52 protein-coding genes and 2 pseudogenes (2 of these 54 cut by a window edge) are annotated in these 56,849 nt (G+C 68.8%); 28 read left to right on the forward strand and 26 right to left on the reverse strand.

Annotated elements, in window-relative coordinates:
- Both R0146_RS15575 and cmtR read right to left on the reverse strand, forming a co-directional pair.
- On the reverse strand, window positions 1–1,847 hold the 5' portion of the coding sequence (locus tag R0146_RS15575) for a heavy metal translocating P-type ATPase (protein ID WP_073186142.1). Its footprint begins 58 nt before the window's first position; 1,847 of the gene's 1,905 nt are visible here — the first part of the coding sequence; the start codon lies at window positions 1,845–1,847; its stop codon lies beyond the left edge, outside the window.
- Window positions 1,844–2,203 carry a Cd(II)/Pb(II)-sensing metalloregulatory transcriptional regulator CmtR gene (cmtR, locus tag R0146_RS15580; protein WP_026926287.1) on the reverse strand — a complete coding sequence of 120 codons (360 nt, stop codon included), beginning with the start codon at window positions 2,201–2,203 and terminating at the stop codon, window positions 1,844–1,846. Before cmtR ends, R0146_RS15575 begins: the two co-directional genes overlap by 4 nt.
- Before the next feature lie 238 nt (window positions 2,204–2,441).
- On the opposite strand from cmtR, the gene R0146_RS15585 reads away from it, so the two are divergent.
- Window positions 2,442–2,651 (forward strand): hypothetical protein, encoded by a 210-nt coding sequence (locus R0146_RS15585; protein WP_073186141.1) that lies wholly within the window; start codon window positions 2,442–2,444, stop codon window positions 2,649–2,651.
- Between the two features lie 7 nt (window positions 2,652–2,658).
- On the opposite strand, the gene R0146_RS15590 is transcribed toward R0146_RS15585, so the two are convergent.
- From R0146_RS15590 to R0146_RS15600, 3 genes are read right to left on the reverse strand one after another with little or no spacing between them, the layout of a single operon-like run.
- Complete coding sequence (locus R0146_RS15590) at window positions 2,659–3,588, reverse strand: DUF2637 domain-containing protein (RefSeq protein WP_073186140.1); 930 nt, start codon at window positions 3,586–3,588, stop codon at window positions 2,659–2,661.
- Window positions 3,588–4,514 (reverse strand): bifunctional DNA primase/polymerase, encoded by a 927-nt coding sequence (locus tag R0146_RS15595; protein ID WP_073186139.1) that lies wholly within the window; start codon window positions 4,512–4,514, stop codon window positions 3,588–3,590. Before R0146_RS15595 ends, R0146_RS15590 begins: the two co-directional genes overlap by 1 nt.
- Window positions 4,514–5,590: an ArdC-like ssDNA-binding domain-containing protein gene (locus R0146_RS15600; RefSeq protein ID WP_073186156.1), complete on the reverse strand. Its 1,077-nt coding sequence runs from the start codon at window positions 5,588–5,590 to the stop codon at window positions 4,514–4,516. Before R0146_RS15600 ends, R0146_RS15595 begins: the two co-directional genes overlap by 1 nt.
- Before the next feature lie 76 nt (window positions 5,591–5,666).
- On the opposite strand from R0146_RS15600, the gene R0146_RS15605 reads away from it, so the two are divergent.
- Window positions 5,667–6,925, forward strand: a protein-coding gene (locus R0146_RS15605; protein ID WP_317690159.1) for an IS3 family transposase whose coding sequence is annotated in 2 segments (ribosomal slippage) — window positions 5,667–5,955 and window positions 5,955–6,925 — 1,260 coding nt in all. Because the reading frame shifts where the segments join, the coding sequence is not laid out codon by codon here.
- Window positions 6,926–7,164: 239 nt separating this feature from the next.
- Here R0146_RS15605 and R0146_RS15610 read toward each other — a convergent pair.
- From R0146_RS15610 to R0146_RS15625, 4 genes are all read right to left on the reverse strand, one after another.
- Window positions 7,165–8,088 carry a helix-turn-helix transcriptional regulator gene (locus R0146_RS15610; protein ID WP_026926291.1) on the reverse strand — a complete coding sequence of 308 codons (924 nt, stop codon included), beginning with the start codon at window positions 8,086–8,088 and terminating at the stop codon, window positions 7,165–7,167.
- Window positions 8,089–8,114: 26 nt separating this feature from the next.
- On the reverse strand, window positions 8,115–8,843 hold the full coding sequence (locus tag R0146_RS15615; RefSeq protein ID WP_081683804.1) for a DsbA family protein: 729 nt from the start codon (window positions 8,841–8,843) through the stop codon (window positions 8,115–8,117).
- A gap of 86 nt (window positions 8,844–8,929) precedes the next feature.
- Window positions 8,930–9,559 (reverse strand): vitamin K epoxide reductase family protein, encoded by a 630-nt coding sequence (locus tag R0146_RS15620; protein ID WP_073186155.1) that lies wholly within the window; start codon window positions 9,557–9,559, stop codon window positions 8,930–8,932.
- 114 nt (window positions 9,560–9,673) lie between these two features.
- Window positions 9,674–10,153: a hypothetical protein gene (locus R0146_RS15625; protein WP_073186138.1), complete on the reverse strand. Its 480-nt coding sequence runs from the start codon at window positions 10,151–10,153 to the stop codon at window positions 9,674–9,676.
- A gap of 177 nt (window positions 10,154–10,330) precedes the next feature.
- On the opposite strand from R0146_RS15625, the gene R0146_RS15630 reads away from it, so the two are divergent.
- Entirely contained in the window at window positions 10,331–10,981 is a 651-nt protein-coding gene (locus R0146_RS15630; protein WP_084189325.1) for a nitrilase-related carbon-nitrogen hydrolase, read from the forward strand.
- Window positions 10,982–11,025: 44 nt separating this feature from the next.
- Here the strand turns inward: R0146_RS15630 and R0146_RS15635 are convergent, their stop codons facing one another.
- Entirely contained in the window at window positions 11,026–11,655 is a 630-nt protein-coding gene (locus R0146_RS15635) for a methyltransferase family protein (protein ID WP_245787874.1), read from the reverse strand.
- Window positions 11,652–13,736 (reverse strand): heavy metal translocating P-type ATPase, encoded by a 2,085-nt coding sequence (locus R0146_RS15640; protein WP_073186136.1) that lies wholly within the window; start codon window positions 13,734–13,736, stop codon window positions 11,652–11,654. The genes R0146_RS15635 and R0146_RS15640 overlap by 4 nt, the downstream gene beginning before the upstream one ends.
- Window positions 13,737–13,834: 98 nt before the next feature.
- On the opposite strand from R0146_RS15640, the gene R0146_RS15645 reads away from it, so the two are divergent.
- The 5 genes from R0146_RS15645 to R0146_RS15665 all read left to right on the forward strand — a co-directional run bounded on the left by R0146_RS15645 (window position 13,835) and on the right by R0146_RS15665 (window position 18,344).
- The gene (locus R0146_RS15645) at window positions 13,835–14,125 is read left to right on the forward strand and encodes an ArsR/SmtB family transcription factor (RefSeq protein WP_026926296.1); all 291 of its coding nucleotides are present in this window, start codon (window positions 13,835–13,837) and stop codon (window positions 14,123–14,125) included.
- A gap of 61 nt (window positions 14,126–14,186) precedes the next feature.
- Entirely contained in the window at window positions 14,187–14,924 is a 738-nt protein-coding gene (locus R0146_RS15650) for a M23 family metallopeptidase (protein ID WP_073186135.1), read from the forward strand.
- Window positions 14,925–14,927: 3 nt separating this feature from the next.
- Window positions 14,928–16,442, forward strand: a complete 1,515-nt coding sequence (locus tag R0146_RS15655) for a multicopper oxidase family protein (protein ID WP_232548353.1) — start codon at window positions 14,928–14,930, stop codon at window positions 16,440–16,442.
- Window positions 16,443–16,513: 71 nt separating this feature from the next.
- Window positions 16,514–16,993, forward strand: a complete 480-nt coding sequence (locus R0146_RS15660; protein ID WP_026926298.1) for a hypothetical protein — start codon at window positions 16,514–16,516, stop codon at window positions 16,991–16,993.
- 433 nt (window positions 16,994–17,426) lie between these two features.
- Window positions 17,427–18,344 (forward strand): phosphotransferase family protein, encoded by a 918-nt coding sequence (locus R0146_RS15665; protein ID WP_073186133.1) that lies wholly within the window; start codon window positions 17,427–17,429, stop codon window positions 18,342–18,344.
- A 209-nt stretch (window positions 18,345–18,553) separates the two neighbouring features.
- Here the strand turns inward: R0146_RS15665 and R0146_RS15670 are convergent, their stop codons facing one another.
- Window positions 18,554–18,862 (reverse strand): TFIIB-type zinc ribbon-containing protein, encoded by a 309-nt coding sequence (locus R0146_RS15670; RefSeq protein WP_073186152.1) that lies wholly within the window; start codon window positions 18,860–18,862, stop codon window positions 18,554–18,556.
- A 344-nt stretch (window positions 18,863–19,206) separates the two neighbouring features.
- Here R0146_RS15670 and R0146_RS15675 point away from each other — a divergent pair, with 344 nt between their 5' ends.
- The 3 genes from R0146_RS15675 (at window position 19,207) to R0146_RS15685 (ending at window position 22,197) form a co-directional block, all read left to right on the forward strand.
- Window positions 19,207–20,460 (forward strand): calcium:cation antiporter family protein, encoded by a 1,254-nt coding sequence (locus R0146_RS15675; protein ID WP_073186132.1) that lies wholly within the window; start codon window positions 19,207–19,209, stop codon window positions 20,458–20,460.
- Window positions 20,461–20,470: 10 nt separating this feature from the next.
- Window positions 20,471–21,172, forward strand: coding sequence for a metal-dependent transcriptional regulator (locus R0146_RS15680; protein ID WP_317690736.1), 702 nt, complete (start codon window positions 20,471–20,473; stop codon window positions 21,170–21,172).
- A 74-nt stretch (window positions 21,173–21,246) separates the two neighbouring features.
- Window positions 21,247–22,197, forward strand: coding sequence for a CPBP family intramembrane glutamic endopeptidase (locus tag R0146_RS15685; RefSeq protein WP_317690737.1), 951 nt, complete (start codon window positions 21,247–21,249; stop codon window positions 22,195–22,197).
- Window positions 22,198–22,603: 406 nt separating this feature from the next.
- Here R0146_RS15685 and R0146_RS15690 read toward each other — a convergent pair whose 3' ends face one another.
- Complete coding sequence (locus tag R0146_RS15690; RefSeq protein ID WP_226997256.1) at window positions 22,604–23,104, reverse strand: hypothetical protein; 501 nt, start codon at window positions 23,102–23,104, stop codon at window positions 22,604–22,606.
- Window positions 23,105–23,150: 46 nt separating this feature from the next.
- Window positions 23,151–23,528: pseudogene (locus R0146_RS15695) on the reverse strand (DNA cytosine methyltransferase); the annotation flags it as partial.
- Between the two features lie 301 nt (window positions 23,529–23,829).
- Between R0146_RS15695 and mobF the strand changes: the two are divergent.
- Window positions 23,830–27,453: a MobF family relaxase gene (mobF, locus tag R0146_RS15700; RefSeq protein WP_084189324.1), complete on the forward strand. Its 3,624-nt coding sequence runs from the start codon at window positions 23,830–23,832 to the stop codon at window positions 27,451–27,453.
- Between the two features lie 139 nt (window positions 27,454–27,592).
- Entirely contained in the window at window positions 27,593–27,967 is a 375-nt protein-coding gene (locus R0146_RS15705; RefSeq protein WP_073186128.1) for a sulfate permease, read from the forward strand.
- 34 nt (window positions 27,968–28,001) lie between these two features.
- On the opposite strand, the gene R0146_RS15710 is transcribed toward R0146_RS15705, so the two are convergent.
- Entirely contained in the window at window positions 28,002–28,985 is a 984-nt protein-coding gene (locus R0146_RS15710) for a DNA-processing protein DprA (RefSeq protein WP_073186127.1), read from the reverse strand.
- 266 nt (window positions 28,986–29,251) lie between these two features.
- Between R0146_RS15710 and R0146_RS15715 the strand changes: the two genes are divergently transcribed.
- Window positions 29,252–30,292, forward strand: a complete 1,041-nt coding sequence (locus R0146_RS15715) for a DNA adenine methylase (RefSeq protein ID WP_300148879.1) — start codon at window positions 29,252–29,254, stop codon at window positions 30,290–30,292.
- Here R0146_RS15715 and R0146_RS15720 read toward each other — a convergent pair.
- Window positions 30,243–31,760 carry a hypothetical protein gene (locus tag R0146_RS15720; RefSeq protein ID WP_073186125.1) on the reverse strand — a complete coding sequence of 506 codons (1,518 nt, stop codon included), beginning with the start codon at window positions 31,758–31,760 and terminating at the stop codon, window positions 30,243–30,245. The two genes, R0146_RS15715 and R0146_RS15720, sit on opposite strands and share 50 nt — an antisense overlap.
- 172 nt (window positions 31,761–31,932) lie before the next feature.
- Window positions 31,933–32,412 (reverse strand): hypothetical protein, encoded by a 480-nt coding sequence (locus R0146_RS15725; protein WP_317690738.1) that lies wholly within the window; start codon window positions 32,410–32,412, stop codon window positions 31,933–31,935.
- A 323-nt stretch (window positions 32,413–32,735) separates the two neighbouring features.
- Between R0146_RS15725 and R0146_RS15730 the strand changes: the two genes are divergently transcribed.
- The gene (locus R0146_RS15730) at window positions 32,736–34,694 is read left to right on the forward strand and encodes an acyl-CoA dehydrogenase family protein (protein WP_317690740.1); all 1,959 of its coding nucleotides are present in this window, start codon (window positions 32,736–32,738) and stop codon (window positions 34,692–34,694) included.
- Between the two features lie 65 nt (window positions 34,695–34,759).
- Here the strand turns inward: R0146_RS15730 and R0146_RS15735 are convergent, their stop codons facing one another.
- A complete protein-coding gene (locus R0146_RS15735; protein ID WP_317690741.1) occupies window positions 34,760–35,395 on the reverse strand; it encodes a cation efflux transmembrane domain-containing protein in 636 nt (211 codons plus the stop codon).
- A gap of 29 nt (window positions 35,396–35,424) precedes the next feature.
- The gene (locus tag R0146_RS15740; RefSeq protein ID WP_317690742.1) at window positions 35,425–36,336 is read right to left on the reverse strand and encodes a ribokinase; all 912 of its coding nucleotides are present in this window, start codon (window positions 36,334–36,336) and stop codon (window positions 35,425–35,427) included.
- Window positions 36,337–36,614: 278 nt separating this feature from the next.
- Here R0146_RS15740 and R0146_RS15745 point away from each other — a divergent pair, with 278 nt between their 5' ends.
- The 3 genes from R0146_RS15745 to R0146_RS15755 are packed head-to-tail and all read left to right on the forward strand — an operon-like array spanning window position 36,615 to window position 39,091.
- Window positions 36,615–37,775, forward strand: a complete 1,161-nt coding sequence (locus R0146_RS15745) for a Mur ligase family protein (protein WP_317692438.1) — start codon at window positions 36,615–36,617, stop codon at window positions 37,773–37,775.
- Window positions 37,772–38,524: a type 1 glutamine amidotransferase gene (locus R0146_RS15750; RefSeq protein WP_317690743.1), complete on the forward strand. Its 753-nt coding sequence runs from the start codon at window positions 37,772–37,774 to the stop codon at window positions 38,522–38,524. The genes R0146_RS15745 and R0146_RS15750 overlap by 4 nt, the downstream gene beginning before the upstream one ends.
- Window positions 38,525–38,563: 39 nt before the next feature.
- Window positions 38,564–39,091 (forward strand): hypothetical protein, encoded by a 528-nt coding sequence (locus R0146_RS15755; protein ID WP_317690744.1) that lies wholly within the window; start codon window positions 38,564–38,566, stop codon window positions 39,089–39,091.
- A gap of 34 nt (window positions 39,092–39,125) precedes the next feature.
- Here R0146_RS15755 and R0146_RS15760 read toward each other — a convergent pair whose 3' ends face one another.
- From R0146_RS15760 to R0146_RS15770, 3 genes are all read right to left on the reverse strand, one after another.
- Window positions 39,126–39,893: an exonuclease domain-containing protein gene (locus tag R0146_RS15760; protein ID WP_317690745.1), complete on the reverse strand. Its 768-nt coding sequence runs from the start codon at window positions 39,891–39,893 to the stop codon at window positions 39,126–39,128.
- On the reverse strand, window positions 39,890–41,800 hold the full coding sequence (locus R0146_RS15765) for a DUF294 nucleotidyltransferase-like domain-containing protein (protein ID WP_317690746.1): 1,911 nt from the start codon (window positions 41,798–41,800) through the stop codon (window positions 39,890–39,892). The genes R0146_RS15760 and R0146_RS15765 overlap by 4 nt, the downstream gene beginning before the upstream one ends.
- A 229-nt stretch (window positions 41,801–42,029) precedes the next feature.
- Window positions 42,030–42,386 (reverse strand): non-heme iron oxygenase ferredoxin subunit, encoded by a 357-nt coding sequence (locus tag R0146_RS15770; protein WP_317690747.1) that lies wholly within the window; start codon window positions 42,384–42,386, stop codon window positions 42,030–42,032.
- 295 nt (window positions 42,387–42,681) lie between these two features.
- Here R0146_RS15770 and R0146_RS15775 point away from each other — a divergent pair, with 295 nt between their 5' ends.
- Window positions 42,682–43,500 carry a putative ABC transporter permease gene (locus R0146_RS15775; protein ID WP_317690748.1) on the forward strand — a complete coding sequence of 273 codons (819 nt, stop codon included), beginning with the start codon at window positions 42,682–42,684 and terminating at the stop codon, window positions 43,498–43,500.
- Window positions 43,501–43,663: 163 nt separating this feature from the next.
- Here R0146_RS15775 and R0146_RS15780 read toward each other — a convergent pair whose 3' ends face one another.
- Entirely contained in the window at window positions 43,664–44,116 is a 453-nt protein-coding gene (locus tag R0146_RS15780; protein ID WP_317690749.1) for a hotdog fold thioesterase, read from the reverse strand.
- A 193-nt stretch (window positions 44,117–44,309) separates the two neighbouring features.
- Here R0146_RS15780 and R0146_RS15785 point away from each other — a divergent pair, with 193 nt between their 5' ends.
- The 3 genes from R0146_RS15785 to R0146_RS15795 all read left to right on the forward strand — a co-directional run bounded on the left by R0146_RS15785 (window position 44,310) and on the right by R0146_RS15795 (window position 47,236).
- Window positions 44,310–45,746 (forward strand): MFS transporter, encoded by a 1,437-nt coding sequence (locus R0146_RS15785; protein WP_317690750.1) that lies wholly within the window; start codon window positions 44,310–44,312, stop codon window positions 45,744–45,746.
- The gene (locus R0146_RS15790) at window positions 45,743–46,573 is read left to right on the forward strand and encodes an IclR family transcriptional regulator (RefSeq protein WP_317690751.1); all 831 of its coding nucleotides are present in this window, start codon (window positions 45,743–45,745) and stop codon (window positions 46,571–46,573) included. Before R0146_RS15785 ends, R0146_RS15790 begins: the two co-directional genes overlap by 4 nt.
- A gap of 132 nt (window positions 46,574–46,705) precedes the next feature.
- Complete coding sequence (locus tag R0146_RS15795) at window positions 46,706–47,236, forward strand: FMN-binding protein (protein ID WP_317690752.1); 531 nt, start codon at window positions 46,706–46,708, stop codon at window positions 47,234–47,236.
- 27 nt (window positions 47,237–47,263) lie between these two features.
- Here the strand turns inward: R0146_RS15795 and R0146_RS15800 are convergent, their stop codons facing one another.
- Complete coding sequence (locus tag R0146_RS15800) at window positions 47,264–47,848, reverse strand: Crp/Fnr family transcriptional regulator (RefSeq protein WP_317690754.1); 585 nt, start codon at window positions 47,846–47,848, stop codon at window positions 47,264–47,266.
- Between the two features lie 69 nt (window positions 47,849–47,917).
- On the opposite strand from R0146_RS15800, the gene R0146_RS15805 reads away from it, so the two are divergent.
- Both R0146_RS15805 and R0146_RS15810 read left to right on the forward strand, forming a co-directional pair.
- Window positions 47,918–49,294, forward strand: a complete 1,377-nt coding sequence (locus R0146_RS15805; RefSeq protein ID WP_317690755.1) for a DUF8744 domain-containing protein — start codon at window positions 47,918–47,920, stop codon at window positions 49,292–49,294.
- Window position 49,295: 1 nt separating this feature from the next.
- Window positions 49,296–52,109 (forward strand): multicopper oxidase domain-containing protein, encoded by a 2,814-nt coding sequence (locus tag R0146_RS15810; RefSeq protein ID WP_317690756.1) that lies wholly within the window; start codon window positions 49,296–49,298, stop codon window positions 52,107–52,109.
- 45 nt (window positions 52,110–52,154) lie between these two features.
- Here the strand turns inward: R0146_RS15810 and R0146_RS15815 are convergent, their stop codons facing one another.
- On the reverse strand, window positions 52,155–53,540 hold the full coding sequence (locus tag R0146_RS15815) for a S49 family peptidase (protein WP_317690757.1): 1,386 nt from the start codon (window positions 53,538–53,540) through the stop codon (window positions 52,155–52,157).
- Between the two features lie 142 nt (window positions 53,541–53,682).
- Between R0146_RS15815 and R0146_RS15820 the strand changes: the two genes are divergently transcribed.
- The 4 genes and pseudogenes from R0146_RS15820 to R0146_RS15835 all read left to right on the forward strand — a co-directional run.
- Window positions 53,683–54,669, forward strand: a complete 987-nt coding sequence (locus R0146_RS15820) for an ATP-binding cassette domain-containing protein (RefSeq protein ID WP_317690758.1) — start codon at window positions 53,683–53,685, stop codon at window positions 54,667–54,669.
- Complete coding sequence (locus R0146_RS15825; protein ID WP_317690759.1) at window positions 54,666–55,508, forward strand: ABC transporter permease; 843 nt, start codon at window positions 54,666–54,668, stop codon at window positions 55,506–55,508. Before R0146_RS15820 ends, R0146_RS15825 begins: the two co-directional genes overlap by 4 nt.
- Before the next feature lie 196 nt (window positions 55,509–55,704).
- Window positions 55,705–56,472: a DUF72 domain-containing protein gene (locus R0146_RS15830; protein ID WP_317690760.1), complete on the forward strand. Its 768-nt coding sequence runs from the start codon at window positions 55,705–55,707 to the stop codon at window positions 56,470–56,472.
- Window positions 56,423–56,668, forward strand: a pseudogene (locus tag R0146_RS15835) (ABC transporter permease); the annotation flags it as partial. The gene R0146_RS15830 and the pseudogene R0146_RS15835, both read left to right, overlap by 50 nt.
- Before the next feature lie 17 nt (window positions 56,669–56,685).
- Here the strand turns inward: R0146_RS15835 and R0146_RS15840 are convergent.
- Window positions 56,686–56,849, reverse strand: partial view of a M20/M25/M40 family metallo-hydrolase gene (locus R0146_RS15840; protein ID WP_317690761.1) — the final stretch only. Its footprint extends 1,006 nt past the window's final position; only the last 164 of its 1,170 coding nucleotides appear in the window; its start codon lies beyond the right edge, outside the window — the gene reads right to left on this strand; the stop codon is at window positions 56,686–56,688.

The following is a 56,849-nucleotide window of genomic DNA, read 5'->3' on the forward strand; positions in this document are numbered from 1 at the left end:
ACCTCGTGTACAAGCACGACCGCGGCGAGCCCGAGGACTCCGGTAATCGCCAGCGGCAGCAGCACCACGATGATCGCGATCGACAACACGACGTTCTGGTTGATTATGTTGCGGCCGCGGCGGGCGTGGGCGAGGGCCTGTGGGATGAGGCGCAGGTCGTGGCCGGTGAACGCGACGTCGGCCGACTCGATCGCAGCATCGGCGCCCTTGGCTCCCATCGCGATCCCCACATCCGCGGCCGCCAGCGCGGGAGCGTCGTTGATGCCGTCCCCGATCATGGCAGTGGGCTGAGACTTCGACAACTCCGCGACGGCGGTGGCCTTGTCCTCGGGGCGCAGCTCGGCGCGCACGTCCATGATGCCGGCCTGGCCGGCCAGCGCTGCGGCGGTGCGGGCGTTGTCGCCGGTGAGCATCGTCACCCCGATCCCGCGGCGGTTCAGCGTGGCGATGACCTCGGGAACCTCTGGGCGCTGTTCGTCACGCACCCCGATCGCGCCAGCCGGCCGGTCGCCGCGGTGGACGATGACGACGGTCATCCCCTCGGATTCCATCACCTGCACCTGGTCGGCCAGCGTGCCGGCGTCCAGCCAGCGGGGGCTACCGACGGCGAGACGGGCACTACCGAGCGTGCCGGTGATGCCGCGCCCGGCGGTCTCGGTGACGTCGTGCGCGGTCGGGGCGTCGGGGACGGCCTTCGTGATCGCGGCGGCCAGCGGGTGCGTGCTGTGACCTTCCAGGCTCGCCGCCCACGCCAGCACCTCATTCTCGGTCGCGCCGGTGGTGACGACGCGGGTCACCGTGGGCTCGTTGCGGGTCAGCGTGCCGGTCTTGTCGACGGCGACGTGGCGGATGCCGCCGAACCGCTCGAACGCGGCCCCGGACTTCACGACCACACCGAACTTCGACGCCGCGCCGATCGCGGAAACAACGGTGACCGGGACGGCGATCGCCAGCGCGCACGGCGAGGCTGCGACCAGCACCACCAGAGCGCGGGTGATCCACAGCTCAGGGTCGCCGCTCAACAGCGACCCAAGCACGCCGACCAGCACGGCGAGGATCATCACGCCGGGCACCAGCGGGCGGGCGATCCGGTCGGCCAGGCGGGCACGGTCGCCCTTCTCGGCCTGCGCCTGCTCGACCAGCTCCACGATGGTGGTGAGCGAGTTGTCGGTGCCGGCGGCGGTGGCCTCGACCTCGAGCACGCCGGTGGTGTTGATCGACCCGGCCGAGACGTCGGTGCCCGGTTCGACCTCGACCGGGATCGATTCACCCGTGATCGCGGACGTGTCCAGGCTGCTCCGCCCGGCCCGCACGGTGCCGTCGGTGGCGATCCGTTCGCCCGGCCGGACCACCAGGACATCCCCGACGCGCAGCTCCTTCGCCTCGACCTCGGCGGTGGCGTCGCCGCGCTTGACGAGTGCGGTTTCGGGCACGAGCTTCAACAGCGCCCGCAACCCTGCGCGGGCGCGGTCCATCGCCTTGTCCTCCAGCGCCTCCGCGATGGAGTACAGGAATGCCAGCGCGGCGGCCTCCTCGACGTAGCCGAGGATCACCGCGCCGGTCGCGCTGATCGTCATCAGCAGCCCGATGCCGAGCTTGCCCTTGGTGAACAGCTTGCGCAGCGCGCCCGGCACGAACGTGTACGCGCCCAGCAGCAGGCCGATCCAGAACAGCACCAGGCCCGCGGTCTCCGCGCCGGTCCACTCGCACACCAGGCCGGCGGCGAACGCGACGCCGGAGGCGATCGGGATCAGAACGCTCGGGCTCCGATACCACGGCCGGTCATCGTCATCATCGTGGTCGTCGAGGTCGACATGCTCGACCTGCGAACCCGTGACCGCGCTCACGCCCGCACCTCCCCCGCCTGGCAACCCTCGACCCCGCAGTCCGGGTCCATGCACGGCACGCTCTCGTCAACCGCGAGCGTGACATCCACCAGCGCCGTCAGCGCGCGGGCCAGGTGCGGGTCTGCCACCTCGTAGCGGGTCTGTCGGCCCTCGGGCTCGGCCACCACGATCCCGCACCCGCGAAGGCATGTCAGATGGTTCGACACGTTCGAGCGCGACAACCCCAGCTCGCGGGACAGCACCGCCGGGTAGCTCGGCCCGGCCAGCAGGGTCAGCAGAATGCGGGAGCGGGTCGGGTCGGCCATAGCTCGGCCGAGCCGGTTCATCACGTCGAGTCGATCGGAAATAGTCAGCATACGATGACTATACATTGTACGACGTACAGTCGGCGCCAGGTGTCCTCATGAGCGGCGAGTCAGTTGACAGCTCCCTACCAGCGAGCGTGGCGAAGTGCTCGAAGATCCGTCGTGGAGAATATGTCCCGTTCCTCCGTGCCGGCGTCCCGCTCGATTAAGGTCGACGACTACTTGGCCGCCGCATGCCTGCTGCCGAACCTTCAGTTGCTGAGTGGGGCCGCCAACATCGAGAAGCAGGATGGACTGCCTGCGGAGTGGATGGACACCGCCTTCCCGAGCGAAGGACAAGCGAGCTACGTACCTTGCCGAGGACGACCTCGACGGCCTTCCGCTCGACTTGGCCGACTTCACCTCGTTCTTCGAGCAGCGCAAGCAGCGAGTCCGGGTCCGCCTGCTCGCCGCTCTGGGAACGACACCGGGAGCACCGGAGGACGCCGCTCTCTCGTAGCCCACGTTCACGCGGCGAGCAGTGACAGCGCGGACACAGCCTGGAGGGGTAGCAATCCGTTGCCGAGGGCGGTGATCTGTTGATTCTGCGTCAGGCCGCCGCTATCGGTGACCCATCCAGTCGGCAGGCCCATGAGCCATTCGACGAATGCCGGTGCTGGGCGGGGGCCGTCGGCGTCGTCAGGGGAGGGCTGGCGCTGACGCGTCTCCTCCCGCTCGCCGGCGGCGTCATCATTGGTGTCGGGAAGGTGCGCGGCGGCGAACCATCTCCCCACAGTTGCCGGATGCACCTGCACCTCGCGGGCAATCCGCTTGTTCGACCAGCCCGCGGCCCGCAACGCCGCAGCACGAGCCCGGCGATCAGAACGACCAGGGGTTTCATCCGAGGCTAAGGACAACTCCCGCTCATCGGCCAGAGGTTCAGAGGCAACGGACAACAACGACTTTGAGTGGACAACACCCTGCGGTCCGGCATACACCTCGGACAGCATCTCCGGGATCTCGGACAACACCTCAGGCTGCCCCGGCAACTCCTGTGGGAAGGTGCGGGTGAGGATCACGGTGAGATGGGTGATCGCCAGCAGCACCACCGGCGGTACCGCGGCCACCGAGGCAGCCAGCAGGCCGGGCACATCGGCGTCCGCAGCGACCACAGCGTGGATCGCATTCGCCGTCACCGACACCAGCGCCCCGCCGACCAGCAGCGACCAGGGATACCAGGCTGAGCGTTGCCCAGCCAGCGCCACCACCGCGACCGTCGCCACCACGATGATCCCATCAACGATCAACGGCCACGCCCACGCCTGTCCCCGGTCGACCCCGGAACGCGCCGCCAGATCGGCGAGCGCGGTAAAGCTCAGCCAGAACGCACCCAACGCGATGAACACCGTCCCCACCACTGCGGTGCGCCCCGCCCACTGCCTACCGGTCGTCTTCATCACAGCCTCCGCCCACCCATGCCTGGGTTCGGGGCGTTGGCTCGCTCGAACCAGGCGCCGCCACCGAGGCCGGGGCCACCGGCTTCGGGCGCGGGGTGCGCGATCCGGTAGGCGGAGCGCACCGTGGTGGCGATCTCGCGTTCGCCCAGCCCGGCCTGGCTGGCGGCTGCGCTGAGGACATCGAGCGCATCCGAGGCAGAGACATCACTCTCGGCCAAGCGGCACGCGGCCCAGAACAGCCCCCGGTTCCGCTCACCCTCACCACGCCCAGCGACCCAGAACGCCAGCCGGTTCATATCCGCCAACCGCACCAACCCACGACCCTGCCGCACGACCGGTCCCGGACGTGGATCGAGGAAGTCCCGCAGCCGACGCGAGTCCAGCGCAGCGGCAGGCTGGTCGCCGACATTGACGACCTCGTAGCGGATCGGGACACCGCCGACGATGCGAACCGAGGGCGACACGATGATGTACCCGCCATCACCCCGGGAGTCCACCCCAGCGCGAGCGGCCTGCCATGACCGCTGCTCGACCCCCGCCGTCGCAGCGAAGTAGGCGTGCAGGCCACCCGTCGGGGTCTCCACCAGCAGACCCCAGCCATCGACGAGCCCGGCTCGCTCGGCGCGGGCGAACGCTTGCCGCCCATCAACCGGGCCATGCACGTCCACATCCACCACGACCATCCCCGACACCGCGCCAGTCGGGACACCCAGGTTCGCCTCCGGAGTCCGCGACCACCACGCCTCGACGCGACCGATGTCGGTGGTGGCATCGTGGAACCCCCGCGTCGTGAGCGGACGCTTCCCGCGCGGCTGGCAGGGGAACACCGGCACCCCCACCTGCGCGAGATGCCGGGCCGACGCCGCCAGCGTCGAAGCACCACTGGCACGCAACAACGCCCTGGTGAAGTCGGCACGCGCAGGCATCACAACCCCCGACCCGCCACCACCGGCACCCTCGCCGCCGGCCGATGCTCCGACGGCGGCGGCACATGCAGCGCCTTCGGCTCCGCAGTGGGAACATCACGCGCAAGACCAGGCGGCGTGCCATCGGCGACCTGGAACGTGTCCAGCTGGTCGAGGATGCCCAGCGCCGTCCTCCGCACCCGCTCACCGGTCGCCTTGACGACCTCCGCCGGTTCAGCGTCCTTGACCGACGACGCCCACCCCGCCACATACGGAATCGTGTAACCACTGGTATCCAAACCGTGCGCAGCACCGACCATCAACGCCACGCTCTCGGCCTCCACCTCCCGAACACCCCGGTGCTGGCGAGCGTCCTCATCCTTGGGGTCGTGCATCAGCACATGCGCCAGCTCGTGCGCCAACGTGGCGATCTGATTGACCTCCGTCACATCGGTACGCACCGACACCTGCCGAGCCAGATAGTCGGTCAGGCCGTCCGCGCCGCCGATCCGCCCGGCATCCGGGACACGCAGCACCTCGAACCCCAACGCTTCGACCTGCATGGCCAGGCCATCCCACAGTCCCTGCGGGGCTTCGCCGTCCAGCAGCTTCGGTGCGGGTGGCTCAGGGATCGGATCGCCCTCGGTCTGCGTCACGTCCCACACATAGGCGGGCCGAGCGCCCACCATCTTCGTGCGCACTACCTCGTTGACCTTGTGCTTCTCGCGCGGACCCAAACGACGCCACGACGACGGATCACCAGGATTCGACGAGGCGAACCGGCCGGTCACCGGAGCGAAGATCATGTAACCCGGCTGGCCCTTCTGCACCTGCTGGCCAAGCTGCTGCCACTGCCGATACCCAGCCACATACGACGGCACCGGCCCGGGCACCCGGCCAGCCTCGAACGCAGCCTCGTGCTGAACCCAGATCAGCAGCGTGTTGTTGAACGAGCGCGATCGGAACCGGGCCGCGAACGCCAACGCGCGGGCCCAGTCCCGCCCGGAGACCAGCGTCTCCACCGCGCCAGTCAGCTTCTCGTGCAGCTCATCGAGCTTCGCGTCCCGCTTGGCTCGTACTTCCTCCGTCGCAGTCATCCTGGACCTTCCCTCCGCCGAGATCTGAACCGCCCCGGCATGTCCGGAGACTCCGAACCTTGGGAAGGTTGGAGTCATGGCAGGGAACACGTCGAAGAGGTATCCGGCTGAGCTGAAGGCCAGGGCGGTGAGGATGTATGCCGAGATCAGGCCGGATCAGGACACCGATTGGGGTGCGATGGCCCGGGTCGCGGAGCTGCTGGGGATCTCCACGGCCGAGACGGTGCGTAAGTGGGTGCGGCAGGCCGAGGTCGACCAGGGCGCCCGGCCGGGGGTCACGTCGGAGGAGTCGGCCGAGGTCAAGCGGTTGAAGCGGGAGAACGCCGAGTTGCGGCGGGCGAACGCGATCCTGAAGGCGGCGTCGGCTTTCTTCGCGGCCGAGCTCGACCGGCCCGGGCAGTGATCGTGGACTTCATCCGCGAGCACGCCGACCACCAGCCCGCCACCGGTGGGTTGCGATGGGGGGTAGAGCCGATCTGTGCCGTGTTGTCCGAGCATGGTGTGAAGATCGCCCCGTCGACCTACTACGAGTGGCGCGACCGGCTGCCCTCCAAGCGCGAGCAGCGCGACGAGGTGCTGCTGGCACATATCCGGCGGATCCATGCCGACAACTTCGGGGTGTACGGACCCCGCAAGGTGTGGCTGGCGCTGAACCGGGAAGGCATACCCGTCGCCCGCTGCACCATCGAGCGGCTGATGCGCCAGGCGGGGCTGGCCGGGGTGGTCCGCGGCAAGGTGAAACGGACAACGATCGCCGGGATCGGGCCCAAGCCGGCCGACCTGGTGAATCGCAACTTCGAGCCGCTCGCGCCGAACCGGTTGTGGGTCGCCGACTTCACCTACGTGTCGACCTGGGCCGGCTGGACCTACGTGGCGTTCGTCGTCGACGCCTACGCCCGCCGGATTATCGGCTGGCGGGCCGCTACCACGATGACCGCCGACCTCGTCCTCGACGCGGTCGAGCAGGCCATCTGGGTGCGTGAGCGGGAGGACCGTGCCGACTTCACCGCCCTGGTCGCCCACCACGACCACGGCAGCCAATACCTCTCCCTGGCCCACAGCCAACGCCTCGCCGACGCCGGCATCACCCCCTCAGCCGGCGCCGTCGGATCGAGCTACGACAACGCCCTGGCCGAGAGCATCAACGGGATGTACAAGACCGAGGTCATTCGCCGGCAGGGACCCTGGAGGGACGTGAACGCCGTCGAGATCGCCACCGCAAAGTGGGTCGACTGGTACAACCACCGCCGCCTCAACGAGTACTGCGGAGACATGCCACCGGTCGTTCTCGAGCAGGCCCACTACGCTCAACAACAACCCTCAGCAGCAAGCTGAGGAGTCAAACCAGCGAGTCTCCGGACATGCCGGGGCGGTTCAATCACCCGATCGTCGGTGACCGTGAGGTACGCCAGGAACATCAAGAAGCACGGCGGGCCAGGGGTGCGACCAAGACCGCCAGGCGACAACACGAACCTGACGAGTCCCTACCGGACTACATCACCGACCGGCTATGAGAGGCCTAGGGAAGACAGACGTCCCGAAATCGGGCACTGAACACGACGAGATCGGGTACATCAGTTGCGCCCACACGACCCTTGGCGTCGTCGGTAGGCACCCGGCGTCAGTCCGACGTACTGACGGAACAGTTCCGTGCCGTGACTTCGGCTGCGCCATCCGACCCGCCACATTGCCTCGGTGACAGTGAGGTCCGTCTCGCGCAGGTACCTTGCCAAGCGTTCGGCTCGCACCATCGTTAGGAACGCGAGCGGTGTCTTGCCAAAGGCGTCGACGAACACCCTGCCTAGCTGAGCAGCCGACAGGTGTACTTCCATGGCCAAAGCGGCGAGAGTCCATCGCCGCTCGGGTGATGTCCGCAACAGCTCAGCAACTCTGCGGGCCTCCTCCCTGATGGGAGCGAACCGTCGTTCCCTCGGCAAGGTTGGCCGGACATGACTCGGCCGGGCGGCTGATATCCGCACCGGGGACGCCTTGATGAACGGGGCAATGACGTGTGCTATGGAAAACCACAGGGCCTGCATCCGGAAGAAGTAGCGAGCAACGGGCCGCTCGGCGCTCAGCGCGACCATCTCGTCGAGCCAAGTTGTGAGTGCCTCGGCCTGCCTTTCACCGAGGCTGAGAACCTGCGCTGGCTCGGCGTAGATGGTCGCCGCGAAGTCCTGAGCATCAAGCCGATCCCGCACGAGCCCAGCGTGCTGCCAGTAGACCTGATCGATCACATAGTCCGTATCCGCATGGATCGTGGTCAAGGTGATGTGGCCCTCAGGCTCGCTTCCGCACAGGACGTTTGCTGCAAGGAGGACCACATCCCCCGTCTTCACAAGCCTTTGCCCCAACTCGCCAACGAGGAGTGCGCTACCACTACGGATCACGATGACTCTGACACAATCGAGAGCCGCGGGGCCGATGGGGCGAGAGCCGGCGTACGTGCATGCCCAAACCGGCCAGTAGTCGCTGCCGACCCGCAGTGGCTCAGACATGTAGGCAGTACCGCACCCGCAGCGGTCTACTCAGCGAGCGCCTGGTCGAGCATGGTGGTGAGGTCATCAAGGGTCTCAGGACTGATCAACTCTCCATTGAGGAAGAAGGTTGGCGTACCAGTCACGCCCAGGGCCACACCGTCGTTGAAGTCGTTGCGGATGAACTGGAGCGTGGCCTCAGAGTTGTACGCGGCGTCCCATTGCTCAAGGTCGAGGCCGAGTTCTTGGGCGTACTGGCGGAACAGGTCGTCTTTGGGTATCTGCTGTTCACCCCACTCGGTCTGGGTCTGGTACATCTTGGTGTACATCGCTTCAAGTTCTCCTTGCTGAGCGGCAGCTTCGACCGCTCTGGCCGCGCGTTCGCTGTTGAAGTGGCTGGGTAGCGGGAAGTACCGGATGACAAAGGACACTCGATCGCCGTAGGTCTGCCGGAGTTGCTCGATCGCCGGGAAGACCGCGGCGCAGGCCTCGCACTCGAAGTCCAGGAACTCTACGAAGGTCACAGTGGCATCTGGCGCGTCGTTGAGTCGGCGGGAGTCTTCGCGTACCACGAGCGCGCCGGAGGTTTCGGTGGGGACGGGTGTGGACGGCTCGACGACGGCGGCGGGCTGGCGACTGGCTTGGATGATGCCGAAGATGACCACCGAGATCACCAGCACCGCGCAGATCAAGATGATGGTTCTTCGGGCGCCACGTTCCCCTGGTTCGGGGCGTTCGTCGACGATTGGCTTCTTGGGCTTCTGATTGCTGGGCATGTAGGGCTCCTTGCCGGAAGATGTGGGTAGGACGCGTGCTGACTGGCGGCGACGCGGTGTGTGGGCAGGTCGTTTGGTTGGGGTCCTTACCCGAAGAGGGCTGGACCGTATTTGGCGAGCACCAAGGTGGTGATCGCTCCGAGCCAGAGCACGACGAGCAGGTTGTCGACTCCCAGGCGAAGCCCTTTGGTCAAGGTCTTGTGCAGGCTCGTTGGGAGGAACAGGTTGTTGTCGCGCAGGTTGACGTGGGTGAGTGATGCGAACACCAAGGTGGTGGACACAGTCACCAACAGGCACCAGGGGCACAGCGCCCCGATGACAAAAGTGGACTCAAAGAACAGCCAGTAGGCGAACACGAAGCCCAGGCCATAGACGATCTGGGCGGCGAGCATGAAGCCTCGCGGAAACCTGACGCCGGCGAGGCTGGCGACCGCGATGGTGATGACTACGGGCTCGGCCATCAGGCCGAGGAACGCGTTCGGGAATCCGAACAGTCCGGCCTGCCAGGATCTGGCGACTGCGCTGCAGTTGATGACCTCGTTGAGGTTGCATGGGAGTCCGACTTTGGGGTTGGCCGCTAGCCGGACGGCGTCGGTTGACAGGACGAAGGAGGCGTACAGGCTGAGGCAGGCCGAGAAGAGCATGGTGGAGAAGATCCACCTGTCGGTCTGTCTGAAACGGTGGATGCGCTCCAAAAGGTCGTCTGATGTGGTCAAGGTGGTTGGACCTGTCTGTCGTCGTTCGGACACACCGCAGCGCCGCGCCGAGCACCAGGACCTCGGCGTTCACCGAAAGGGCGCTCGTCTGCGCACGGGTGCGAGTTGAGTCGATCAGCAGGACAGGGCGGGTGGGCCTCGGCGTTGAAGCGGGTGATAGGGGCGACGTCCGGGGGTGGCCACCACGAGGGCCGTGACGGCAACGTGGGCAGGTACGTGGAGGGTGGCCGGCCTGGCATCACTTAGGCGTGTCCGGAGCCAGTCGCGGGCCGTCTTTGCTGCCTGGCGGGCGTAGAGTCCCACGCCGAGCCCGAGCAGCAGACTGACCAGGCCGGCGATCAAGGTGGTTGCCGAGAGCACCACAAAGGACTGCGCGAAGCGTCCGAAGTTCAGCCCTGGCAGGTAGCTGTGCTCTGGGCACAGCTCGGACTCGACCAACAGATCGAGGTGGACGCCGAACGGCGCGATCAGGGGCACCTGGGGCATGCAGGCTGTATCGGCGATGTTCACCGACCTGACACCAGCAGCGAGATTGCTCGCACCGATGAGCATCAACGCGGCGGCGCCTGCGGCGCCACGGCGTTGTGATCTCATGCTCGCTCCTCGGGTTGTCGACGAGTCTAGCTAGTGGCCGAAGCGTGCCGCTGCGCTCTGTCCGACGACGGCACTACTCGCAGCGATTGAGGGTTGACGCGAGATCACGTGCCTGATGGAGTTTGACCACCTGACCACGAAGACGCTTGCAGGAGGCCCTTTACCGCGCTCGATGAGCTGTCCCACCGGGTTTCGGCGCCCTTGCTGGTGAACGCTGCAACCCGCCGCGGGGAGAACACCTACAACACCTCCCTGCTCTGGCCGGCCACCGGCGGCGAAGTCCAGCTGTTCGACAAGGCGAATCCGGTGCCGTTCGGCGAGTATGTGCCCGACCGCTGGTTCTACCAGCGCATCGCTCCGGACCTGATCGGCCTGATCGGACGCGAGTACACTCCCGGCACCAACTCCCCGTATGTCAGCCTGAACGGGGTCGGGGTGGGATTGGCGATCTGCTTCGACGTCATCTTTGATGACGTCATCTGGCAGGGCGCCCAGGACGGGGCTCAGCTATACCTGCTCCAATCCAACAACGGCGACTTCCGCGGCACCGACGAGAACCTGCAACAGGCCGCCTTCGCCCGGATGCGAGCAATCGAAACCGGCCGAAGCGTCGTCAACGTCTCCACGACCGGCACCAGCCAAGCCTTCGCCCCCGACGGCACCCTCCTCGACGACCTTCCCGCCGACACCGCCGGCGCCCGCGTCACCACCATCCCACTACGCACCGGACTGACCCCGGCTGTCACTCTCGGCACATGGACCGCCGGCCTTCTGGCCGCGACCAGCCTGCTCGGCCTCCTGCTGCTCGGGTTCGCAGTTCGGCGCTAAAAGCTGCCACGCGCGTCCCATGTCCTCGACCCGGCCGATTCCGGCTACCGAGGGGGCTGGCGAAAGGTTCGCCCCATTCTTGGGACGAACCTGCCGACCCTAGCGGCGTAGTCGCGGTAGGCGTCGCCGTGGGCGGCGCGCAGGTAGGGCTCCTCGACCGCCCGGACTTGCACCTGGATGGCGGCGAGCAGCACGACCGTCGCCGTCAACGAGGCGATCGTCGGGGCCAGCAGGAACAACCCGACGCTTGACACAGCCATCCCGGAGAACACCGGGTTGCGCACCATCGCGAAGGTCCCATCGGTCACCATCTCGGTGTGCTCCTCCGGGTCGACGCCAACCCGCCAGGAAGCGCCCATCTCCCGCTGCGCCCGCAGCAACGTCCTCATCCCGAGCAGTGCAAGGACCAGCCCGATCCCTTCCACGATCGTGCCGCCGGGGATGGTCAGGCGTCCGATGCCGACGATCTGCGTCACCGGGCCTGCCAGTCCGAGCAGTAGCGCGACCGCGAACAGCAGCTTCCCCCACCATTGGGCGGAGCCCGCCGCACCTGCTTTGAGTCGGAACCCCGTATCTCCGTTGCGGCGCAGGTGAACCACCGCTCGAAAGCCGAACGCCAGACCGAGACCGATCAGGTACAAGGCCAGCGCGATCCAGCCGTTCAGGGCCGTCACTCCACTCGCCCGTCCAACTCGGTCTGGGTGCGGCCGGCGAGTTCCTGCCGTGGAGCAGCCGATCCTGCACGTCCGGCCGGACGGTCTTCGTGGGTGATGCCGTGGTGGTCGCGGTTGTGGTCGAACCGCAGCAGTCGCAGGGCGTTGAGGACGACGAGGATGGTCGAGCCTTCGTGGATGAACACGATCGGACCCATCGCTAGCCCGAGCAGGCTGGCCGGCACGAGGAACGCGACGATGGCGAGGGCTGCGATGAGGTTCTGCCGGATGAGCCGGGAGGTTGCTCGACCGAGTCGCACCATGAACGGTACCCGTCCGAGGTCGTCGGCCATCAGAGCGATGTCGGCGGTCTCCAGGGCGACCGCCGACCCGGCAGCGCCCATCGCGATGCCCAGGCTCGCGCTGGCCATCGCGGGGGCATCGTTCACACCGTCGCCCACCATCGCCGTGGTGCGACCACCTTCGGTGAGGTTGCGGATCGCGACCACCTTGTCCTCGGGCAACAACTCACCCATGGCCCGGTCGATCCCGACCGAGCGGCCCACGGCGTCGGCGACCGCCTGGTTGTCCCCCGAGATAAGGACCAGTTCCCCGATGCCGGACTCGCGCAGGACGTCGAGCGTCTGGCGGGCTTCGGCTTTGGGCGCGTCCATCACACCGATCACGCCGAGCACGCGGGCGCCATGGGTGACCACCATGGTGGTGCGGCCCTCGGCCTGGAGTTGATCGACCGAGGCCTTGACCTCGACCGGCAGCTCGTGATCGGCCTCGGCCATCATCCGGACGCTGCCCACCAGGACGATCTCACCATCCACCGTCGCGCGGATGCCACGGCCCGTGACGGCCTCGAGGTCGGTCGCCACGCGGCGCGCGTTCGCTCCGACCAGTTCGGTGAGATCGCGGACGATGGCAGTCGCCAACGGGTGGTCGCTCAACGTCTCGGTAGCCAGGGCGATCGCATTGAGTTCATCGACGAGGACGCCTGGTGCTGGGATGGTGTCGGTTACCGTGGGGTGTCCCCAGGTGAGGGTGCCGGTCTTGTCGAAGGCCATGGCGTCGACCTTGCCGAGAGTCTCCAGCGGGGCACCGCCCTTGACCAGGACGCCGGCGCGGCCAGCACGAGCGATCCCCGCCAGCACAGCTGCTGGGGTTGCGATCGCCAAGGCGCAGGGGCTGGCCGCGACCAGGACCAGCATCGCCCGGTAGAAGCTGTCACCGAACGGCTCGGCAGACCAGATCATCCCGACCGCCAACACCACGACCACGGCCAGGATGACCGCGGGCACATAGAACCGCTGGAACCGGTTGATGAACCGCTGGGTGGGCGATTGGGCTGTGTCAGCCTCGGTGACGAGCTTCACCACCCGCGCCAATGTGGTGTCGGCGGCCGCTGCGGTCACCACCATGTCGAACGCGCCGGGGCCGTTCACCGTCCCGGCGAAGACCCGCGAGCCACTGGAGATCGCGTCGGGATTGGCCAGGGCCTTGGCGACGTCGGGCACTGCAGCCTTCTCCACCGGGATCGACTCCCCGGTCACCGCGGACTGGTCGATCGCCGTGCTGCCGACGCTGACGAAACCATCCGCAGGTACCCGCGAGTTCGGTCGCACGACCGCGACATCGCCCACCTGAAGCTCTTCCACCGGACGCTCAACAAGCTCGTCCGGGCCGACGCGGAGCGTGGCCGTGCGGGGTGCGAGCTCGCCCAGCGCCTTGATCGAGCGAGTCGCGCGGGCCATCGCGTACTCCTCCAGGGCGTGTCCGAGGCTGAACAGGAACAACAGCACGGCACCCTCGGAGAGCCTGCCGACCGCTGCTGCACCGGCGGCGGCCACGATCATCAGGAAGTCCACTTCGAACCGGCCCCGGCGGATCGAGCCCCACGCCCCCCGCACGGTGAAGAAGCCCCCACAGAAGTAGGTCGCAAGATACAGGCCCAGCACCAGCGGTTCCGGGGCACCAAAGCCGAACTCAGCGATCAGCCCCGCGATGTAGGTCACGCCGGAGGCGATAGCGAAGTACAGCTCCCACCTGCCCTGTCCGTGGGAGTCGTCTTCGTGATCTTCATGCGCAGCACTCATGATCTATATATATCATGATGTAATGATGCATTGCCACAGATCGCTCGGAATCTGGTTGGATCAATCCAGGCCGCGTTCCGGAAGAGGGGTGGTGGTTCATGAGGTTGAATGCCAGCGAAGCCGAGCGCATCGCGGAGGTGATGGGCGGCCTGGCGACGCCGGCGCGCGTCCTGATCCTCGCTCGCCTGTTGGACTCCCCGGCCACCGTCAGTGAGCTCGTCACAGAACTGGCGATGTCGCAAGCCTCGGTCTCCAACCACCTGCGCATCCTGCGCCACCTAAACCTCGCCGCCGGCGACCGGCAGGGACGCAACGTCCTCTATCGCCTGCAGGACGACCACGTTCGAGCGATGGTCGAACAGATCCTGAACCATGCCAGTCACGACTAGAACCCTGAATGGAATCTGAGAAACTCTTAGGCTAGTCTTACCGCCGTCGAGAGGGGACGGGGTGGCTGCCAGCGAGGTTCGCGCGAAGCGATTGCCGGGAACGGCAAGGATTATCGCTCTGGCAGCTGCCGTCCTCATCGGCGCCAGCGGGTCGCTGGACCAGGGACACACGGCTCATGCCGCTGATGCGCCGTTGCCCCCCGCCTCGGCGGCAGCCGTCGCCGCTGAGCGGGCGCCCACCTTCGAGGACCTGCTGGAGAACCGCAGCAAACAACTCCAGGCAACCGCCGCTCAGGTCGACCAGGTGCGGTTCCAGTCTCTCCTCGCCAAACACGAGAAACGCGAGCGCAAAGTCGCCTCCGACATCGAGGCAGAACTCACCCGGTTGAAGGACCTCAGCAGGTTCACCTGGCCCACCAAGGGTGGCGTGGCCTCGGGATTCGGGATGCGCAAGCACCCCATCCTCGGCTCCATGCGCCTGCACAACGGCGCGGATATCGGAGGCGCGTGCGGGAACCCCATCTACGCCACTCAGTCCGGAACCGTGACCAGGGCCAACTTCAGCCGCAGCGCCGGCAACAACGTCCGGATCGACCACGGTCGTATCAAGGGCAAGAACGTCGAGACCTCCTACCTCCACATGAGCAAGTACGCCGTCAGCGCAGGCCAGAGTGTCACCAAGGGCGACGTGATCGGCTACGTCGGAACCACCGGGCTGTCCACCGCCTGCCACCTCCACCTAGCCCTCTACGAGAACGGCAAGGGTGCCGACCCTGTGCCCTACCTCGTGAAGGACTGAGCGGTGGCCATCTCCCAAGCTCGGACTTCTCCGACCACCAGTGCCGGCATCCAACCACCCCGCGACACCGGAACCTCACGTCGAGCACTGCTGGGCGGTGGATTCGCACTCGCCGGCAGCTGGCTTCTCACCGGATGCGTACCCGCGGCGAGCGACCCTGCGATTCCCGGTGGCTCGCGGTGGCCACGTGGATCGCTCACCGATCAACCCATCGTCCAGAAGACGCTGCGGGCAGCGCCTTCGATCATCGACCTCGGCGGCACGTTGGCCGAGGCCTGGGCCTACAACGACACCCTTCCCGGGATCGACCTTCGAGCCAACCCGGGCGATCTGCTGCGCCTCAACCTGGACAACCAACTCCCCAGCCCCACCACGATCCACTGGCACGGAATGCCCATTCCGAACGACGTCGATGGCGTCCCGGGACTCACGCAGAACCCGATCCAGCCAGGGCAACAGCATCTCTACGAGTTCACCGCACCCCAGCCCGGCACTTACTTCTTCCACTCGCACGTCGGAGTCCAACTGGACCGCGGCCTCTACGGGCCACTGATCGTTGATGATCCCGTAGAGCCGGGCCGTTACGACGCCGAATGGACCGTAGTCCTGGATGACTGGCTGGTCGTCGACGGTCAAACCCCTGAGGACATGTTCCGGCGCCTGAACGCCCGCCGCCCCTCGACCACCGGCACCCAGGCCGTTCAGCTGTCCTCCCGCAACGAGCCGTTCTTCGGCGACGCTGGCGACATCCCCTATCCGCTCTACCTGATCAATGGAGCAGTACCGACAGCGCCCGTAACCCACCAGGGCCGCCCCGGCGACCGTGTCCGGCTCCGCGTGATCAACGCCGCCTCGGACACGATCTTCGCCCTCGCCCTCGGCGGACATCGCCTGACCGTCACCCACACCGACGGCCACCCGGTCAAGCCGCACACCACCTCCGCGCTCTATCTCGGCATGGGCGAACGATACGACCTCCTGGTCACCCTCGGTGACGGCGTCTTCCCTCTCGTGGCCAAGCCATGGAACAAGCCCGGCCACGGCCTCGCGCTGGTACGCACCGGGTCCGGGAGCCCACCGGAACCACCGGTCCAGCTGGCCGAGTTCACAGGCCAACTCACTCAGGGGCTCGACCTGTACCCGGAGGAGTCGTCGTTGCTCCCGACCCGGCCGATCGATGCGCGCGCGACCATCGAGCTGGGCGGGCAGGCCAACCCCTACCGGTGGGTCATCAACGGTGCGCCCTTCGGCCAGAATCAACCCCTTGAAGTGGTCGACAACGACCGCCTCCTGCTCGAGGTCGTCAACACCACCACACGCGCACACCCGGTGCACCTGCATGGCCACACCTTCGCGCTGGACAACGGACTGAGGAAAGACACCCTCCTGGTTCCCCCATCCAGCACCACCGCCGTGCACCTGGATGCCACCAACCCGGGAACATGGGCACTCCACTGCCAAAACGAGTACCACACCAAAGCCGGCATGATGCTCACCATGCGCTACAAGGGCCGCTGACCCGCTCGCCGATTGCCTCCGCCAGGCCGTGTCGCCCAACTACACTGGGCGTGTCCGGACGAGGAGCGCTGATGAGGAACCGTCACCACAGCCTCTGGAGCGCTGCGCTGATGACGGTGCTGGGCGGGATCGGCCTGGCTAGCGCGGCCGGCAGTCTGGACGTGAGCGACAAGACCTGTTCCCCGCAGCTTCCGCTGCTCGCCTCCGTGGGCGTCCACCTGGACCTGTTCGCACAGGCTCGAAGCTGCCCCGAACACAGCTATCTCCCCGGCAGCAACTTCGACACCACGGTACGGCTGTGGGTGCTGGTCTCGACCTCAACCCTGGCCGCCGGCATCGTCGGCGTGCTGCTGGCGCTGGGCGCAGGACTATGGGTACGCCGCACCCTGCGGTCGGCGCGCGACTGGCTGCACCGAAGGTTCCCGACGCCGTCATTCACCAGGCCAGTCGTGGCCAAGCCTGTACTTGCGGCCGCCACCCCGCGGCCTTTCCACTCTTTCGAGCACTATCAGCCATCGCAACGTCGCGGGCCACCAGTTTCGTTCTGCTGACTAGCCCTCTTCGTTCGCCGCGCCCAGCCGGATCGCGGCACCGCTTCCGCACGCGGTTCATGCCTCCGACGCCGTGGGCGTGACGAACGAGCCATCCCGATGGCGAACTCAGCGGGCAACCCAGGTTCGCACACGACGGACTCGATGGTGTCCTTCGGCCCGCTCCGCAGTTCACCGTCCGCTGCAAATCGCGGGAGCCGTCACCATCGCTACGCAGTCATCAGGAGACTGACATGAGCAAGGATCAATCGACTCACCCAAGCGCTGGTGACGCCCGAGCGGCGCCGCGAGCCCCCATCAGGCTGAGGACCAGGACGATCGTGATGCTCCTCATCGGGGTCGCATTCATCGCTCTGTGGGTCTACCTCGGACTCCAGTTGACCCGTCCGGTACCGACGCCGGCACATTCAACGATCTCGGCAGTTCACTCCAGGTGAGCGAGATCCAGGCAGTGATCCCGAGAGGGATAGCCGACTTCGTGCGAACAGTGGCGAGTGACCATGGCGGTGAAGCGGCCTCGCACACTGTCGTCTCTGAGTTGGCCCACCAGGGCCAGCGCCGACCGCAGCCCGATCGGGCGCGCGCACGGCTCTACGCCTGCGCCGGAGTTGTCGTGAAGATACACCCCTTTGGGGCCGATACAGCACTCCTACGACGCCGGCTGCAGGTCATCACCCAACCCGGAGCAAGCCGCTTCTGGGTTCAGCCACTGCACGGCATTCCGATACTCGCGCCCGACGGACAACTCACCACGATCTGGCCACGAGTAGCCGTGCTGGCTCCCGACCACCGGCCACCGTGGACGCAGTTGGGAACCCTGCTTGCTGAGCTGCATCGCACCCGTCCCGCTGGGTCGTCATTCCCGCAGGCGGGCGTGCTTGCCCGGCTTGGCCGGGCGATTGACTATCTGCGCCGCCGTCCCTACGACGACCTGATCTGGCTGGTCGAACTCGGCGAGAACCTTGCCAGCCGGCTACGCCGGCCACAACGCACCGCGATGATCCACGGCGACCTCCACCTGGGTCAACTGGGCCGCCCCTCGCCGGCGGGCGACTGGTACCTGCTCGACCCCGACGACACGGGCGTCGGCGACCCGGCCTGGGACCTTGCGCGCCCAGCCGCGTTCTGGGCGGCAGGGTTGCTCCCTGACGAGCCCTGGACGATCCTCCTCAATGCCTATCGAGCCGCTGGCGGTCCCGCCGTGCCGCCAGCCGGCGACCCCTGGACCGACCTCGACCCACCGGCTCGCGCCGCGACCCTGATCGCGGCCGCTCGCTCTCTCCGCTCCGGCGAGTCCCCAGCCACGACCCGCGCACTGCTACAGGCGTGCCGCCGGATGCAGGACAGTTGACAGCCCCAGCAGAAACCACAGGTGCCGGCGGTTCACCGTGCCACGCCGACATCCGAGTCAGCGTCAGCGACCCGCCTCACTCCGACGCCCGGGTGCATCCGCACAAGCCACAACGGCGAGCGGGCCGGACGGCCCGCGACCGAGGCTGTCCTCGTGGTTGGCGAGCACCGCCCGCGTCGCCACCAGTCGATGAACGCAGGTCCGCGAGACTAGCTGGAAAAGAACAACCCCGCCAGGCCGCCTTTGCGATACCGACGATCACCGTGCTTGCCCCAAGCGGGGCCATAGCCGGGCGGTGGCGGTGCCTGGCTGACGAACCGGCCCTCCATCTGCGTGAGGTGCTCAAGTTCACCGAAGTCGAGGAAGAGCCCTCGACAACTTCCGCACTGCTCCAGCTGGATTCCGTTGCGCTCATAAGTTCGCATCGCGCCGTGACACTTCGGGCACACAATCGCCGCCCGCGGGGGTTCCTGCCCCGGATAGGGATCGTATGGACGCGGGTGGTTCGGATAGGTCATGCCACCAATCATGACGACCCGAGCCAAATCATCGGCCAGCTCATCGAGGCCGGGACGGAATGTGGAACGCGGGGTCTGGATGAAGACGAAACCGGCGTCTGGCTTGCACAAACGCCACGGAACAAGACGGGAGAGTTGTGTGACTCCTCCAACACCAAGTTGTGCATAGACACACCAGGGAGCCGTCGGAGAGGGTGGAACTCGAAGGGGAGTAGTTCCGTCCAGGCCCTCGGTTCGGACGCGGTGCGTCGACATGCTGGCGGTCATCCTGATCCGCCCGGCGTAGCACCTCATTTTGCGAGGCGAACGAGACCTTCGGCCACGGCCTTGACCTGGAGTGCCCAATGCCTGCTGCCCTGATCCGCCGCGTCCTGCTGTGTCTACTCGTTGCAGGCCCAGCCGTCGCCATCCGTGTGTTGGGAGTTGAGTTCTCAGCAGTGGCTGAGGTAGTCGTCTTCGGCGCGGCTGTGGTGGCAGCAGCGTTCCTTCTCGCCTGGGCCGCCGAAGCCGCCCAGAAGGACATCTCGGGCGCCCTCGCCATTGCCTTGCTGGCACTGATCGCAGTTCTCCCGGAGTATGCCGTAGACCTGTACTACGCCTACCGCTCCGGTTCCGATCCGTCCTACCTCCACTTCGCGGCCGCGAACATGACCGGCTCGAACCGGCTGCTACTCGGCTTCGGCTGGCCCCTCGTCGTGGTCGTCGCACTCGTCGTCGCGCGCCGCCAGGCACGCCGGGACGATGCACCCACCCCCAATGCGCTGGAGCTGCCTGTTGCCAGCCGACGAGACGTCGGCTTCCTCGCTATCCTCGGGCTCGTCGCGTTCGTGATCCCGCTCATCGGGAGCATCCCGCTGTGGTTCGGGGTCGGTCTCATCGTCGTGTTCGGCCTCCATCTATGGCGAGCCGCGCAGACCTACGACGCTGACCAGGAGGAGTTCGTAGGCGCGGCAGCGCTGATTGCCGGGCTTGACGCCCGACCGAGGCGCATTCTCGTCGTGGCGATGTTCCTCGTCTCCGGGGCGGTGATCCTGATCTCAGCCGAACCGTTCGCCGATGCACTAGTCGCCTCAGGCTCGGCGCTCGGCATCGACAGCTACTTTCTGGTTCAGTGGCTCGCCCCGCTAGCCTCGGAGGCCCCGGAGTTCATCATCGCGGTGATGTTCGCCGCCCGCGGCAAAGGTGTGGCTGCCATCGGCACGCTGATCGCATCCAAGGTCAACCAGTGGAGCCTGCTGGTCGGCTCACTGCCCGTGGCGCACTTCCTGGGCGGTGGACCCAGTTCGCTGGCTCTAGACAGCCGCCAAGTCGAGGAGTTCACCTTGACGGCCACCCAGACGCTGCTCGGGGTGGCAATCATCCTCGCGCTGCGGTTCCACTGGTGGTCCGCGATCGGGCTCGCCGCGCTCTTCGGCGTCCAGTTCCTCATCACTGACACCACCGGACGGTACGTGCTGAGCGCCATCCACCTCGCCCTCACCATCGGCTTCCTCGTCGCTCATCGACACAGCATCCTCCCCACACTCGTCGCGCCCTTCCACGAGCAGCCCGCAGTCGATCAAGACGAGCCGAAGACCGTTATGGACACCCACGCCTAGGATGACCCCGATGAAGCGCTCTCCTGCCACCCGCATGGTCGAGGACTATGTAACGCTGATCTGGAAAGCCCACGAATGGCCTGGCGGGGAGCCCTCTACAACAGACCTAGCCGCCCAACTCGGCGTGACTCCCTCGACCGTCTCGGCCAACCTAGAACGACTCGCCCGCGACGGACTCATCTCCTACGAGCCTTACGGCCCAATCGAGTTGACCGACGACGGGCGCGCAATCGCGATAGACATCGTTCGACGACACCGAATCGTGGAGACCTATCTCGTCGAGCATCTAGAGCTGTCCTGGGACCAGGTCCACGACGAGGCGAACCACCTGGAGCACGCCGTTTCCGACCTCGTACTGGACCGCATGGACGCCGCACTCGGGCACCCCACCCACGACCCCCACGGAGCCCCGATCCCCGACCCTGACGGACGGATCCCGCCCGATCACAGCCAAGCTCTCAACGAGGCCGAACCCGGCACCTCCGTGCAAGTGCTGCGCGTCTCGGATCGCTCGCCCGACATCCTCCGCTACCTCACCGGACACGGAATCTCGGTCGGTACCAGACTTACCGTCACCGACGTCAGCCCCGCGGCTGCGGCCGTCCGGGTCACCGTCGACGACACTACGATCGACCTCGGCCTCCCGGCCGCCATTGCAGTACGCGTCAGCCCCCGAACAGACCCAGAAGCACACACCCCTGGTCCCGCCTAGGTTCCGCCAATGAAGGGCCTCGGCATGGACAGCGCTCAGCCGGGGCTCACGGGAGCACACAGAGAGCACTGCACATGGCTTATCCCAGCAATCAGCCGGACCCAGACAGCAGGACGGACAAGACCTCGCCCGCGCCGCCGGTCACCTACGCTGAGCAGCTCAGCTGCCAAGCAGGACGACCCGCAGCGCTGCTCGGCATCCTCATCGCGTTCTCGTTCTACTTCACTCTCACGCCATGGATCTCGCTGGCGATCACCGCCGTCTCCCACTACGTGACAGCACCCGACGTGCCTTTCACCGACTTTCAGAGTTATGCCGCCAGCTACCAGATACCCACCGGACTCGCGGCGAACGGCATCGCCATCGCCGGGCTGCTCCTGTGCTGCTGGCTCCTGATGACCCGACTCCACCGTGCCCCGCTTGGACAACTCTCCTCGGTGGAACAACGTCTGCGCCGCGGCTATCTCGGGATATGTCTCGGGATAGCGACCATCCTCATCCTTGGCGGGAGCTTGCTGGTCGGCTACCTCCAAAGCCAGCCCTTCCAGTTCGCGCCGCAGCCGCAGTGGTGGAGCTTCCTTGTCGTCGTGGCAATCGTCACCCCGTGGCAGGCCGCAGCCGAAGAGTACCTCTTCCGCGGCTACCTACTACAGTCGATGACCAGACTCACCGCCAACCCCTGGATCGGGGCCGCCGCATCGTCACTCGTGTTTGCCTCACTCCATGGCGTCCAGAACGCCGCACTGTTCGTAGACAGACTCGCTTTCGGGCTGCTCGCCTCGACCCTCGTGATCCTCACCGGCGGTCTCGAAGCAGGCATCGCGGCTCACATCATCAACAATGTCGGCGCCTACTCCATCGCCGCAATGACCTCCAGCATCGCGCAACTCCGGGCAACGCAGGCGATCTCATGGACCGACGCCCTCACAAACATCACCATCTTCGCCGCCTTCGCCACGGCGGCGACACTCGTCATACGACTACACCGGCTACCCACGAGGATGGATAACGCGGACGCGTCATAGGCCCAACCCCTGTCAACGACTCCCAAACAGGCAACAAAGCGCGCTACCCCACACCTCTCAATCACCACCCACACCGCGGACCCCAGCACGCCGAGCGCCAACGGGCTCCTACTGCTCGCTGCCTGGCCGACCTACGAACGCAGGATCACCGCATCGGGGACACCCCCGCCGCTCACCCAGCGGAGTGATCGCGGCCGGCGGTCGCGTAGCCTCCGCTACCCAAGCGGCGAGAACGCTGACACGGCAGTCAGTGCGATCGCCGCTTGTAGAGGCAGGACCCCATTGCCAAGCGCCATCAGTTGCTGGTTCGGCGGAAGGCCATGTCGTGGATCGGAGAGCCAGGCGGTAGGGAGTCCCATGAGCCACTCCACGAACTCCGGTGCTGGACGCGGGCCATTCTCGTTCCTCAGGAGTGCGGGCGCTGGTGCGACTCGTCCGGTGATGTGCTCCCAACGAGCCACGGCGTGGGCATAGCGTCCCCAGCGGTGAAGATGTCCTCGGTCAGCGACCACAACGTCGCCGAGTCGCTGTGCCTGCTGAGCGAGCCATCCGGTCCGTGGAGCGCGAGGTCGATGATCTGGTGCGAGAGTGCGATCGTGCCCCGTCTCGCCTTCACCTTGTCCAGGGTCTCTCCACCTCGAAGCGAGTCCGACGCGAGCGGGGTTCGGAACAGCGTCTTGACGCTGGGCCAGGAGGAAGATGCGGAACCGGGGGTGAGGAGCGCCGACAAGGGAAGCAGGTAGACCGACCCATCGTGCATCCATCCGCAGGTCGGCCAAATCGCCGAGTACGGCGCCGGCTGCTCGTAGAGGTCGAGTTGCGCTGTCTCCCAGATGCCACGGGTCGGGCTCCAGAGCGCGAAGGGCTGTATCGTCGGGGGTTGCTGCGCAGGGGTTGCGCGGGGCATTGTCGTCTCCTTCGGTGATCGGTCGGATGGCTGGGGACGAGAGCAGACCGCGGACGTTTTCGATGACGACCCATTGGGGTTGCAGCACTTCGATGGCTGTGCCCATGTGCGCCCATAGACCTGAGCGGGTTCCGGGTGCGAGACCGGCGCGCTTGCCGACGGTGGACACGTCTTGGCAGGGGAAGCCGCCGATCAGAATGTCAACGGGCTCGACCTGCGACCAGCTGATCCTTGTGATGTCGCCCAGATTCGGGGCGTCGGGCCAGTGGTGGGCGAAGACCCTGGCCACGGGCTCATTGATCTCAGAGAACCAGACGGTCTCTCCGCCGAAGACATGTTCGACAGCGAGGTCGAGGCCGCCGTATCCCGAGAAGAGCGAACCGATCCTCAGCGGACTCGCGGGATCGGTCGGTGTGTCGTGCATGAATGCTCCGGCTGACGGGATGATCCCCGGCCAGAACTCGCGTGAGTCGTGTCGCCGGGCTGGTCACCTGTCAGGTGCACCACTACGTCGTGCTGACCTGTCCTCGCGGTCGCCGGCCCAGTGCCATCCAGTCCATCGACCAGCAACGTCCATTCACGACAGCCCGCACTCAGGAAGCTCCGCCACACCCTGCCTTTTCTGAGCTGACACGCCTCTTGCAGGTCGAGGTTGAGCCGGCCATGACCGCTTCAGAAGTCACCGGGTGAGGGTGCTCACCTGCCCGGCAGGAGCGGAGGTGGGCATGACGGTTTCGATGCGCGTGATGTCGGCAGGTGACGGCTACAAGTACCTGCTCAAGACCGTCGCGGCAGCCGACGGCAACAGGCCGCTCTCGACGCCGCTTACCCGCTACTACATGGAAGAAGGCACACCGCCCGGCCGCTGGCTCGGCGCAGGCGTAGCGGCCCTCGGCAAGGGCGAGATTCAGGTGGGCGACCGAGTATCGGAACACCAACTCCAGCTCCTCATGGGCACAGGCTGTGATCCGATCACCGGCGACAAGCTCGGCCTGGGCTTCGCGGCATACAAGAACCAGGAGCAGCGAATCGAAGCGCGGATCGCCGACCTCGAACCGACCATGACCCCCGGCGCCAAGGGCGAGGCTGTCGCGCAGATCGTTGCCGAGGAGACTGCCCGCAGCACACGGCGTGCTGTGGCGGGCTTCGACTTCACCTTCTCCATCCCGAAGTCCACGAGCGTGCTGTGGGCAGTCGCGGACGCCGGGGTCCAAGCGCTCATCGGGGAGGCGCATCATCGAGCGGTTGCGGAGGTGGTTGCGTTCATGGAGCGCGAGGTTGCAGCCACCCGCACGGGCGCAACCGTCGGAGATGGCGCGGTTGCACAGGTCGAGGTCACGGGGCTGATCGCGACCGCGTTCGATCACTTCGACTCCCGCGCCGGCGACCCCCACCTCCACACGCACGTGGTCATCAGCAACAAGGTCAAGACCGTCCTCGATGGGAAGTGGCGTTCGCTCGACGGCAGACCGATGCACGCCGCCGTGGTGGCGCTCTCCGAGCTACATGAAGCCGTGTTCGCCGACCATATGACGCGCACCTTCGGCGTCTCGTGGGAGGCCCGAGAGATGGGCCTCGACCACAACCCGGCATGGGCGATCGCGGGAGTGCCCGAGGAACTGGTCGCCGAGTTCTCTACCCGCGCTCGTCACATCGACGCCGAGACCGATCGCCTCATCGCTGAGTACGTCGCAGCGCACGGACGACGACCGGCACCAGCAGCGATCATGAAACTCCGAGCCCGAGCCACACTCGCGACCCGCCCCGAGAAGCAGGTCCGATCCTTGGCTGACCTCACCGCCGAATGGCGGGAGCGCGCCACGAAAGCGTTGGGGCGGGATGCGACGACGTGGGCGCGCGAGGTGACCGACAACGACAAGCCGCTCCTGCTGCATGCCGACGACGTGCCGCTCGATGTCATCGGTGAGCTGGGGCGTTCGGTCGTCGAGGTGGTCGGTGAGAAGCGTTCGACCTGGCGGCGGTGGAATCTCATGGCCGAGGCATCCCGGCAGACGATGGGCTGGCGGTTCGCCACCATGCACGATCGGGAAGCGATCGTCGCGATGGTTGCCGATGCCGCCGAGCTCGTTTCCTTTCGGCTGACGCCCCCCGAACTCGCCTCCTCGCCTGTCGTGTTCCGTCGGCCCGACGGCAGTTCCGTGTTCCGACCGAAGAGCTCGACGGTGTTCACCTCCGAGGCCCAGCTCGCGGCCGAGGACAGACTCCTCGAACGAGCAGCGAACCTGGCCGGGCCGACGGTGCAGCTCGCGACGGTCGAAAAGACCACGCGCAGACCCGCCGCGGATGGTCGAATGCTCGGCGACGACCAAGCCGATGCCTTGACCCGGATCGCGGTGTCGGGGCGGATGCTTGACGTGCTGGTCGGTCCTGCTGGGGCGGGCAAGACCACCGCCATGAGCGCGCTCCGACGAGCGTGGGAAGCCGAGCACGGCTCCGGTTCGGTCGTCGGGTTGGCACCGTCGGCGGTTGCCGCCCAGGTGCTGGCGGACGATCTCGGGATCGCGACGGAGAACACGGCGAAGTGGTGGCAGAACCACCTCATCCACGGCACCACGTTCGAGGCGAGTCAGCTCGTCATCATCGACGAAGCATCCCTGGCCGGCGCCCTGTCGCTGGACCGCATCACCCACCTCGCCCATGAAGCGGGCGCGAAGGTGCTGCTGGTCGGCGACTACGCGCAACTGCAATCCGTGGACGCCGGCGGAGCATTCGCGATGATCGCCAGAGACCGAGCCGACACCCCCGAACTGGTCGACGTTCACCGCTTCACCCACGTCTGGGAGAAGACCGCCTCACTTGAGCTACGCCACGGCCGCACGGCGGCTATCGACACCTACCTCGCCCATCAGCGCATTACCGACGGCGACGGCGAGGCCATGACCGATGCCGCCTACAACGCCTGGCGCGCCGATCGCGACGCGGGACTCGTCTCGGTGCTGATCGCCGAGACCCATGAGGACGTGACCGCGCTGAACGGTCGCGCCCGTGCCGATCTGATCCTCAACAAGACGCTGAACCCCGACCGCGAGGTCGAGCTGCGCGACGGTACCGCCGCCGGCGTTGGCGACACCATCATCACGCGACTCAACAACCGGAACCTGCGCACCCTGGCCGGGCGGGACTGGGTACGCAACGGCGACATCTGGACCGTCACCGCCGTCGGCGACGACAGCACCATCACCATCGCACGCGACTATGGAACCGGCACCACCGTCGGCGACGACGGAACCATCAAGGCTCGCAGGCGTGGGCGCAGGTTCGGCGGCAGCATCGTCCTCCCGGCCTCGTATGTGGCCGAGCATGTCGATCTCGGTTACGCAGTCACCGCCTACCGCGCCCAAGGCATCACGACCGACACTGCGCACGTGCTGGTCGAACCGACCTCGACGAGGGAGACCTTCTACGTCGCGATGACCCGAGGGCGGCACTCGAACCACGCCTACGTGACTCTCGACCGCGCCGACGACCATGCCCAGCCGCACCCTGGCGACGACCCGCATGCCACCGCGCGAAGCGTGCTGTACGGCGTTCTTCAGCACAGCGGGGCCGAACTCTCGGCGCACGAGACCATCGTCGCCGAGCAGGAACAGTGGGGCTCGATCGCCCAGCTCGCCGCCGAGTACGAGACCATCGCCGCCGCAGCCCAACGCGACCGCTGGGCCACTCTCGTTCGGGGCTCCGGGCTCACCGAGGAACAGGCCGAGAGTGCCATCGAGTCCGAGGCGTTCGGCCCGCTCGCGGCTGAACTACGACGCGCTGAATCGAACCATCACAATGTCGATGCCCTCCTGCCGCGCCTCGTGGCCGTGCGCGGGTTCGGTGACGCGGACGACATCGCCGCCGTCCTCCACTACCGAGTCGAGCGGGCGACCGCCCGGCCCGCAGGATCAGGCCGAACCCGCAAGCCAGCACGACTCATCGCCGGCCTGCTCCCACGGGCGCATGGAGTCATCGACGCCGAGATGCGAGCAGCTCTCGACGAGCGAGAGGAACTGATCGAGGCACGCGCCGACGCCACACTCGAAGCCGCGCTCACCGAGAACGCAGCGTGGACGAAGGCACTCGGAACACCGCTCGCCGATCGACGACGAGCCGCGGCCTGGCGCAAGTCCGCACGTGTGGTCGCGGCCTACCGAGACCGGTACCGCATCACCGACGACGCGCCCATCGGTGCCCCGCCCGAGTCGGCCGCGCAGAAGATCGACGCCGCCCGAGCGCGCTCCGCGCTCGACAAGGTACGTCAGCTGGTCGCTGATGAGAGCCGTCAGACAGAGGTCGATCTCCAGGCCGTCAGGCGCGACCAGCCCGGGCCCGGGCGCAGCATCTGACCCTTCCCAATGTCATGACTGGGGCGTAGCCTTGAGGTGAGGCGGATTTCTCCTTATCTTTGGGCCGCTCGCGGCAGACCTTCGGGTCACTCTCCACGCACCGTCTCGACAACGACTCGCGTGTTGAGAGGAGCCCATCATGATCCGCCTACTGTGGACAGCCAGCGCCGAGGTTCGCTACTTCCTGCGTTGCTACATGCCGAGCAACATCCTGCTCGATCTGATCCGCACGAGGAAGGGACTGAAGTGGGGCGTCCCCGCGATGCTCCTGGCCGGTCCCTACCTGGTCATCGCCTTCTGGTGCACCACACTCATTGAGAACGGCGGCCCTGGATGGCTCCACCTCGTCGTGCTGGTCTGCCTCTGGAACGCTCTCAAGATGATGGCCATCGGCCCAGTGAGCGTCGTTCTCCTCGTAAGGGCTCGCGCCCGTGAATACCGCGAGCAGCGGCAGCAGCGGCAGGAGCTCTCCGAGGATGTGCCACTGGGTGAGCTCACTCGAAGCTCTCGCTGAGTTCAGGCTCCGGCGTCCACTGCTGACCGGCGCGCTACAGCGTGCGCGTCGGAGCAGGAGAAGGTGGGCCGACCTGCTCCATGTCGAGTCGCTCTCGTGACACCTGGCCCCGCTCCACGAGCTTGGCGAGGTCCGAAGTGTCCGCCACCAAGGTCGCGATGCCGTCGCGCAACAAGCGGTGCGGTCCTATGCTGGCGGCGCTCGTGACTGGTCCGGGAACGGCACCGACACGTCGGCCGAGCTCGTCGGCTCGCTGGGCAACCAGCAGTGAGCCAGATCGAGCACCCGCTTCGACGATCACCGACGCGTAGGACAGCGCAGCCATCAGCCGGGCTCGGGCGATGACCCGGTGTCGGGTCGGAACGGCACCCGGCGGAACCTCACTGACGAGAAGGCCGACATCAGCGACGCGATCAAGCAGGTCGCGATGGCCGACAGGGTACGGGCGATCGACTCCGTTGGCGAGAATGGCGATCGTGTCGCCACCTGCAGCGAGGGCGGCCTGGTGCGACGCGCCTTCGATCCCGTAGGCACCTCCCGCGACGACAACTCGTTCCTCTGCGGCAACGGAACTGGCGAGTTCCCGAGCCACGTATTCACCGTAGGAGGTGCATGCCCGAGCCCCGGTGATCGTGACGAGATCGCTCATCGGACGCGAGAGGAAGGACGACGTGCCGCGAGTCCACAGCACGTAGGGCGCAACTTCACCAAGATCGTCGAAGGCGGTAGGCCAGTCGTTATCGCCTGGGATGAGTGCTCGAACCCCCGATTGGTGCACCTGGTCGATTCGCCCGGCGAGCTCCCTTGCATCTGGCACCCTGAGGCGTTCGCGCCAGACCTGCGCGTCCACTGGGCTCAGACCGACTACTTCGCGGTCGTGCTCAGCGAGCCAAAGCGTCTCGACTGCTCTGAGCCTGGACAAGATGCGTCCTGTCACCGAGTCATTGGGCTCGACGAGCATGGACAGCACCATCCTCGCGGTGCGCTCGTCGCTCGCGACATCACTCAAACTGGCCATCTTCGGTTCCTCTCGGCGTTCGTTACCGACGAGGTGCGCGGACCGAGCCTCGCGGACACCCACCCTGCTCAGGGGTCCTCTCCCGAGTGAGGCGAAACGGGCGCAGCTACGGAGATTCACCCGGCGGACTCCGAAGAACGGCCTATTCGCGGGAGCGTCCGCGTGGCGAACCACGATGTGATCTGTAACGAGTACTATCCGTAACATGAAGCGTCTAGGCAGCCTGAGTGACGTGGGGCTCACCGAGCTTGATCGCGCGTTACGCCATGAACGCCTACGCCGCCGAGAGGCATGGCGAGATTGCGAGCACTGCGACCAAGCCTTCCTCGGACGAGGTGACGCTCGCTTCTGCTCAGCCCGCTGCCGTGTTGCCGCACACCGGGCAAGGAAGGACTCCAATGACTGACAGCCTGCGTGTCATCGGGTCACGCCGATACGGCACACTCTCACCATTGCGATACCCCGGCGGAAAAGCTGCGCTCGCTGGCTTCTTCGCTGACATCATCGACATTCTTGGCATCAAGGACGCCCGCTACATCGAACCCTACGCCGGAGGTGTGGGCGCGGGGATCGCGCTTCTGCGCGAGGGCATCGTCCAACACTTGGTAGTCAACGACATCGACCCAGCCGTCCACGCCTTCTGGAAGTCCGTCGTTGGCAACAACGCAGAGTTCGTAGAAATGGTGGCGTCAACACCACTCACGATCGACGAGTGGCAGCGCCAGCGCGACGTATATCGCTCACGGGACGAGCGCGATGCACTGCGCCTGGGCTTCGCGTTCTTTTTCTTGAATCGAACCAATCGCTCCGGGATTCTGAACGCCGGCGTTATCGGCGGCCAGCGCCAGGAGGGAAAATACAAGATTGATGCGCGATTCAACCGGCTCACACTCGTCGAGCGGTTGACTGCGATCGGTGCTCTAGCGGATCGAATCACGGTCTCTGATCTGGATGGCCGGACTGTGATCCAGCAGTACTCTCACGATGACCGGTCATTCATGTACATCGACCCGCCCTACGTGCAAGCAGGCTCGCAACTCTATCTCAATGCCTTCGACGGACGAGACCACAAGGCACTCTCGACGATCGTCAACTCCGTTGAAAGTGCACACTGGTTGATGACCTATGACACAGCCCCGCTGATCGAGAAACTGTATCGAGATCAGTTCCAGTGCCGACTGGAACTCACCTACTCCGCCAGGTATCCGGGCCAGGCGGAAGAGCTGCTCGTGGCATCCCCGTCTGTCGCGCGGGCGATCAAGTCGTTGCAGACGACGTCTGCGATGGCGGGCGCAACAAGCGCCTAAGCAGCGGGTTCACGACCTTCCATGCCTGCCGGACGTCATCCGCACTCACGGAAGCATCGGCACTGTGCGCGATGAGGTTGAACCACTGGATCGATCCGTGCTTGTGCGCGTTACCCGACTGGATAGCACTAATGCCTGACTTGAGCGACTTCTCTTGTCCATAGGCCTGCACCACGCGCTTGAATACATCGCTCAACTGTCCAGTGGCGGGGGTTGGAGAGCCCTCGAAATGGACCTTGATGGTGGCCTCCAATACTGAGCGCATGAGGATCGCGGCCGCGATAGGGAGATTCGAGAGGCTGATCTTGCGCAACTCGAAGTATCGCAGCTTGAGATTCAGCGGCGCGTTCTCGTAGTCCAGCCCCGACAGATCAAGCGTGTCCTTCGTGTCTGGATGGTTGGGTCCACGGCTGCCCGTGCCGCCAGGAGGGCCGGGTGGGTTCGGAGCAGCACCACTCCCGCCAGTGTTGGGGCCACCGGGCGCGCCGGACGCGCCACCTTGGGACGGCCCGGATGGCGTCGGTTGCACGGGAGGAGTGGGCGGCGCTGGTTGGGGCGGAGCCGCAGTCGATACGCCGTTGAGGCGATCCACCAGGGACTGATACTCCTGGTTGCGCTTCTTGAACTCTGGTGAGCGAGTGTTGAGACGCCCTGCACGGAACTCGCTGACAAGGTACTCCAAAGCATTGAGCTTCTTCTTCGTCAACTTCACAGCGATCTTCTCAGGCGTCGAGGCCCGCGGCAGAAGCATGCCATCCTTGTCGAACTCGACACCGATCGCGGAGGCAATCTCCTTGCTTCGGTAGGCATACTCGAAGGCCGACATCGCCAGGTCGTCACTTGCGGCGTACTGCCGGAGGGTGTGATCGGAGAATGGCGCTGCGCTGAGGAAGCGCCGCATCACGGCCATCCGCATGAACCTGGCAACCTCGACATCCGGGTACTGTGCCTTCACATCGTCGACCGTGGTCTGCTCGTCGACGAGCGAATAGTAGAAGGTTGCCTGCTGATCGCGACTCCAGCGCCTCTTCGAGATGCCGGTGTGCAACCTCGCGACGTGAGGTGCAGCCGTCGCCCGGTCGGGAGCGACGATGACACGGATTCGTTCGGGGAGATTCTCCGCCTCCACTGCGTACCGCTTCAGCAGCGCGCGAATCTCTGCCTCATGGCCGGGCACGATCGTCGGGTCCTGAAGCGCCTTGAGCGCGCTAACTCGACGGTTGCCTTCCAGCACGGTGTATGGGGAGCTACCGCCGGACGCTGATGCCGACGTCACGATCGGGACTTCGTTGTCGAAGTAGCCGTCACGGAGGATCAGGCGCGCCGCTCCGAGGACGTCCTCGGATGCAAACAGGTACTTCAGCGCACCTGCTTCGTCGTCGCGGCGTGTCGGTATGCGGTAGTTCTCCAGGTCGAGAAGGAGCTGTTCGAGGTCGACCTCGACTATCGGTAGCTGCTCGTAAGCCATATCCAGCCCTGCTCTCGTGCTCCGTCCGGCGATCCACGCCCTCGGTGCCGAACTGGCGAGAGCAGTCGTTCGTCTCCAACGGTAGCTGCACGCCTCGCTCTCCGGGCTGAGACACGTCGGGAGCGACGATGTCCGCCGAAACCCTCTGCGCCATCAGCGGCCCAGAGCGGCGCTACGAACTGCTGGCGGACTCATCCGCAATGAGTCCAGCCTCGACCAGTGCTGCGCGCACGGCCTTGCGGTCCACGCCCATCCGGCGGCCGATCGCGCGCATCGAGACGCCCGCGCGTGCGAGGCGCACGGCCTCGGCCTTCTCGTCGATCCCGAGCCCTGGTCGGCGGCTCGGCACGTTGCGGCGACGTAGGTGAGCGAACACGGTGGCGCGGTGGATACCGTACCTCTCGGCGAGGGCCTTGACGCTCATCCCGGCCAGGTAGTCGCCGACGAGCGCATCCACCTCGGAGGCGGTGAGAAAAGTTTGAGCCGTCTCGACAGTCCTCACGACGGGGCCACGATCGTCCTTCGGAGCGGTATCCTGGGGACGTCGGGAGACCTCGTAGACCCCACGGTCTAGGCGGCTGACCAGGATTTTTGTCTTGGGGGCGGAGTTGCCGAACGTGCTACTCAGGCACCCCGTATCGGCGAGGCTCACACCTTCGGCCAGTGGAGACTCTGGCCTGGTGTGAGCCTCGCTCGCTTCTGGCCTGATGTGAGCCTCCTCCCCTCGGGTTCCCGGCCTCCGACCGCCCCGCCTCCACGCAGCGGCGCCACCCGTGAGCAGGTCAGTCACCGGGCGCGGGTCACTCCCGCGATTCGTGGCGCGACGACCGAGCGCGCCACGACTGACCATTCGTGGTGCCACCGCTCACCGTCTGGCGAACGCATCGGTCCCGATTCCGCTCCGGAAGTCGATGTCCACCCACCGACCTGACAGGTACCGTGGATGGATCAGGGTGCCCCGACGCGGAGGCGGTCATGACCACACAGCAGCAGGCCCGTCCGGCCGATGCCGGCCCAGGGCCCAGTGAACGCGAGGCACGGACGGTCGCCGAGGCGGCCCGCGAGCAGGAGTGGACGAAGCCCAGCTTCGGGCGCGAACTCTTCCTCGGCCGGCTACGCCTCGATCTGATCGAACCGTGGCCCACCCCCGACGCCGCGGACCGGGCCGCCGGCGAAGCCTTCCTCGCCCGGCTCACCGACTACATGCGCACCGTCGACGGCGCCGCGATCGAGCGCGACGACCGCATCCCCGACGAGGTGTTCGCCGGCCTGGCGGAGCTCGGCGCCTTCGGGATGAACATTTCCGCAGCGTACGGCGGGCTGGGCCTGAGCCACCTCTACTACGTACGGGCCCTCGCGGTCGTCGGCTCGGTGAGCCCGTCGCTCGCAGCCCTGCTGAGCGCTCACCAGTCCATCGGTGTCCCGCAGCCGGTGGCGATGTTCGGCTCGGATGAGCAGAAGCGTACGTATCTCCCCCGCGTCGCCGCCGGCGAGGTGTCGGCCTTCATGCTCACCGAACCCGACGTGGGCTCCGACCCCGCACGGCTGGCCACCTCGGCCACCCCGACCGAGGACGGCAGCGGCTACCTCCTCAACGGGGTCAAGCTGTGGGCGACCAACGGACCGGTCGCCTCGCTCCTGGTGGTGATGGCCCGGGTGCCGGCGGTCGACGGGCACCGCGCCGGCATCACCGCCTTCGTCGTCGAGGCCGACTCGCCCGGGATCACCGTGGAGGCCCGCAACAGCTTCGTCGGTCTGCGCGGCCTGGAGAACTCCGTCACCCGCTTCCACGACGTCTTCGTGCCGGCCGCCAACGTCATCGGCACCGAGGGCCGCGGCCTGAAGATCGCCCTCACCACGCTCAACACCGGGCGGCTCTCGTTGCCGGCACTGTGTGTCGGCAACGCCAAGTGGGCGGTGGCGACCGCCCGGGGCTGGGGCACCCATCGGGTGCAGTGGGGGCGGCCGGTCGGCGACCACGAGGCCGTGGCCACCCGGATCGGGTTCATGGCCGGGACCGCGTACGGCATGGAGTCGATGCTCGACCTGTGCGCGATGCTCGCCGACGAGGAGACCAACGACATCCGGATCGAAGCTGCGCTGCTCAAGCTCTATGCCTCGGAGATGGCCTGGCGGGTCACCGACGACGTGGTGCAGATCCGCGGCGGCCGCGGCTACGAGACGGCCGCCTCGCAGGCGGCACGCGGCGAGCGGGTGGTCAGGGCCGAGCAGATGCTGCGCGACATCCGGATCAACCGGACCTTCGAGGGGTCCAGCGAGATCATGCACCTGCTGATCGCCCGCGAGGCGGTCGACGCCCACCTGGCGGTGGCCGGCGCCATCATCGACCCCGAGACGAGTCGGCAGGAGAAGCTGCGGGCGGTCGGGCGAGCCACCGGGTTCTACGCCGGCTGGCTGCCGACGCTGGTCACCGGGCCAGGCATGATCGCCACCTCGTACGCCCGCTACGGCGAACTCGCCGGTCACCTGCGCTACGTCGAGCGCTCCACCCGACGGCTGGCCCGATCGGTCTTCTACGGGATGGCCCGCTGGCAGGGCCGGTTGGAACACCGACAGGCACTGCTGGGCCGGATCGTCGACATCGGCGCCGAACTGTTCGCGATGAGTGCCTCCTGCGTCCGGGCGACCGCCGAGCGGGACGTACGCCCGGAGGGCCCGGAGCTGGCCGACGTGTTCTGCCGGCAGGCGCGGGTGCGGGTCGACGCCCTCTTCACCGCCCTGTGGTCGAACTCCGACGCCAGCGACCGGGCGGCGGCGAAGAAGGTGCTCGCCGGCGACTACCTCTTCCTGGAGGAGGGCATCCTCCCCGACGAGGACGACCGGCCGTGGGTCGCCACCTGGGAGCCCGGCCCGTCGACGAAACCGGATCGGCGCCGGCGGATCCCACGGCCCGGCGGCGGTGGCACGGTCTGACCCGCGGCCCGGCGGCAAGTGGCACGGTCTGACCCGCGGCCCGGGCGCATGCCGGCCCGGGCCGCTCAGTCGATCTCCTCGCCGGCGAGTGCCTTGGCGGCCAGACGCTCCTCCTCGCTGACCTCCCAGACCTCCCAGGCGGCGCGGACCGCGAGCAGGATGATGCCGCAGCCCAGGATCAGGTCCGGCCAGCCCGAACGGGTCCCCACCGTCAGCAGACCCATGGCGATCACCGCGACATTGACCAGCACGTCGTTGCGTGCCGAGAGGAACGCCGCCCTCGAGAGCGATCCCCCGGTGTGGCGCACCCGGACCAGCAGCAGCGCACTGACCCCGTTGATCACGATGGCGCCGAGCGACGCCAACACCAGCGGAAGGACCTTGGGCGCCGTCGGCTCGGCGAACCGCTGCACCGCCTCGACCGCGGCATAGATCGCCGGCCCGAGGATGATCACCGCCATCAGCTTGCCCATCAGAGCCCGGTGGACCAGCGGCCAGCCGAGGGCGACGAAGATGAGCAGGTTGACCGAGGTGTCCTCGAGGAAGTCGACGCTGTCGGCCAGCAGTGACACCGATCCGGCTCCGACGGCGACGAAGAACTCGACGAAGAAGTAGGCGAAATTGAGGGCGGCGACGGTCAGGACGACCCGGCGGAGTCGGGGGGCGACATCGTTCACGTCGATCACGTGCGGAGTGCTCACCCGGCCCAGTCTGCCTCGGTGGGTCCGGCCTAGTCGAAGTCGAAGGTCGGATAGGAACGTACGGCCCCCCGGCGTGCCACGGTCCGGGTCGCCTGGCGGACGGCCGCGGCGGTCGCCTCCTGCACGCCCAGGCCGACCGCCAGGCCGGCCGCGAGCACGCCGACGAAGGCGTCCCCCGCCCCGGCCGGGTCGACGACCTCGGTGGGCTCGGCCAGCATCACCTCGACCGGCCGGCGGGACGGCACCACGACGGCCCCGTACGCCCCCATGCTCACCACGACCGACCGGCCGCGCGCGGCCAACCTGACCGCCATGTCCTCGATCTCGGCGACGTCACCGGAGACCGGCGCACCGCACAGCGCCGCCGCCTCGCTCTCGTTGACCACGAGCACCGCCACACCTGCGTAGAGGTCGGGATCGATCTCCGTCGCCGGAGCCGCGTGGTAGACCAGCCGCCCGGGCCATTCCGCGGACAACCGGATCGTCTCCCTCACCACGCCCGCCCCGACCTGGCCCTGGAGCAGCACCACCGAGGAGGTCGCGAGCCGGTCGGCGACATCCTGGACCGCCGCGACGTCGGTCAGCTCGTTCGCCCCCGGGATGAGGACCGTACGATGCTCGCCGGGGGCCACCAGCCGGACGCTGCGCCCGGTGCGGGCGCCGTCGTGCACCGAGACGAGCTCGGTGGAGACGCCGAAGCCGGCGAGTTCGCCGAGCAGCTCGCGGCCCTCCGGATCGTCGCCGATCGCCGCGACCAGACGGGCCTCGACCCCGGTCCGCGCCACGGCCACGGCCTGGTTGGCACCCCGGCCGCCGAGGCCGGGATGGGTCGGTATGGCGACCACCGCCTCCCCCGGTGCCGGGAGCCGATCGACGCTCAGGACGGTCTCGACCGAGACGCTGCCCACCACATCGACGCGTGTTGCGCTCTCGATGCTCACGGTCGGCCCCCTTCATTGCGGTGAGCCGGAGTTTAGCCCTGCCTCCGCGGCACCCGGAGAGCGGTCCCGGGGACAGGAAAGAACGCCGGACGGAGCCCCGGCGGGCGTGGTGGAGAATAGGCCCCATGGCATCGACTCTCGAACGTCCGGGGGCGCCGTCCGGCCTCGGCCCCGCCTCCCGGCTGCGTCTGGCGACAGCGGTGGGCGCCGGCCGACTGGCGGCCACCCTGTCCCGGCTGGCCGGCAAGGGCTCCGGCGCCTCGATCCGCGGTCAGGTGATGACCCGGATCGACCCCGAGGCGCTCGCCAAGCTGCTGCAGGGCCGCCGGATCGCGGCGGTCTCCGGCACGAACGGGAAGACGACGACCACCCATCTGCTGGCGGCGGCGATCCGCTCAGGGCTCGGGGCGCACGACGCCGACCGGGTGGTCACCAACGCCGACGGGGCGAACCTCCACTACGGCATCGCCTCGGCGCTCTCCCAGGCGCCGCGGGCCGACCTGGCCATCCTGGAGACCGACGAGCGGGTGGTCGCCGACATCATCCGGCTCGGCCGGCCCGAGGTGCTGGTGTTGCTCAACTTCTCCCGCGACCAACTGGACCGCAACCACGAGATCAAGAAGCTGGCCCGGTCCTGGCGCGATGCGCTGGCCGCCGCCGGCGAGGACGGGCCGGTGGTCGTCGCCAATGCCGAGGAGCCGCTGGTGGTGTGGGCGGCCCGGGCCGCGAAGCGCGTGGTGTGGGTCGACACCGCCTCCACCTGGCAGGAGGACGCCACCATGTGTCCGGACTGCGGCGCGATCCTGCTGCGCCGCAACCCGCATCCGGAGACCGGCGACCCGGGCGACTGGGACTGTCCGGCCTGTTCGATGACCGAGCCCAGCGCTGCGATCCGGGTGGAGAACGGGCAGATCATCGACCGCCACGGGGTGGCCCACGACCCACAGCTCCAGGTGCCCGGCGGGTTCAACGTCGGCAACGCCGCCTGCGCCCTCGCCGCCGCCGAGCAGCTCGGGGTCGGCGTGCAGGACGCCCTGGCCGGCATGCGGACGGTCACCTCCCCGGCCGGCCGGTTCGCCACGACGCAGTACGGCACCACCTCGGCCCGGCTGCTGCTGGCGAAGAACCCGGCCGGCTGGCACGAGGCGCTGCCCCTGCTGCAGTCCGACACCGTCGTGCTGGCGATCGACGCGGTCGCCGCGGACGGCCGCGACCTGTCGTGGATGTGGGACGTGGACTACGAGCAGCTGGCCGGCAAGAAGGTCATCGCGACCGGCCCGCGGGCACAGGACCTGGCCGTACGGCTCGCGTACGCCGAGGTGGAGTGCACGGTGATCACCGATCTCGCCGCCGCGCTCACCGACCTGGGACGTCACGTCGACGTACTCTCGACCTACACCCCGTTCCAGAAGCTGCGCAAGCTCGGAGGCCTGGCATGACGCGGTCCGTCCACATCGTCCTCGTCTACCAGTCGTTGCTGGGCATCTACGGGGACCGCGGCAACGCCACCGTGCTGATGCGACGCCTGCAGTGGCGTGGCTTCGAGCCGAGGCTCACCGTCGCCGAGCCGGGCCGCCCGTTGCCCGACGACGCCGACGTCTACCTGTTGGGCGGCGGCGAGGACGGGGCACAGACCACCGCCGTACGCCTCCTGCAGCAGGAGGGCACCCTGCACCGGGCCGCCGACCGCGGCGCGGTCGTTTTCGCGGTGTGCGCCGGCTACCAGATCCTCGGCACCACGTTCACCATCGGCGAACGCGACGAGGTGATGCCGGGTCTGGGCCTGCTCGACATCTCCACCCGGCGCGGGGAGCAACGCGCCGTCGGGGAGATCCTCACCCGCCTGCGCCCGTTGCCGGGCGACGTCACCCCGCTGACCGGCGACGACGCCCTGGTCACCGGCTTCGAGAACCACGGCGGGATGACCACGCTGGGACCGGACGCCGCGCCGTTGGCCGACGTGGAGATCGGTGTCGGCAACGGTGACGAGGCACGCACCGAGGGCGCCGTCCAAGGATCGGTCGTCGGCACCTACCCGCACGGCCCGGTGCTGGCCCGCAACCCCGGACTGGCCGACTTCCTGCTCGAGACGGCCCTGGGGACCCGCCTCGACCCGCTCCCGGTGGCTCCCCTCCCGGCGCTGCGACGAGAACGGGTGGCAGCGATCCGCGCCACCTCCCGGGCCTGACAGCCGGCGTCCGGACCCTCACCCGACGGAGAGACCGCAGTGGACGAGCCTGACGAGGCGCTGCCGCCAGTCCCAGAATCCGAGCTGATCGCCCTGGTGGCGGTGGTGCTGACCCGCGCCCGGCACCGCGAGGCGGCCGCCGTGATCAGCGACGGCGACGAGCGCTACGAGGTGGCGGTCGCACCGGGCGACCGCTGGGTGGTGCACTCCTCGACCATCGAATGGATCGGCACCGGGTCGTCGGTCCGGGCGTACGACACCCATGACGCGGTCGGCGCACGGCAACGGGCTGAGGAGTATCCGCCCGGCTGGTACCACCCGGCGCTCTACCTGCTGTGGCCGCACCTGCTGCCGCTGTGGGGCCGCGCCGGCGACGAGTACCGTCCGGTGCGGACCATCGACGGCCTGCACGGCCCGTCGGGCATCGTCTTCGAGCGGGTCGACGCGCCGCGGGTCGGCGGCGAGTCGCTCGGCCCGTGGGCCCACGTGCTGCTGAACGACGACCGCCAGGTCACCCTGCTGGAGTGGGAGGGGCGGACCTGGACCCTGCTGGACATCAACGAATGAGCCGTGATCCTCGCCGAACGGCCGGCGAGGAGGCTCAGGAACGTACGGAGCGCAGGTCGGCGCGTTCCAGCCCCAGTTCGGCGATCTGGGCGAGGTAGAGCTCGGCGGCGGCCAGCGCGTCGTGCAGCGCATCGTGGGCGCGGAGCACCGGCAGACCGAACCGGGCCCGGGCGTTCCACAGCCGCAGGTCCTCACCGCGCGGTTCGTCGTCGAACCCAGGGGCGACCACCCGCCGGTGCAGTCGCATGGTGTCGACGACGGTGAGGTCGAGGCGTACGTCCCACAGCCGCCGGCAGGCGGCCTGCAGGAAGCCGGCCTCGATGGCGGCGTGGTGGGCCAGCACCACCCGCCCGGCGAGCGCCTCGAGCAGCATGCCGACCGCGGTCTCCAGCGACACGCCGTCGCGGAGCCGGTCGTCGGTGAGTCCGTGCACGGTGGCGCTCTGGCCGACCCCGCCCTCGCCCAGGTCCTCACCGGAGACGACGGCCTGCCCGGCGCCGCCGAGTCGGATGACCGTGCCGTCGACCGGGACCCAGCCGATGCTGATGATTCGATCCCGCCGTGGATCCAGGCCGGTGGTCTCCAGGTCGACGGCCAGCAGCGGCAGCGCGGCCAGCGGAGTGCGCGAAGCGGGCTGCGGGGCAAGGACGTAGGTCTGCAGCGGCCCCGCGGGCAGTGTCCCCGCGGACCGTCGCCCCCGACCGCCGCCCCGAGCCCGGCCGCTACTCCTGCCCCTGTCCCGGCCGCGGTCGCGGGCCTTGTCCCGGCCGCGGCCCGGGTCGCCGAACGGTCGGGCCATCATGACACCGCGTGCAGGCGGTAGGTGAAGGCCAGCTCCTGCTCGGCCTCCTTGATGATCCGGAACGCGTCGCGCAGGCTGTGCTGGTCGATCGTCGCCAGCGTCGCCGGGTCGATCACGTTGTCGGCCGCCTCGCCACGCTCGGTCTGCTCGCTGTGGTGGCGGTGACGCAGGTGGCCGATCAGTTCGTACGCCCCCCGCAGGTCGTCGGCCCGGCGCCGGGAGATGGTGCCGGTCGCTGCCGCGGCGGACAGCCGCGCGGCGGTGTTGACCTCCGGCAGGCCGGCCGCCAGCGCGTGCACCCGGGCGATCTGGACGATGGGCGCGATCCCGCCGGCCTTCAGGTCGAGCCCCCGCGAGCCCTGGCCGGCCCGGTCGAGGACGAAGCCACGGAAGAAGCCGATCGGCGGCACCCAGGAGACGGCCTCCCGGGCCAGCCGGGCGAGGAACAGCTGGTTGCCGGCGGTGGCCCGGTGCACCGCGGCGAGCATCGGGTCGACCAGGTCGCCGCCGGTGATCGCCCGCATGTCGAAGAAGGTGTCGGCATGCAGGACCGCCGCGGAGTCCGGTTCGTCGATCCACCGGGCGAACACCTGGCGCCACTGCGACCGGGTGAGACGCCAGGCCGGGTTGGACGCCATCATGTCGCCCGGGCACAGCGGATGGCCGCAGGCGGCCAGCCCGGCGGTCACCCGGTCGGCCAGCTCGGCGAACCAGGCATCGGCCGCCGGATCGAGCCCGGCCTCGGGGTCGGGACCGTCGGCGAGGACGAGCGCATTGTCCTGGTCGGACGACAGGCCCAGTTCGAGTCGGCCCTGCGAACCGAGCGCCACCCAGGCGTACGGCACCGGCGCCGGCCCCAGCTCGGCCTCCGCCAGCCGCAGCAACGTACGGGTGACGGCGTCGCCGACCGCGGTGACGATCCGGCCGATCTCGGCGGCGGTGGCGTCCTGGCGGACGAGTTCGCGCACCACCCCGGGCAGTCGGCTGCGGGCGGCGATCAGGCCGTCGAGGTCCTGGCAGGCGACGATGGCACCGACGATCGCCACCGGATTGGCCTGTTGCAGGCGCATGATGTCGCCGCTGGTGACCATCCCGATCGGCCGGCCGTGCTCGACGACGGGCAGGTGGTGGAAGCCGCGCTGCATCATCGTCAGCATCGCCTCGACCGCGGGGGCGTCCGGGTCGATGGTGATCGGGTGCGGCGTCATGATCGAGGACACCGGGCTCTCGACGGGCATCCCCTCGCCGACAACCAGTCGGCGCATGTCGCGGTCGGTGACGATGCCGGACAACACACCGGAGGTCTCCTCGGCCGCCCGAGCGTCACCGCCGGGCTGGGTGACCAGCAGCGCGGAGACCCGCCGTTCGGTCATCAGCCGCGCCGCGGTGCGGATCGCGGTGTCCTCGTCGACGCTGACCGGTGCCCGGGTGACGATCCCCCGCAACGGCGTCCGCAGCACCTCATGGCCGGTGCCCGGCACCCGCAGCGCCTCGACGGCGGCCCGGAGCCGCTCGGCGGACTGCTCGTCGAAGAACCGGGCGAAGGTCGGATGGGCACTCAGCAGACCACGGAAGTCCTCGGGGGTCATCAGCAACGCCAGACTGTCCTCGAGCGCGGTCATGGTGAACCGGGACGGCCCGTCGTCGCGGGCCGACGAGATCCCGAACGCGCCGCCCTCGCCGCAGCGATCGGCCAGCACCCCGTTGGCGTCGGTGATGTCGACCGCACCGCTGCGCAGGATGTACACCGCCTCGGTGGGCCGTCCGGCCGACAGGATGACGGTGCCCCGCCGGAAGTAGCGGCTGGTCAGCCGCCCCGGCAGTGCGTCGAGCACCGCCGACGGCAGCAGATCGAAAGGGTGATGGGCGGCCAGGAAATCCCGGATGCCGGTGAGCTCGACGTTCATCGTCCTCCCGTCGCCGATGCCTTCGCGACGGGGACCCGGCGCGGGCCCCACGTCCGCGTCCTGGTCAGGATGGCATGCCCGGCGGCCGGCTGCCACCGGTTCGGCCGATCGGGGATCGTACGCGCGTTCTCCGCATCACAGGCGCCTTCTCCGCACCGGCGCCTCCTCCGGATCGCAAGCGTCCCCGCTCGACCATCCGCCGCGTTGCCCGGCAGACGCAGCGGGCCGGTCAGTGCTCCAGGGCGGGCGCTCCGTCGGCGGGCACGCCGGGGAAGACGACGATCCGGCCGTCACGGACCTCGACCCGGTGGGTCGGTGTGGGCCAGGTCGCGGGGAAGCAGGTCGGCATCCCGTCGGCCAGCCGGAAGCGGGCCAGGTGCAGTGGGCAGACGACCTCGCCCTCCTCCACCCAACCGCGCGACAACAAGGCCTCCTGGTGGGTACACATGTCGTCGAGGGCATAGTAGGCGTCGCCGCTGCGGAAGACCGCGATGTCCTCGTCGGTGCCGGTGGTGGCCTGGGGAACGACGAGCACTCCCCCCTCGGCGATCTGGTCCTGGTCCGCGACGACGATGCCCTCGTCCATGCCTTCTCCTGTCCGGTCTGCGCGACCTGCGGTCCGCGCCGCCGGTCCCCTCGGACGGCGGCCGCCTCACCGCGCCATGCCTGTTCGGTGGCGCGCGTCCCGCCGCGTGGTCTCCTGCGCGGATCGTACGCGCCGCCCGCAACGACGCCGGTCATCCCCGCCACGCTGGACCACCCGGCGCATCCGCGGGACGCCCGCTCCGACGCTCGCTACCGTGGAATCGATCAGCTGTGATGCACGGCACCACGCCGGTGGCCCTGCCGCCGGGCGTACGGCCAGGGAGAAGGGGGCGAGGATGACGCACGGACTCCTCGAGCTGACCCTGCTCGGCTGGTCCCTCCGGGCGGTGCTGTCGGTGTTCTACCTGTCGGGCCTGCTCGGCACCGTCGTCGAGATGGTGTACTGCGCGGTCAAGTGGGGCGTGATGGAGTGCCGCAACGGTGTGGTGCACATGCCGTTCGGCCCGATCTACGGTCTGGCCGGCACCGCGATGACGCTGGTGCTGACCCCGCTGATCGGTCACCTGCTGGTGGCGTTCCCGGTCGCCATCGTGGTCGGCACCGCCGTCGAGTACGTGGCGGGCCTGGTGCTCCAGCGCCTGGACCTGCGGTTCTGGGACTACTCCGACGAACCGTTCAATCTGCAGGGCCTGATCTGCCCGCGGTACGCCGTCGCGTGGGGCGGCCTCGGCGTGCTGCTCGTCCTGACGATGCAGGACGCCCTCGGGTGGCTCGACGCGACCGTGCCGGCCGGCGTGGCCGACCCGTTCCTCGCCGTCCTGACGGTCGGCTACCTCGTCTGTGCAGTGCTCACCGTGCCGGCCCTGATCCGTCTCGACCGACGGGTGGCCAACCTGCAGGCCGAACGCGACGGCGGCGCGCTGCCGTACGACCTGGGGCTGCCCGGGTGGCGACTGGTCGACGCACTGGTGACCGAACGGACGCTGGTCTACACCTATCCGCACCTGGATCGAGTGATCGACTATTGCGCACTCACCGGCTGCCGGGAGTACCGGATCGCCCTCACCTCCACGGCGCGGGCCCGGGCCGCCGAGTGGCGCGGACCGCGGCCGTCGAGTTCGCTGCCCGCGCTCCCCACCGAACGAATGGCCTGACCGGGGCGACGCCGGTCAGAGCTACGCCTGTCCGGGTCGGGCCGGTCCGGGTCGGGTCGGCCACCGGGACTACGCCGGTCCGGTCCGGTCCGGGCGGGTCCGGGTCGCGCCGACCGGGGCTGTTCCGGTCGCCGACGCGAGTCCCGCGGACGTGGCCGCGGCGTCAGGACACGAAGCCCCGAGCGCCGGCCGGGAGGTCGAGCACCGCCATCGTGCACCGGCTCACGCAGACGAGTTTGCCGGCCTCATTGGTGATCCGGATGTCCCAGATCTGCGTCGTCCGCCCCAGGTTCACCGGCGTCGCCTCCCCGCGGAGCAGTCCCGGCAGGCCGGGGCGGACGTGGTTGGCGTTGATCTCCATCCCGACCGCGTACTGCTTCGACTGGTCCAGGGTGTACATCGCCGCCCAGCTGGCCAGGGTCTCGGCGAACAGGACGCTCGCCCCGCCGTGCAGGACGCCGGCGGGCTGCACCGTACGTTCGTCGACCCTCATCGTGCCCTGCAGCGAGTCGTCGGTGGCGGCGGTGATCACGATGCCGAGGTGCTCGACCGCGGAGCCGCGACTGCGCTCGTTGATCACGTCGACATCGATCGCATCGTCGTACCAGATCGTCATGGCCACAGCCTGCCAGCACGAGGCAGCAGTCCGCGACGTGCCCGGCTGTGGTCGGGACGGTCCGGACTGCCGGGCGATCGACGCGAGCAGGTCGCCGGACCGCCATCCCCGGCCGCACGACCACCGAGGCGCCGAGTTCCGGTGAACGGAACTTGGTCGCCGTGACATGCACCACGTTGTCTACCGTCGCAGAGTGACCGTCCCTCGTCCCGCCACCGTCCCGAACGACGCCGACTCCACCGCAGCCGTGCCCGCCCCGTCGGGACGGCCACGGCCGGGCCGCGCCCCGTGGCTGCCGGCGGCGCTGGCCACCACCACGGCCGCCTGGGGCGGCAACCAGTTCACCCCGCTGCTCGGCCCGTACGAAACCCTGCGGGACTTCGACCAGCTGACGGTCAACATGCTGCTGGGCGCCTACGTCTGCGGGATCGTCCCGGCGTTGTTCCTGGCGGCCCGGCTGCAACGGGCGGTGCGGCTGCGGACCCTGGTCGCCGTCGCGGTGCTGCTCAGCCTGACCGGCAGCATCCTGCTGGCCGCGGCCGGGGACCGGGTCACCCTGCTGGTGATCGGCCGGGTGCTGAGCGGCCTCGCGCTCGGGATGGCGATGGTCAACGGCGGCGCCTGGATCCGCCGGCTCACCCTCGCCGGCGCGCCACTCAGTTCTCGGCTGCTCGCCGCGGCCGCCCGGGTGTCGGCGCTCAGCCTGACCACCGGCTTCGGGCTGGGAGCTACCGCCGCCGGCCTGCTCGCCTTCGCCGCTCCGGCTCCCCTGGTCAGCGCGTACGTCCCGCACCTGCTGCTCTCCGGCTGCTCGCTGCTGGTGATCGGTCTGGCCCGCGACGACGACCCGGGGACGGCGGCCAGCGAGGCCACGGGGGCTGCGGCGACGACAGCCCGGCCGCTCGGCGACTCCGCACGGACCGGTACCGGCCGCCTGCTGCTGGCCGTCCTGCCGGTCGCGCCGTGGATCTTCGGTTCCCTCGGTCTGGCGTACGCGATCCTGCCGCAGCGCCTGGCAGCGGTCCGCGGCCCGGTGTCGGTGCTCTACCTGACGCTGCTGTGCGCCACCGCGCTCACCGCGGGGTTCGGCGTCCAGCAGGCGATCCGCCGGGTCCGGTCACCGCTGCGCACTCCGGCGCCGACGATCGGCATGGCGCTCTTCCTGGCCGTCGTCCTCCTCGCGGCCTGGCGGCTGCCGCACCTCGACCCGTGGACGGTCTGGGCCATGTCCGGTGTGCTCGGCGTGGCGTACGGCCTGGTGATCAGCGGGTCGCTGGTCCGCATCCAACTGGTCGCGCCCGCCCACGCCGAGGCGACACTGTCCGCCCTGCTCTACGCCTTCGCGTACACCGGCTTCGGGCTGCCCGTCCTGCTGGCCTGGGCCAGCACCCACACCGGCTATCCGACCCTGCTCCACGCTGTGGCCGCCGTCACCGTCCCGCTGACCGTGCTGTCCCACCTGGCCGGACGGAGCCTGCACCCGCACCGCCCCGACCAGGGCACCGACCGGATCGACCACGCCGACACCACCGACCGGGCTACTCCCGCCTCGACCCCGACCGTCACCACCGTCACCGCCGACACGGCCGACATCCACCCTGCGGACGTGCTGGCCGCCGAGGCGCGATGACCGTCCCCGTCCCGGCCACCGCGGTGCCACCCGAGCCCGGTCGTGCCGGCTCGGCCCCGTCGATCCTGTCCAAGGCATTCCTGCTGCTGGAGTGCTTCTCGGCCGAGGAGCGGGTGCTCACCTTCACCGACCTGGTGGAGCGCAGCGGCCTGCCGAAGTCCACCGTGCACCGCGTCCTCGCCCGGTTGATGTCGCTGGGGATCATCGAGGAGCACGACAAGGCCTACCGGATCGGGATGCGCCTGTTCGCCATCACCACCTCGATGCCCGCCTCCCACCTGCGCGACCTCTGCCTGCCCTTCCTGGCCCGGCTGCACACCTGGTCGCGCCGCCCGGTCCACCTGGCGGTGCTGCGAGGCGTACGGGTCGCCTTCCTGGAACGGCTGGCCGCACCGGACGACGACCTGCCGACTCCGCGGCCCGGCGAGATCCTCCCGGCCCACGCCACCGCCGTAGGCAAGGCGTTGCTCGCCTGGCTGACCGTCGAGGAACGCGACGGCATCCTCCCTGATCCGCTGCCCCGCTTCACACCGACGACGGTCACGGACCGTACGGTGCTGGAACGGCAACTGCACGCGATCCGGCACAACGGCCTCGCCCACGACCTGGCCGAATGGGATCCCGGCGTCTTCACCGCCGCCAGTCCGCTGGTGGTGCATCGGCGGCAGGTCGCGGCGATCGCCGTGTCCGCGCCGACGGCGGACGGACTGACCGACGACCTCACCGCCGCCCTCCGCCAGACGGCGTCCGCCCTCAGTGCCCGACTCCAGGAGCGCATCGACGCCGGCGAGGCGGGCTGGCACCCGGTCGAGGACGTACGACCCTGACCGGTCCGGCCGCCGGAACCTGAGAGGCCGATGAAGACGGCCCGACTTCCCAATCCCACCCCACAGGATTCACAGACCGGGCAAAGGGTCCCGCCGTTGTCTTGACGGTGCCGCCACCCGGAAGGATCCACCATGAAGATCGTCAAGCCCGCTGCCATCGCCGGAGCCACCGCCGCCGCCGTCGCGGGTGTCCTGGCGCTCAACCCCACCTCCCACTCGCTGACCGCCCAGGCGGGGCCCGCCGACTCCGCCGGGGAGTCCTCCCCGACGACCGCCTCCGGCACGGGCGGTTCGAGCGCCTCGACCTCCAGCTCCCCGTCGGCGTCGTCGTCCTCCCGATCCACCTCGAGGTCGTCGAGCTCCGCCTCGCCGTCCGCCGGGTCCGGCACCACCGCCACCGGCTCTGCCGTGTCCACGCCGTACGGCAGCATGCAGGTCAAGGCGACCGTCAGCAACGGCACGATCACCGCCATCCAATGGGTCCAGCTGCCGGGCGACGGCCATTCCCAGCGGATCAACAGTTACGCCGCACCGGCCCTGGTCCAGCAGGCCCTGCAGGCGCAGTCCGCCCAGGTCGACGGCGTCTCCGGGGCGACCTACACCTCGGGCGCCTTCCAGCAGTCGTTGCAGTCGGCACTGACCAAGGCGGGCTTCAAGGGCTGACGCGCGGCCGGGCCTCCCGCGTCGGTGTCACCGCCCGGAGGCGAGGTCGAGCAGCCGATCCGGATCGGACAGCTCGATCCCGCGGGCCCCGCGCAGCGTGACCAGACCGTCCCGGGCCATCCTGGCCAGGGCCCGGCTGAGCGTCTCGGGGGTCGTTCCCAGCAGTGACGCGATGTCCTTCTTCGCCATCGGCAGGCTGAGCTGCGCCACACCACCGGTCCGCCGGGCAGGCAGGTCCAGCAGGTAGTCCGCGAGTCGTACGTCAACCTCGGCCGAGCTGCCCGCAGCCCATCGGCGCTCGGTCTCCGACAGCCGACGACTCAGTGCGCTCAGCATGCCCAGGCCGATGCTCGGGTGCTCGGCCACCAGGCCGGCGAGATCCTCGTGACGGAACACGCACAGCTGGGCGTCGGACAGCGCCGTCGCCCAGTGGTCCGGTCGTTCGCCGGTCAGGAATGCTCCCTCGCCGATGAAGTCCCCCGGCCCGAGCACCCGCACCAGCCGCTCATGGCCGCCCGGGGTCATCCGTACGATCCGGATCCGGCCGCGGTGCACGACCAGCAGCTGGGCCACCGGCTCACCCGCACGGTAGAGGACGTCACTCTTCCGCACCGAGGTCGCCGTCGCTTTCCGGGCGACCGCGGCCCGGTCCTCGCCGGTCAGCCCGCGGAAGATCGGGACGTGCCCGACACAGCCGCCCGCCGCATCGGCCGCATCGGCCGCAGGACCGACATCGCCGACATCGCCGACATCGCCGACATCGCCGACATCGCCGACATCGCCGACATCGCCGACATCGCCGACGCAGGATCTGACGCGCTCAGCAGGAAGGCGGTCCGCCGTCGTCATGTCCCGGCCTCCGATCGTCGAGTGGTGAGCCATCGCCTTTATTTATACACTCCTTCCGTGATTAAAAGGAGTGGGTCCGCGCGCAATGCCCGCCAGACGACCCTGCGGCGGGTCCGGATCGCGCTGCTGGTGCCCAGCGGGATCGCCCTGCTGCTCGGTCTGGACGCCGGCCTGCTGCTGCTCGGCGTCCCCGCCCCGCTGACCACCACCCGGCTGCCGGCCGTCCACGGGATGGTGATGACGATCGGCTTCGTCGGCGCCCTGATCGCGCTGGAGCGGGCCGTCGCCGCCGGCGGCCGTTGGGCGTACGTCGCCCCGCTCGGCATGTCACTGGGCGCGCTGGCCGCTCTCGGTCCGGCACCGCTGTGGGTCGGCCAGTCGCTGATGCTGCTCGGCTCCGGCGCGCTGCTGCTGGTCTATCTGCCGCTGTGGCGCCGATCGTACGATCCGGCGGTGGCGATCCAGTTCTCCGGGGCCTTCCTCGCGGTCGGCGCGACCGGGCTGTGGCTGGGTGGGGTCGACATCCCTCGGCTGGTGCCGTGGTTGACCGGCTTCCTGCTGCTGACCATCGCCGGCGAGCGGGTCGAACTCGCCCGTCTCGGCCGGCTCGCCCTCGACACCTCCCGGCGCGAGCGGCACGACGGACAGGCGCTGGCCCTCGCCCTGCTGGTCGTGCTGGTGGTCGCCGTCGCGGCCCTGTGGCCCGACGTCGGACTGCCCACGTTCGGCGTCGTGCTGGTCCTGCTGGCGATCGTCTACGGCAGCCGGGACATCGCGCTGCGCACCGTACGCTCCACCGGACTGCCCCGTTTCAGCGCCGCGTGCCTGCTCGCGGGGTACGGCTGGCTGGTCGTCGCCGGCCTGCTGTGGCTGCGCCCGACGCTGTCCGGGCTGCGCTACGACGCGGTGCTGCACGCGACCTTCCTCGGTTCCGTGATGTCGATGATCCTGGCGCACGCTCCGGTGATCCTGCCGGCCGTGCTGCGCCGCCCGCTGCCGTACACCCCGGCCTTCTGGGTCGTCGCCGCGCTGCTGCACGGTTCCCTGCTGGTGCGGGTGATCGCCGACCTGGCGGGCAGCGAGCCGGTGCGTGCGGTCGCCGGCACCCTGAACGTGCTGGCGCTGCTCGCCCTCGTCGCCACCGCGGTGGCGAGCAGTGCCGGCGCAACCTCCACCCGCTCCCCCCGAGCCGACAGGCAGGAGGCCTGACGTGCAGCTCTCCCACTCCGCCGCCGGGACCGCCGGAGCCGGCAACGCCACCGATCGTCGCCCCACCGATCGTCGCCCCACCGGCCGGCGCCGACGGATGCTGCGGCGCTCGACGCCGATGTTCGGCTGGCTGCTGGCCGAGGTCGTGATGGTGATGGCGCACCGGTTCGTGCCGGAACCGCGCTGGCTGATGGTCCACCTGCTGTTGCTCGGCGCGGTGTCGAACGCGATCGTGGTGTGGTCGGGCTACGTCACCGACGCGATCCTGCGGGGCTCCGGTGAGCACGGCCGACAGGACGCGGCGGTCCTCGGGCTGCTCAATCTCGGCGCGGTCGGCGTGGTCGTCGGCCTGGTGGCCGACCACCGGCCGGCGCTGTGGACGGGGGCCACCCTGGTCGGTCTCGCGGCGGTGCTCCATGCCGTCGGTCTGGCCGTCCGGGTGCGCACCTCCTTGCCCGCTCGGTTCACCATCACGGTGCGCTACTACCTGGCCGCCGGCCTGATGCTGCCGGTCGGCGCCTGGCTCGGCACCCGGCTCGCCGCGCTGCCCGACGCGGACCCGGTCCACGCGCGTTACCTGCTGGCGCACCTGGCGCTCAACCTGCTCGGCTGGGTCGGGCTCACCGTCGCCGGCACGGTGATCACCCTGTGGCCGACCATGCTGCGCACCCGCGCCGACGAGGCCACCGTCGCGGTCGGCCGTCGCGCGTGGTGGCTGCTCGTCCCCTCGACGGTGCTGCTGGCCGCGGCGTCACTCGCCGATCTGCGCTGGGTGGCTGTGCTGGCCGCGCTCGGCTACCTGTCCGGGCTGGCGGTGATCGCCGCACCGTTGGCCCGGGAGACCCTCGCGAAGCGACCGTACGATTTCGGCACCTGGTCGATGCTCGCCGGACTGCTGTGGTGGGCCGGCTGCCTGGTGGCGCTGGCCGTGGGCCTGACGACCGCCAAGGACCTGACGACGGCCGTCGAGGGACTGCACGCGCTCACCGGTCCGTTCGCGGCGGGTTTCGTCGCACAGGTGCTCTTCGGTGCCCTCAGCTACCTGCTGCCGGTCGTGGTCGGGGGCGGGCCGTCGATCGTCCGGCGCACCACCGCCGTCGTCGACCAGGCCGCGGTGGCCCGGGTGGTGCTGGCGAACACGGCCGGGCTGGCGTTCCTGCTCCCGGTCCCCAGCCTGGTCAGGGTCACCACCTCGCTGACCGTGTACGTGGTGATGGCCTGGACGATCGGCGTGCTGATCGCCACGGTCGTCACCGGACTGCGCAGCCTCCGCCGGCGTGCCGCCACCCCGCCGGAACCGCCACGCGAGGAGGACCCGCTCATCCGGCGTCGGCGCGGTCAGGGCCAGCTCGCGGCAGCGGTCGGCGTGCTCGCCCTGCTGGTGGTGGCGGCCGGGGTGGTCGACCCGGTGGCCGTCGTACGCTCCCCCACCTCTCCCGCCACCCGGGCCGCGGCCGACGCCGGCGCGCCGGCCGGGGTGACACCGACCGGTCACACCACGACGGTCGCGGTCACCGCGGCCGACATGAGGTTCACCCCCGCGACGATCGAGGTGCCGCGCGGCGACCGACTCGTCCTCGAGGTCACCAACGCCGATCCGAAGGGCCAGAGCCACGACCTGACCCTGGCGAACGGGGCCACCAGCGGACGACTCGCCCCGGGGCAGACCGCCACCGTCGACGCCGGCGTCATCGGCGCCTCCCTCCAGGGCTGGTGCTCGGTGGCCGGGCACAAGCAGATGGGCATGACGCTGGCGATCACCGCGACCGGCGCCGGCGACGCGACAGCCTCGCCCGGCTCGACCGGCGCCATGGGGACGATGGACTCGATGGGAGCGATGGGCTCGACGGGCTCACGGGCGGGGGCCGAGCGGGCAGCCGGCGCGGATGCGGTGTGGGATCGCAACGCCTCCCCCGCGGCGGGGTGGACGGCGTACGATCCGACGCTGCCGCCGGTCGGCGAGGGGACCGTCCACCAGTTCACCTTCACCGTCCGGGAGGGCGTCCGCGAGGTGGCTCCCGGGGTCACCCAGGACGCCTGGACATTCAACGGGACAGTGCCCGGCACCACCCTGCACGGCCGGGTCGGCGACACCTTCGAGATCACCCTGGTCAACGACGGCTCGATGGGCCACGGCATCGACTTCCACGCCGGGTCCCTGGCGCCGGACCGGCCGATGCGGACGATCCAGCCCGGGGAGCGCCTGACCTACCGGTTCACGGCGACCCGGGCCGGGGTGTGGATGTATCACTGTTCGACCATGCCGATGTCACTGCACATCGCCAACGGCATGTACGGCGCGGTGGTGATCGACCCGCCCGACCTGCCTCGGGTCGACCGGGAGTATCTGCTGATCCAGGGCGAGCAGTACTACGGCCCGCAGGGCGGTGTCGCGGACGCTGACAAGATCGCCGCCCGTACGCCCGATGCGGTGGTCTTCAACGGTTATCCGAACCAGTACGACCGGGCACCGCTGACCGCCCGGATCGGTGAGCGGATCCGGCTCTGGGTGCTCGACGCCGGACCGAACGAGTCGCTGGCCTTCCACGTGGTCGGCGGACAGTTCGACTCGGTGTGGAAGGAGGGCAGCTGGCTGTTGCGCAACGGCCGCGCCCCCAGCACGCCGGGCAGCGACACGGGATCGGGCAGCGACACCGGATCGGGCAGCGGCGGCAGCCAGACCCTGGATCTGCTGGCGAGTCAGGGAGGCTTCGTCGAGCTCTCCCTGCCGGAGGCCGGTCACTACAGCGTGGTCAACCACCAGATGACGCTGGCCGAGCGCGGTGCGCACGGGACGCTGGCGGTCACCGACTGACCGCCCGTCAACCGACTGACCGCTCGTCAACCGACTGACCGCCCGTCAACCGCAGAAGCCGCCGACGTCGCCCTGATAGGCGAGCACCTGCGGGGCGCCGGAGCACATCCGGGCGCTGACGCGGGCCGCCTGACCACCCTCGGCCGTCACCGCGGGCGCGACGCCGGGGACCCGGGCCTCGACGCCGAGCAGGGTGGCGAGCAGCCCGGGCGTCGCCTGCTGCTCGACCCGGGTGTCGGCCGGATCGATCCCGGCCAGCCCGGCGAACTCCCGGAACGCCTCGTCCCGGCCACCGACCGCGTCGACGTACTTGGTGGTGACCGCGGTCTGACTGTCGAACATGTGGGCGCCGTACGAGTTCTTGATGGTGTCGGCCGGGATGTCGCGGTGCTGGGAGACCCAGCTGACGAACGCGTCGTATTCGACGGCGAGCCCGGTCATCCAGACCTGGCGCTCCTCGGGCGTCATGTCCCGGTACGGGCTGCCGAAGTCCTTGTCGCGGCCCATCGAGAGATATTCGTACGTCACGCCGCCGGTGGTGGTGACGCCTGACTCGAGCAGCGTGCCGGTGGTGCCGGTGACGTCCTTGTAGCGGGCGAAGGGACCCGAGATCACACCGATGCTGCCGACCAGCGAGCCGTGGTCGGCAACGATCCGATCGGCGTTCGCCATCGTGTACATCCCACCCGACGCCGACATCCCCTCGACGTGGGCGAACACCTTCTTGCCGGTACGGGCCCGGTAACGGTCCACGGCGTCGGCGATCGCCCGGGATCCGGTGATCGAGCCACCCGGGGTGTTCATCAGCAGCACGATCCCGTCGGCGTCGTCGGCGGTGAGGTCGTCGATCGTCCGGGCCACCTCGTAGCCGTACGTGCCGACGGTCAGGCCCGCACCGTCGGAGGTGTCGGCCAGGATCGTGCCGGTGATCGGGAAGGCGCGCAGCGTGTACTTCGCGGTCGGCGATCCCCAGATCGTCTGCAGCGACGTCGTGGCGGCCCCGGTGCGCAACGGCACGATGACCAGGGTGAGGGCCGACAGCAGGGCGCCGACGATGCCGATGGCCAGCACGGCGACGGCCAGGCCGAGACCGGCACCGGCACCCAGGCCGAAGCCGTGTCGAAACGGTCCGGCCGGGCGCGGCGGCGCGACCACCGGTCCGCCCGGCATCGGGGCGGGCGGCGCCATGGCCGGGACCGGGCCGGTGGGCACCCCGGACGCCCCGTGCACCGCGGACGGCTGGGGCGGCGGCCAGCTCGCCACGTTCGCGGGCTGCGTCCCCGCCGTCCCTGGTTGCACGGTCTTCTCCGGGCCTGTCGGCGGCTCGGGCGTCGCCGCCGGCTCGGTCCCCACCGCCTCCGCGGAGTCCACCGGGCGGGCGTCGCCCGGTTCCTCGGACGGGGAGGGCTGCTCGGCCTGCGGATCGGACATCGGGAGACCTTTCGACGGTGACGGGCACAGCCAGCGTATCCAGCCCGACGGCCATCCGGGGTCGCAGGGCAACGCCCGTGAACAGTCGTCGGGCCAAGATCAGGGGGTGTGACTTCAGTCACAGATGAGGCACTCTGGAACGGTGATCACTGCGCGAGGCCTCACCCGCACTTTCCACCGCGGGAGGGATGTCATCGAGGCCGTGAAGGCCATCGACGTCGACGTACGGGAAGGTGAGATGGTCGCCTTCCTGGGGCCCAACGGTGCCGGGAAGTCCACCACCCTGCGGATGTTCACCACGCTGCTGCGCCCCACCGCGGGCACCGCCGAGGTGGCGGGCTACGACGTGGTGTCCGATCCGGCGAGCGTACGTGCCCGGATCGGCTACATCGGCCAGGGCACCGGCGGCGGCTACTCCTACCGGGTGCTCGACGAGCTCTACAACCAGGGGCGGTTCTACCACCTGCCGGCCGCCGAGTACCGGGCCCGGGCCGCCGACCTGATCGAGGCGCTCGAGCTCACCGGCCTGGCCAAACGCCGGGTGCAGTCGCTGTCCGGCGGCCAACGGCGCCGCCTCGACGTCGCCCTCGGCCTGATGAACCGGCCGCCGCTGCTCTTCCTCGACGAACCGACCACCGGCCTGGATCCGCAGTCACGGGCCAACCTGTGGCACCACATCACCGCGATGCGCGAGCGCTACGGCATGACGCTGGTGCTGACCACCCACTACCTCGACGAGGCCGACAGCGTGGCCGAACGCGTCGTCATCATCGACCACGGCCGGATCGTCGCCGACGCCCCGCCGGACGTGCTCAAACGCGACCACGCCGACGACGTGATCACGCTGCGGGTGGCCGGCGACCACACCGACCCCGCCGCGGTCCGCGCCGCGCTGCCCGACACGCTCGGCCGGGTCACCGTCGAGCGGTCGGACTCCCCCGCCCACCACGACGGAGCCGTGCGGGCCACCATCTCGACCACCCACGGCGACCGGATGCTGCCGGCCGCCATCGACCGGCTCCGGGCCGGGGGTCTCACGGTGACGGCCGCCGAGCTGGCGCAGGCCAGCCTCGACGACGTCTTCCTCAATCTGACCGGCCGCAGCCTGCGGGAGGAGACCACCTCATGACCACCACGTCCTCGGTGACCGCGTCCTCGATCGGCGCACCGGCGAGCGATCTGCGGAAGTTCCTCGGCGACACCGTCGCGGTGTTCGTCCGGGAGATCCTGCTGTTCCTGCGGGACCCGTTCTCGCTGGTCTTCTCGTTGATCCAGCCGCTGGTCTTCCTGGCGTTGTTCGGGCCGCTGCTCGGCGGTGCCTTCGGTGGGACGGGCGGTCCCACGGCCCCCGGACCGGCCGGCGGGGCCGACAGCACCCTGCAGTGGTTCGTTCCCGGGGTGATCGTGATGATCAGCCTGTTCGGGACGTCGATGACCGGCTCGAACCTGCTCTACGAACTGATGACCGGATCGTACGAGCGGGTGCTCGCCACCCCGCTGGACCGCTCGGCGATCCTGGTCGGCCGATCCCTGAAGGAGTTCGCGCCGCTGTTCGTCCAGGGCCTGGTCATCGCGATCGCCTGCGTGCCGTTCGGCTTCCGGCTGCACCCACTGCACCTGCTGGCCGGCCTGGTGCTGCTCGGCGTCTTCGGGATCGGTGTCGGCGCCCTGTCGTACGCCCTCGGCCTGGCCAGCAAGGGCCGCGAATGGGTGTTCTGGGGCGTCCAGCAGACCTTGCTGTTCCCGCTGCTGATCCTGTCCGGGATGATGCTGCCGCTGGAGGCCGGCCCCGCCTGGATGCAGGTGGCGTCCCGGTTCAGCCCGCTGACCTACATCGTCGACGCCGAACGGGTGCTGGCCGACGGGGTCTTCGCCGATCCTGCGGTGCTCTGGGGCGTGGTGGCGGCGGCGCTGACCGCCATCGTCGGCATCGTCGTCGGGATCCGGAAGACCCGGACGACGATCTGACGGGCGAGCCGGTGGACCCCGGACGACCCCAGGGGATCACGGACCGAGCAAGCCCAGCCGCATTCCGCGCCGTCCTACTGAACAGTTCCGCACCGTTCTACTATGCAGTTTCGCAGCGCTCTACTGAACAGTTCCGCAGCCCCACAACCCGCAGCATCCTGGTCACGAACACCCACGAGGGCAGGGGGTGGACCCGATGGAGGACATCGCACTGGCGCCCGGCGAGGTGCGGATCGGCACCTCCGGCTGGAGCTATGACGACTGGCGTGGCGTGCTCTATCCGCCCGGCACACCGTCCGCCCGCCGCCTCGAGGCGTACGCCGCGGTCTTCGACACGGTGGAGCTGAACGCGAGTTTCTACCACTGGCCGCGGGCCGAGATGTTCCACGCCTGGCGCGACCGGCTGCCGCCCGGGTTCCTGATGACGGTGAAGGCGCCCCGGGGCCTGACCCACGCCCGCCGGCTCGCGGCCCCGGAGCAGTGGACCGCTCGCCTGGCGGAGGGATTGTCCGCGCTCGGCGACCGTGGTGGCCTGCTGCTGCTCCAGCTTCCGCCGGATCTGGTCCGCGACGACGACCGGCTGGACCGTACGTTGCAGGCAATGCCTGCCGGCGTACGAGTGGCGGTCGAGCTGCGGCACCCGTCCTGGGTCCACGAGGACGTCTTCGCCGTGCTGGAGGAGCATCGGGCCAGCTACTGCGTGATGAGTGGCGCGCAGCTGCCGTGCGTGCTGCGCGCCACCGCCGAGACGGTGTACGTACGCTTCCACGGGCCTGATCCCGATCGGCTCTACGTCGGCAGCTACGGCGACGACGCGTTGGCAGGGTGGGCACAGCGCATGGCCGAGTGGCGCGCGGACGGCCACTCGGTGGTCTGTTACTTCAACAACGACGGTGCCGGCAATGCCGTACGCGATGCCCGACGGCTACGGGCGCAGGTATCGTGGATCGGACGGGGCGGGTGATCGTTCGACCTGGTCCTTCTCCTGTCTGTCGATGATCATCGCCGGGATCGTCCGGGTGCGTGACCGGTTGATGGGCATCGGTCAGGCGATCACCATGCCGTTGTTCTTCGCCTCGAACGCGCTCTATCCGCTCGACATCATGCCGGCCTGGCTGCGGGTGATCAGCCGGATCAACCCGCTGAGCTACCAGGTGGACGCACTGCGCGGGCAGTGTCAGAGGATGCCGGGGCGACCGACACGCCGCGGCGAGCTGAGAGCGACCAGTCGCTCGACGAGTCCCTGGGCCCAGACGATGTTGGCTGCGATGCCCGCATTCGGGAGGTCGTCAGGCTGGTGTAAACGATGCAGATCGTTGAAGGTCATGAACACGGACGGCA

This window comes from Raineyella sp. LH-20, from assembly GCF_033110965.1.
In the GTDB taxonomy this organism is placed as follows: domain Bacteria; phylum Actinomycetota; class Actinomycetes; order Propionibacteriales; family Propionibacteriaceae; genus Raineyella.

Excerpts from the sequence above, each read along its gene's own strand:
- R0146_RS15600 (WP_073186156.1), bottom strand. The coding sequence starts at position 5,590 with ATGACTGCGACGGAGGAAGTACGAGCCAAGCGGGACGCGAAGCTCGAT.
- R0146_RS15750 (WP_317690743.1), top strand. The coding sequence starts at position 37,772 with ATGACGCGGTCCGTCCACATCGTCCTCGTCTACCAGTCGTTGCTGGGC.
- R0146_RS15770 (WP_317690747.1), bottom strand. The coding sequence starts at position 42,386 with ATGGACGAGGGCATCGTCGTCGCGGACCAGGACCAGATCGCCGAGGGG.
- mobF (WP_084189324.1), top strand. The coding sequence starts at position 23,830 with ATGACGGTTTCGATGCGCGTGATGTCGGCAGGTGACGGCTACAAGTAC.
- R0146_RS15680 (WP_317690736.1), top strand. The coding sequence starts at position 20,471 with ATGAAGCGCTCTCCTGCCACCCGCATGGTCGAGGACTATGTAACGCTG.
- R0146_RS15660 (WP_026926298.1), top strand. The coding sequence starts at position 16,514 with ATGAGGAACCGTCACCACAGCCTCTGGAGCGCTGCGCTGATGACGGTG.
- R0146_RS15670 (WP_073186152.1), bottom strand. The coding sequence starts at position 18,862 with ATGACCTATCCGAACCACCCGCGTCCATACGATCCCTATCCGGGGCAG.
- R0146_RS15610 (WP_026926291.1), bottom strand. The coding sequence starts at position 8,088 with ATGTCTGAGCCACTGCGGGTCGGCAGCGACTACTGGCCGGTTTGGGCA.
- R0146_RS15825 (WP_317690759.1), top strand. The coding sequence starts at position 54,666 with ATGACCACCACGTCCTCGGTGACCGCGTCCTCGATCGGCGCACCGGCG.
- R0146_RS15625 (WP_073186138.1), bottom strand. The coding sequence starts at position 10,153 with ATGAGATCACAACGCCGTGGCGCCGCAGGCGCCGCCGCGTTGATGCTC.
- R0146_RS15730 (WP_317690740.1), top strand. The coding sequence starts at position 32,736 with ATGACCACACAGCAGCAGGCCCGTCCGGCCGATGCCGGCCCAGGGCCC.
- R0146_RS15705 (WP_073186128.1), top strand. The coding sequence starts at position 27,593 with ATGATCCGCCTACTGTGGACAGCCAGCGCCGAGGTTCGCTACTTCCTG.
- R0146_RS15685 (WP_317690737.1), top strand. The coding sequence starts at position 21,247 with ATGGCTTATCCCAGCAATCAGCCGGACCCAGACAGCAGGACGGACAAG.
- R0146_RS15815 (WP_317690757.1), bottom strand. The coding sequence starts at position 53,540 with ATGTCCGATCCGCAGGCCGAGCAGCCCTCCCCGTCCGAGGAACCGGGC.
- R0146_RS15795 (WP_317690752.1), top strand. The coding sequence starts at position 46,706 with ATGAAGATCGTCAAGCCCGCTGCCATCGCCGGAGCCACCGCCGCCGCC.
- R0146_RS15690 (WP_226997256.1), bottom strand. The coding sequence starts at position 23,104 with ATGCCCCGCGCAACCCCTGCGCAGCAACCCCCGACGATACAGCCCTTC.
- R0146_RS15710 (WP_073186127.1), bottom strand. The coding sequence starts at position 28,985 with ATGGCCAGTTTGAGTGATGTCGCGAGCGACGAGCGCACCGCGAGGATG.
- R0146_RS15675 (WP_073186132.1), top strand. The coding sequence starts at position 19,207 with ATGCCTGCTGCCCTGATCCGCCGCGTCCTGCTGTGTCTACTCGTTGCA.
- R0146_RS15775 (WP_317690748.1), top strand. The coding sequence starts at position 42,682 with ATGACGCACGGACTCCTCGAGCTGACCCTGCTCGGCTGGTCCCTCCGG.
- R0146_RS15720 (WP_073186125.1), bottom strand. The coding sequence starts at position 31,760 with ATGGCTTACGAGCAGCTACCGATAGTCGAGGTCGACCTCGAACAGCTC.
- R0146_RS15595 (WP_073186139.1), bottom strand. The coding sequence starts at position 4,514 with ATGCCTGCGCGTGCCGACTTCACCAGGGCGTTGTTGCGTGCCAGTGGT.
- R0146_RS15780 (WP_317690749.1), bottom strand. The coding sequence starts at position 44,116 with ATGACGATCTGGTACGACGATGCGATCGATGTCGACGTGATCAACGAG.
- R0146_RS15715 (WP_300148879.1), top strand. The coding sequence starts at position 29,252 with ATGAACGCCTACGCCGCCGAGAGGCATGGCGAGATTGCGAGCACTGCG.
- R0146_RS15790 (WP_317690751.1), top strand. The coding sequence starts at position 45,743 with ATGACCGTCCCCGTCCCGGCCACCGCGGTGCCACCCGAGCCCGGTCGT.
- R0146_RS15765 (WP_317690746.1), bottom strand. The coding sequence starts at position 41,800 with ATGAACGTCGAGCTCACCGGCATCCGGGATTTCCTGGCCGCCCATCAC.
- R0146_RS15590 (WP_073186140.1), bottom strand. The coding sequence starts at position 3,588 with ATGAAGACGACCGGTAGGCAGTGGGCGGGGCGCACCGCAGTGGTGGGG.
- R0146_RS15640 (WP_073186136.1), bottom strand. The coding sequence starts at position 13,736 with ATGAGTGCTGCGCATGAAGATCACGAAGACGACTCCCACGGACAGGGC.
- R0146_RS15615 (WP_081683804.1), bottom strand. The coding sequence starts at position 8,843 with ATGCCCAGCAATCAGAAGCCCAAGAAGCCAATCGTCGACGAACGCCCC.
- R0146_RS15745 (WP_317692438.1), top strand. The coding sequence starts at position 36,615 with ATGACCCGGATCGACCCCGAGGCGCTCGCCAAGCTGCTGCAGGGCCGC.
- R0146_RS15585 (WP_073186141.1), top strand. The coding sequence starts at position 2,442 with ATGGACTGCCTGCGGAGTGGATGGACACCGCCTTCCCGAGCGAAGGAC.
- cmtR (WP_026926287.1), bottom strand. The coding sequence starts at position 2,203 with ATGCTGACTATTTCCGATCGACTCGACGTGATGAACCGGCTCGGCCGA.
- R0146_RS15830 (WP_317690760.1), top strand. The coding sequence starts at position 55,705 with ATGGAGGACATCGCACTGGCGCCCGGCGAGGTGCGGATCGGCACCTCC.
- R0146_RS15760 (WP_317690745.1), bottom strand. The coding sequence starts at position 39,893 with ATGATGGCCCGACCGTTCGGCGACCCGGGCCGCGGCCGGGACAAGGCC.
- R0146_RS15645 (WP_026926296.1), top strand. The coding sequence starts at position 13,835 with ATGAGGTTGAATGCCAGCGAAGCCGAGCGCATCGCGGAGGTGATGGGC.